This window comes from Cryomorpha ignava (assembly GCF_010686655.1).
GTDB lineage: Bacteria > Bacteroidota > Bacteroidia > Flavobacteriales_D > Cryomorphaceae > Cryomorpha > Cryomorpha ignava.
Genome location: NZ_JAAGVY010000004.1, coordinates 57,672 through 115,342 on the forward strand (window position 1 = coordinate 57,672; position 57,671 = coordinate 115,342).

The 57,671-nt window shown below is 40.7% G+C and carries 53 protein-coding genes and 1 pseudogene (1 of these 54 only partly in view); 17 read left to right on the plus strand and 37 right to left on the minus strand.

Going from position 1 to position 57,671, the window contains the following annotated elements; all coding sequences use genetic code 11:
- On the minus strand, positions 1–2,851 hold the 5' portion of the coding sequence (locus tag G3O08_RS03815) for a T9SS-dependent M36 family metallopeptidase (RefSeq protein WP_163283355.1). It extends 845 nt beyond the left edge of the window; the window shows 2,851 of its 3,696 coding nt (coding positions 1–2,851); the start codon lies at positions 2,849–2,851; its stop codon lies beyond the left edge, outside the window.
- A gap of 721 nt (positions 2,852–3,572) precedes the next feature.
- Here G3O08_RS03815 and G3O08_RS03820 point away from each other — a divergent pair.
- Genes G3O08_RS03820 through G3O08_RS03830 form a run of 3 tightly spaced genes read left to right on the plus strand, consistent with a single transcriptional unit; the run spans position 3,573 to position 5,511 of the window.
- Complete coding sequence (locus G3O08_RS03820) at positions 3,573–4,709, plus strand: RHS repeat-associated core domain-containing protein (protein WP_163283356.1); 1,137 nt, start codon at positions 3,573–3,575, stop codon at positions 4,707–4,709.
- Positions 4,706–5,161, plus strand: a complete 456-nt coding sequence (locus G3O08_RS03825; RefSeq protein WP_163283357.1) for a hypothetical protein — start codon at positions 4,706–4,708, stop codon at positions 5,159–5,161. Before G3O08_RS03820 ends, G3O08_RS03825 begins: the two co-directional genes overlap by 4 nt.
- A 14-nt stretch (positions 5,162–5,175) precedes the next feature.
- Positions 5,176–5,511 (plus strand): RHS repeat-associated core domain-containing protein, encoded by a 336-nt coding sequence (locus tag G3O08_RS03830; protein WP_163283358.1) that lies wholly within the window; start codon positions 5,176–5,178, stop codon positions 5,509–5,511.
- Between the two features lie 283 nt (positions 5,512–5,794).
- Here the strand turns inward: G3O08_RS03830 and hisIE are convergent, their stop codons facing one another.
- From hisIE to G3O08_RS03885, 11 genes and pseudogenes are all read right to left on the minus strand, one after another.
- Positions 5,795–6,379 carry a bifunctional phosphoribosyl-AMP cyclohydrolase/phosphoribosyl-ATP diphosphatase HisIE gene (hisIE, locus tag G3O08_RS03835; RefSeq protein WP_163283359.1) on the minus strand — a complete coding sequence of 195 codons (585 nt, stop codon included), beginning with the start codon at positions 6,377–6,379 and terminating at the stop codon, positions 5,795–5,797.
- Positions 6,376–7,131, minus strand: a complete 756-nt coding sequence (hisF, locus tag G3O08_RS03840; protein WP_163283360.1) for an imidazole glycerol phosphate synthase subunit HisF — start codon at positions 7,129–7,131, stop codon at positions 6,376–6,378. The genes hisIE and hisF overlap by 4 nt, the downstream gene beginning before the upstream one ends.
- A complete protein-coding gene (gene hisA / locus G3O08_RS03845; protein WP_163283361.1) occupies positions 7,125–7,844 on the minus strand; it encodes a 1-(5-phosphoribosyl)-5-[(5-phosphoribosylamino)methylideneamino]imidazole-4-carboxamide isomerase in 720 nt (239 codons plus the stop codon). The genes hisF and hisA overlap by 7 nt, the downstream gene beginning before the upstream one ends.
- Complete coding sequence (hisH, locus tag G3O08_RS03850; RefSeq protein ID WP_163283362.1) at positions 7,841–8,419, minus strand: imidazole glycerol phosphate synthase subunit HisH; 579 nt, start codon at positions 8,417–8,419, stop codon at positions 7,841–7,843. The genes hisA and hisH overlap by 4 nt, the downstream gene beginning before the upstream one ends.
- The gene (gene hisB / locus G3O08_RS03855; protein WP_163283363.1) at positions 8,416–9,507 is read right to left on the minus strand and encodes a bifunctional histidinol-phosphatase/imidazoleglycerol-phosphate dehydratase HisB; all 1,092 of its coding nucleotides are present in this window, start codon (positions 9,505–9,507) and stop codon (positions 8,416–8,418) included. Before hisB ends, hisH begins: the two co-directional genes overlap by 4 nt.
- Entirely contained in the window at positions 9,500–10,537 is a 1,038-nt protein-coding gene (gene hisC, locus G3O08_RS03860; RefSeq protein WP_163283364.1) for a histidinol-phosphate transaminase, read from the minus strand. Before hisC ends, hisB begins: the two co-directional genes overlap by 8 nt.
- The gene (hisD, locus tag G3O08_RS03865) at positions 10,527–11,819 is read right to left on the minus strand and encodes a histidinol dehydrogenase (RefSeq protein ID WP_163283365.1); all 1,293 of its coding nucleotides are present in this window, start codon (positions 11,817–11,819) and stop codon (positions 10,527–10,529) included. The genes hisC and hisD overlap by 11 nt, the downstream gene beginning before the upstream one ends.
- Before the next feature lie 17 nt (positions 11,820–11,836).
- Entirely contained in the window at positions 11,837–12,694 is an 858-nt protein-coding gene (hisG, locus tag G3O08_RS03870; RefSeq protein WP_163283366.1) for an ATP phosphoribosyltransferase, read from the minus strand.
- A 224-nt stretch (positions 12,695–12,918) separates the two neighbouring features.
- Entirely contained in the window at positions 12,919–13,410 is a 492-nt protein-coding gene (locus G3O08_RS03875) for a CIA30 family protein (protein WP_163283367.1), read from the minus strand.
- A gap of 76 nt (positions 13,411–13,486) precedes the next feature.
- A pseudogene (locus G3O08_RS21805) lies at positions 13,487–13,726 on the minus strand (type II toxin-antitoxin system PemK/MazF family toxin); the annotation flags it as partial.
- Between the two features lie 31 nt (positions 13,727–13,757).
- Positions 13,758–13,988, minus strand: coding sequence for a hypothetical protein (locus G3O08_RS03885; protein WP_163283368.1), 231 nt, complete (start codon positions 13,986–13,988; stop codon positions 13,758–13,760).
- An 833-nt stretch (positions 13,989–14,821) separates the two neighbouring features.
- Here G3O08_RS03885 and G3O08_RS03890 point away from each other — a divergent pair.
- Positions 14,822–15,049, plus strand: a complete 228-nt coding sequence (locus G3O08_RS03890) for a DUF433 domain-containing protein (RefSeq protein ID WP_163283369.1) — start codon at positions 14,822–14,824, stop codon at positions 15,047–15,049.
- Positions 15,049–15,411, plus strand: coding sequence for a DUF5615 family PIN-like protein (locus G3O08_RS03895; protein ID WP_163283370.1), 363 nt, complete (start codon positions 15,049–15,051; stop codon positions 15,409–15,411). The genes G3O08_RS03890 and G3O08_RS03895 overlap by 1 nt, the downstream gene beginning before the upstream one ends.
- 46 nt (positions 15,412–15,457) lie before the next feature.
- On the opposite strand, the gene G3O08_RS21435 is transcribed toward G3O08_RS03895, so the two are convergent.
- Complete coding sequence (locus G3O08_RS21435; RefSeq protein ID WP_262888934.1) at positions 15,458–15,589, minus strand: hypothetical protein; 132 nt, start codon at positions 15,587–15,589, stop codon at positions 15,458–15,460.
- 410 nt (positions 15,590–15,999) lie between these two features.
- A complete protein-coding gene (locus G3O08_RS03900) occupies positions 16,000–17,166 on the minus strand; it encodes a hypothetical protein (protein WP_163283371.1) in 1,167 nt (388 codons plus the stop codon).
- Between G3O08_RS03900 and G3O08_RS03905 the strand changes: the two genes are divergently transcribed.
- Positions 17,165–18,229 carry a CaiB/BaiF CoA transferase family protein gene (locus G3O08_RS03905; protein WP_163283372.1) on the plus strand — a complete coding sequence of 355 codons (1,065 nt, stop codon included), beginning with the start codon at positions 17,165–17,167 and terminating at the stop codon, positions 18,227–18,229. The two genes, G3O08_RS03900 and G3O08_RS03905, sit on opposite strands and share 2 nt — an antisense overlap.
- Before the next feature lie 245 nt (positions 18,230–18,474).
- On the opposite strand, the gene G3O08_RS03910 is transcribed toward G3O08_RS03905, so the two are convergent.
- From G3O08_RS03910 to G3O08_RS03925, 4 genes are all read right to left on the minus strand, one after another.
- Positions 18,475–19,041: a hypothetical protein gene (locus G3O08_RS03910; protein ID WP_163283373.1), complete on the minus strand. Its 567-nt coding sequence runs from the start codon at positions 19,039–19,041 to the stop codon at positions 18,475–18,477.
- A complete protein-coding gene (gene bshA, locus G3O08_RS03915; protein ID WP_163283374.1) occupies positions 19,041–20,183 on the minus strand; it encodes an N-acetyl-alpha-D-glucosaminyl L-malate synthase BshA in 1,143 nt (380 codons plus the stop codon). Before bshA ends, G3O08_RS03910 begins: the two co-directional genes overlap by 1 nt.
- A gap of 304 nt (positions 20,184–20,487) precedes the next feature.
- Positions 20,488–23,400: a right-handed parallel beta-helix repeat-containing protein gene (locus tag G3O08_RS03920; RefSeq protein ID WP_163283375.1), complete on the minus strand. Its 2,913-nt coding sequence runs from the start codon at positions 23,398–23,400 to the stop codon at positions 20,488–20,490.
- 69 nt (positions 23,401–23,469) lie between these two features.
- Positions 23,470–24,444 carry a hypothetical protein gene (locus G3O08_RS03925; RefSeq protein WP_163283376.1) on the minus strand — a complete coding sequence of 325 codons (975 nt, stop codon included), beginning with the start codon at positions 24,442–24,444 and terminating at the stop codon, positions 23,470–23,472.
- Between the two features lie 106 nt (positions 24,445–24,550).
- Here G3O08_RS03925 and G3O08_RS03930 point away from each other — a divergent pair, with 106 nt between their 5' ends.
- The 3 genes from G3O08_RS03930 (at position 24,551) to G3O08_RS03940 (ending at position 31,489) form a co-directional block, all read left to right on the plus strand.
- Entirely contained in the window at positions 24,551–26,509 is a 1,959-nt protein-coding gene (locus G3O08_RS03930) for a T9SS type B sorting domain-containing protein (protein ID WP_163283377.1), read from the plus strand.
- Between the two features lie 499 nt (positions 26,510–27,008).
- On the plus strand, positions 27,009–27,890 hold the full coding sequence (locus G3O08_RS03935; RefSeq protein WP_163283378.1) for an ABC transporter ATP-binding protein: 882 nt from the start codon (positions 27,009–27,011) through the stop codon (positions 27,888–27,890).
- 11 nt (positions 27,891–27,901) lie between these two features.
- Positions 27,902–31,489: an ABC transporter permease/M1 family aminopeptidase gene (locus G3O08_RS03940; protein WP_163283379.1), complete on the plus strand. Its 3,588-nt coding sequence runs from the start codon at positions 27,902–27,904 to the stop codon at positions 31,487–31,489.
- Between the two features lies 1 nt (position 31,490).
- Here the strand turns inward: G3O08_RS03940 and G3O08_RS03945 are convergent, their stop codons facing one another.
- A complete protein-coding gene (locus tag G3O08_RS03945; protein WP_163283380.1) occupies positions 31,491–32,309 on the minus strand; it encodes an alpha/beta hydrolase in 819 nt (272 codons plus the stop codon).
- Positions 32,310–32,369: 60 nt separating this feature from the next.
- Here G3O08_RS03945 and G3O08_RS03950 point away from each other — a divergent pair, with 60 nt between their 5' ends.
- A complete protein-coding gene (locus G3O08_RS03950; RefSeq protein WP_163283381.1) occupies positions 32,370–32,993 on the plus strand; it encodes a thioredoxin family protein in 624 nt (207 codons plus the stop codon).
- 14 nt (positions 32,994–33,007) lie between these two features.
- Positions 33,008–33,931, plus strand: a complete 924-nt coding sequence (locus tag G3O08_RS03955) for a coiled-coil domain-containing protein (RefSeq protein ID WP_163283382.1) — start codon at positions 33,008–33,010, stop codon at positions 33,929–33,931.
- Positions 33,932–34,139: 208 nt separating this feature from the next.
- Here G3O08_RS03955 and G3O08_RS03960 read toward each other — a convergent pair whose 3' ends face one another.
- The 3 genes from G3O08_RS03960 to yaaA are packed head-to-tail and all read right to left on the minus strand — an operon-like array spanning position 34,140 to position 36,305.
- Positions 34,140–34,787, minus strand: a complete 648-nt coding sequence (locus G3O08_RS03960) for a KdsC family phosphatase (RefSeq protein ID WP_163283383.1) — start codon at positions 34,785–34,787, stop codon at positions 34,140–34,142.
- Positions 34,788–34,789: 2 nt separating this feature from the next.
- Positions 34,790–35,515 (minus strand): FKBP-type peptidyl-prolyl cis-trans isomerase, encoded by a 726-nt coding sequence (locus G3O08_RS03965; protein WP_163283384.1) that lies wholly within the window; start codon positions 35,513–35,515, stop codon positions 34,790–34,792.
- Positions 35,516–35,522: 7 nt separating this feature from the next.
- Positions 35,523–36,305 carry a peroxide stress protein YaaA gene (gene yaaA, locus G3O08_RS03970; protein WP_163283385.1) on the minus strand — a complete coding sequence of 261 codons (783 nt, stop codon included), beginning with the start codon at positions 36,303–36,305 and terminating at the stop codon, positions 35,523–35,525.
- Between the two features lie 120 nt (positions 36,306–36,425).
- On the opposite strand from yaaA, the gene G3O08_RS03975 reads away from it, so the two are divergent.
- Entirely contained in the window at positions 36,426–37,733 is a 1,308-nt protein-coding gene (locus tag G3O08_RS03975; RefSeq protein ID WP_163283386.1) for a DEAD/DEAH box helicase, read from the plus strand.
- Positions 37,734–37,899: 166 nt separating this feature from the next.
- Here the strand turns inward: G3O08_RS03975 and G3O08_RS03980 are convergent, their stop codons facing one another.
- Positions 37,900–38,478 carry a methyltransferase family protein gene (locus G3O08_RS03980; RefSeq protein ID WP_163283387.1) on the minus strand — a complete coding sequence of 193 codons (579 nt, stop codon included), beginning with the start codon at positions 38,476–38,478 and terminating at the stop codon, positions 37,900–37,902.
- 54 nt (positions 38,479–38,532) lie between these two features.
- Here G3O08_RS03980 and G3O08_RS03985 point away from each other — a divergent pair, with 54 nt between their 5' ends.
- Complete coding sequence (locus G3O08_RS03985) at positions 38,533–39,150, plus strand: chromophore lyase CpcT/CpeT (RefSeq protein WP_163283388.1); 618 nt, start codon at positions 38,533–38,535, stop codon at positions 39,148–39,150.
- A gap of 47 nt (positions 39,151–39,197) precedes the next feature.
- Positions 39,198–39,392 (plus strand): hypothetical protein, encoded by a 195-nt coding sequence (locus G3O08_RS03990; RefSeq protein ID WP_163283389.1) that lies wholly within the window; start codon positions 39,198–39,200, stop codon positions 39,390–39,392.
- A gap of 77 nt (positions 39,393–39,469) precedes the next feature.
- Here the strand turns inward: G3O08_RS03990 and G3O08_RS03995 are convergent, their stop codons facing one another.
- The 6 genes from G3O08_RS03995 to G3O08_RS04020 all read right to left on the minus strand — a co-directional run bounded on the left by G3O08_RS03995 (position 39,470) and on the right by G3O08_RS04020 (position 45,141).
- Complete coding sequence (locus G3O08_RS03995) at positions 39,470–40,009, minus strand: hypothetical protein (RefSeq protein ID WP_163283390.1); 540 nt, start codon at positions 40,007–40,009, stop codon at positions 39,470–39,472.
- Between the two features lie 149 nt (positions 40,010–40,158).
- Positions 40,159–40,797, minus strand: coding sequence for a peptidylprolyl isomerase (locus G3O08_RS04000; RefSeq protein WP_204336767.1), 639 nt, complete (start codon positions 40,795–40,797; stop codon positions 40,159–40,161).
- 6 nt (positions 40,798–40,803) lie between these two features.
- Positions 40,804–42,213 carry a PhoH family protein gene (locus G3O08_RS04005; RefSeq protein WP_163283391.1) on the minus strand — a complete coding sequence of 470 codons (1,410 nt, stop codon included), beginning with the start codon at positions 42,211–42,213 and terminating at the stop codon, positions 40,804–40,806.
- A 79-nt stretch (positions 42,214–42,292) separates the two neighbouring features.
- Positions 42,293–43,315, minus strand: a complete 1,023-nt coding sequence (locus G3O08_RS04010) for a lipoate--protein ligase (protein ID WP_163283392.1) — start codon at positions 43,313–43,315, stop codon at positions 42,293–42,295.
- A 766-nt stretch (positions 43,316–44,081) separates the two neighbouring features.
- Positions 44,082–44,345, minus strand: coding sequence for a hypothetical protein (locus G3O08_RS04015; RefSeq protein ID WP_163283393.1), 264 nt, complete (start codon positions 44,343–44,345; stop codon positions 44,082–44,084).
- A 235-nt stretch (positions 44,346–44,580) separates the two neighbouring features.
- On the minus strand, positions 44,581–45,141 hold the full coding sequence (locus tag G3O08_RS04020) for a 1-acyl-sn-glycerol-3-phosphate acyltransferase (RefSeq protein ID WP_163283394.1): 561 nt from the start codon (positions 45,139–45,141) through the stop codon (positions 44,581–44,583).
- 72 nt (positions 45,142–45,213) lie between these two features.
- On the opposite strand from G3O08_RS04020, the gene G3O08_RS04025 reads away from it, so the two are divergent.
- Positions 45,214–46,530 carry an exonuclease domain-containing protein gene (locus G3O08_RS04025; RefSeq protein ID WP_163283395.1) on the plus strand — a complete coding sequence of 439 codons (1,317 nt, stop codon included), beginning with the start codon at positions 45,214–45,216 and terminating at the stop codon, positions 46,528–46,530.
- Between the two features lie 857 nt (positions 46,531–47,387).
- Here G3O08_RS04025 and G3O08_RS04030 read toward each other — a convergent pair.
- From G3O08_RS04030 to G3O08_RS04055, 6 genes are read right to left on the minus strand one after another with little or no spacing between them, the layout of a single operon-like run.
- Positions 47,388–49,052, minus strand: coding sequence for an endonuclease (locus G3O08_RS04030; RefSeq protein WP_163283396.1), 1,665 nt, complete (start codon positions 49,050–49,052; stop codon positions 47,388–47,390).
- 30 nt (positions 49,053–49,082) lie between these two features.
- Positions 49,083–49,706, minus strand: coding sequence for a dephospho-CoA kinase (coaE, locus tag G3O08_RS04035; protein WP_239540926.1), 624 nt, complete (start codon positions 49,704–49,706; stop codon positions 49,083–49,085).
- Positions 49,681–49,971 carry a preprotein translocase subunit YajC gene (gene yajC, locus G3O08_RS04040; protein ID WP_239540929.1) on the minus strand — a complete coding sequence of 97 codons (291 nt, stop codon included), beginning with the start codon at positions 49,969–49,971 and terminating at the stop codon, positions 49,681–49,683. The genes coaE and yajC overlap by 26 nt, the downstream gene beginning before the upstream one ends.
- Before the next feature lie 31 nt (positions 49,972–50,002).
- Positions 50,003–50,485, minus strand: coding sequence for a DUF1573 domain-containing protein (locus G3O08_RS04045; protein WP_163283398.1), 483 nt, complete (start codon positions 50,483–50,485; stop codon positions 50,003–50,005).
- On the minus strand, positions 50,469–51,398 hold the full coding sequence (locus tag G3O08_RS04050; protein WP_163283399.1) for a transcription antitermination protein NusB: 930 nt from the start codon (positions 51,396–51,398) through the stop codon (positions 50,469–50,471). The genes G3O08_RS04045 and G3O08_RS04050 overlap by 17 nt, the downstream gene beginning before the upstream one ends.
- A gap of 58 nt (positions 51,399–51,456) precedes the next feature.
- The gene (locus G3O08_RS04055) at positions 51,457–52,632 is read right to left on the minus strand and encodes a Glu/Leu/Phe/Val dehydrogenase dimerization domain-containing protein (protein WP_317164026.1); all 1,176 of its coding nucleotides are present in this window, start codon (positions 52,630–52,632) and stop codon (positions 51,457–51,459) included.
- 55 nt (positions 52,633–52,687) lie between these two features.
- Here G3O08_RS04055 and G3O08_RS04060 point away from each other — a divergent pair, with 55 nt between their 5' ends.
- Positions 52,688–54,568: an ABC transporter ATP-binding protein gene (locus G3O08_RS04060; protein ID WP_163283400.1), complete on the plus strand. Its 1,881-nt coding sequence runs from the start codon at positions 52,688–52,690 to the stop codon at positions 54,566–54,568.
- Between the two features lie 112 nt (positions 54,569–54,680).
- The gene (locus G3O08_RS04065; protein ID WP_163283401.1) at positions 54,681–55,055 is read left to right on the plus strand and encodes a DUF3276 family protein; all 375 of its coding nucleotides are present in this window, start codon (positions 54,681–54,683) and stop codon (positions 55,053–55,055) included.
- A 188-nt stretch (positions 55,056–55,243) separates the two neighbouring features.
- Here G3O08_RS04065 and G3O08_RS04070 read toward each other — a convergent pair whose 3' ends face one another.
- Together G3O08_RS04070 and G3O08_RS04075 are read right to left on the minus strand one after the other, a co-directional pair.
- Positions 55,244–56,488 (minus strand): DEAD/DEAH box helicase, encoded by a 1,245-nt coding sequence (locus tag G3O08_RS04070; RefSeq protein ID WP_163283402.1) that lies wholly within the window; start codon positions 56,486–56,488, stop codon positions 55,244–55,246.
- Between the two features lie 62 nt (positions 56,489–56,550).
- On the minus strand, positions 56,551–57,666 hold the full coding sequence (locus tag G3O08_RS04075) for a DEAD/DEAH box helicase (RefSeq protein WP_239540932.1): 1,116 nt from the start codon (positions 57,664–57,666) through the stop codon (positions 56,551–56,553).
- Between the last annotated feature and the right edge of the window lie 5 nt (positions 57,667–57,671).

The following is a 57,671-nucleotide window of genomic DNA, read 5'->3' on the forward strand; positions in this document are numbered from 1 at the left end:
GCTGTAAAGTTGTAAATTGAACGGTTCCCACGAAAGTGGTAGCATGATTTCCGCCACTACCAAAGTTTTCATTTACAGGACCTGCAAAAGAGGGCTCTTGCGGATCTAATTCTACCTGTGCAAAATAAGTTTGAGATTGGTTTCCTAAAGTAACTTCAATGCTCTCGCCCTGCCCTGCTTCGTTGCCATCTGCATCTGTCCAAAGTATCGTTCCATCTTCACCATTCGCCGAAAGGCTAACCACCTGGCCTGCACAACCACTGGCCCCGGTAGCTGTGGGAGCTTGTGGAGTTGAGAAATTAACAATATCGCTCTGCAATAAAACATCTTCGCCAAGGGTATTTGTAACGGTAAGCGAAACAGAGTAAACTCCCTCATTGTCATATACATGCGTTGGGTTTTGATTTGATGAAGTGCCTCCATCTCCAAAATCCCATGCCCATGCCTGGGGCAAGTCCAGACTTTCGTCGGTAAATTGAACTATACCGTTGCAAGTTGCAGCATTGGCAATTGAAAACGCGGCAGTAGGAGCAGATGTAATATTAAAACATGCGGGCGGCAAATCAAAAGCTGCTGTACCATCAGTACGGCTTTCTGAAGAACCTTGCTCGGCGCTGAATCCAAGTCCGCGTTTGGCGAAAGCCTTCCAGATTAAGCACTTATTAGCTCCATCGTTTGTAAGCTCATCGGCCATTAAAATGGCGTCGCGTCCATCTACAAAACCGGGTGAGCATGTCTGCAATTTTAAGCCATCTGTAATCAGTTGAAGGGCAATATTGTTTCCACCTGCGCCCGACACCAAATCAGGATCATACCCATATTCGTCCATAAAAGCCCAGGAAAGATCCCAAAGCATGGTAGACCAAACGAAGCCCACGCCGTGTGGAACCGAAATCTCATTGTTGCCCAGATCGGCATAGGTGTAATCATTTACTGCAAAGCTAGTATCGTAAGGTACTGGTCTTATGCCGTTTCCATCTACGGCCTGATCGGCGGCAAATGTACCCATTGGTCGGTAAACAGGATTGTCGGCATCTAAATTCATGGTGAGCATTATGGCATACCAGTCGCTCCAGCCCTCTCCCATTTGCTCTTCATTGCCCAGGCAATTTGAAGTGGAGCTTCCTCCGGTTAGCCTTATGCTAAGCCCGTGCACATATTCGTGTACCACAACGCCATTGTCAAAACTTCCGTCAATAAAATTATCTCCTTCTACGCCAGATATGGTGGCGTTCACAACAATATTATCTTCCAACGCAGTAATAATGGCTTCGCCGGCTGATTGAAGAATCATAAATGATGGAATTTCAACACCCGGTTCAAACCCGCCGGGATTAGTAATTCCACCGGCATTGTTTACAATGATGCAGGCTACCGCACCAGCCGCCTGTGCTTCTAATACTTTATCTGCAAAGTTGCATCCGCCTCGGCGCAGAATGGCGATTTTTCCTTCAAGTTCCAATCCATTTACTGATGGAGTACAGCCAGTACTTGTGCCATCCGCGTCAAGAAATAAGGCAATATCTTCTGTAATTCCACCGGCAGGTACCTGTGGACCAAATGATGAGAAGCTACTTGTGGTATAGTCTCCTGCCAAATCGCCGGGAGCGTTTACCATAAACAAATCTTGAATTTGGCCAGACTGCCAGAGGTACATCTGCATACGCGGATTCGTGCCCTCTGGAGGAGTAGCCATATTTGCATTGTTGAAATCTTCGCCATCCTGACATTCAGCGTTCACAAAGTCATTTCCAAGTCCCTCATTGGTATAGTTTGAAGCCTGAAAGTTTCCGGCAGCTTCATCAAAACCGTAATTGAAAAGAACATCGTGAATGCGGTTATTTAGGTAAAATAGATTTGTTGTGGCCGCATTTACATAATTTTCGGGAAGTTGACCGTCATCGTAAGTGTAATCAAATAGCAGATCGGCACCACCATCGGGCGAAGCACCGGGCGAATTTGCATCGTTTTGATCTTCGTAAGCATACACATTGTTGCCACGTGTAATGGTGTATTCTGCACCATCAACACCGTTTATATCATGCCATCCAAAAGGCGAGGCCAGTATATCTGCAGGTTGAAAAGCAAGCGTGCGCTCGCCGTGGTTTGGGCTTTCTATTGGAAGTTCAAAAACGCGGTAGCCCGAGCCATCAAGCGGGCTAAAAGGCAGCGCCGCTTCTACATGCGATGAGTGATTGTGAGCCGCAGTGCTGCTACCGGCCATATGCTCAATTTTGCAGCTCGTTTGCCAGTCAATTTTCTGTAGGAGCTTTCCATCTATAGCATCTACAAAATAGTGATACCAGTGCTTTCGGTTTGGCAATTCACAATCAAATGACCAGGCGAGTTTCAATTCCTTTTCGGGAGTCATAAAATAAACCAGCTCACTCTTTCCATTGTGTTCAAAACTGGTTCCTTCTATTAATAGGTCAGCTTTATGTGTGCCTTTCGGCGAAATGGATACACTTACACCGGGTATCTCATTTTCTAGCTGTGATGTAATAGCTTGCTGAAGCGAAATAGAAGGGCTGGATGCTACAGGAGATAAATCCTGAAACAAGCGCGAGGCCACGTATCTCAATTTTCCGTCACTATCAAAAGTGGCCGAAAGCGAAGAGTTGGAAATACGAATACCATTGATGGCCTGCGAAGCATACACATGGCTCAACTTATTTTTTCCCGACTCAAACTGATTGGTAATTTCGAGATTTTGAATATCGGCTTGTTTCAGATCAGGATTCTCTTCTATCAAATATTTTTGAATAGCTGAAATCTTATTGTTTTGGGCATTGGCTGTAAAGCTAAGCGCGCAGATTAGCGCAACCCCGAGAGCAGGTAAAAGTTTTTTCATTCTATATTGTTGGTTTCAAATAAATATTAGGATGCTAAAGTGGGTGTAAGTTATGAATTTTTCAAATAAATGAATATTTGATTTTTTGTACAATGGGATTTTTAAGGGGTTAAAACCAACGTTTACGCGACGAGTGAGATGGGCAAAAAAGGGATGTAGAATGGCTGATTTAATCAGAGGCTTTGCAATTCATTTATATCTGCAAGAAATAGCGGATCTTCAGACGCTTTGCGGAGCAATTTAATTTTTTCCGGGTGGCTTTCGGCAATGACTTCAATAATAACCCTAACCCTCAGCTTGAATCTTTAGGGTATGAATCCCTTCATGTAAATGAAATTCTAACTCAATTCGAAATGGACGCTCTACCGCATTTATTCCCTTTGATCATGCGAACGTTTCTCTGCATACGCACTCCCAAAGGTCGTAAGTAGTATTGCTGCAGTTCTTTTTTAGATATACCAAAAAATCAAACATGCTATTCTGCACAAAATTAAATCAGCAAACCCTTCTAATTTCACCAAAAAACAGTAGGCAATATTCAATAAGCACCACTTCATATTAAAAAATCGTGTTATATTTGAAATGTGGCTAACATCCCAGATATTAAATCCATTCCATTTGCGGGTAGCTTTCTTTGTAAGAACAGCGAATTAAAAATGATTTATGACCCTGAAGGTGTGATCAGACCCACCCCTGCAAATGCTAGTAACGAAACTGATTAGTGACACACTTGCGCGGTGAAACCCGACAGATTAATCATTATTATCCTTATGGTCTTTCTATTTCCGGATTGGGCAACAGTTCTGATGAATATTTGAATAAATATACCAGTAAAGAATTACAAACCGGAGAGTTTGAGCCTGCTGTTTCTACCGGGTTGGAAATGTTTGACTTTCATGCTCGGTTTTATGATCCGCAATTGGGGAGATGGTTTACGCCAGACCCGGCCGAGCAGTTCCATAACCCGTATTTGGCTATGGGGAGGACGAAGCGTGAAGAATCGCTCCGGGGGAGCGATTTAGCTTCGGGCCAGCCTGCAAGGGAAGCGGTGATGTGTGTAGACCCTGATGGGGAGTTTGTTCTTGGAATTGGCAGAGGGTTTCTTGATGCAGTTTTTAGTGAAGGTTTGGAGCTATGGAATGCAGACCAAGATTATGTGCGTGATGCTTGGCGTGAAGCCGACCCAACCTTGAAAGGCACTGCTGGTAATAATTCGGTACGGACTTGGTGGGGATTATTTCAAGGCGACGGAAAGCAGATTCTAAGTCGTTTTACTTGGGAGTTGCCCCAAACAATTTTAGGCTACAATTCTGCGCAGTTGGCTAATACCTTGGGAAATGTAGAAAGTGTTGAATATTATGATGGTGCGACGGTAGTTTCAGGAAATAATAAAAACTTGGTGTGGAATCTGGGAGGTCAAGCGGTCACCATGGGATCATATATAATAGGTGGGTCAAAATTAGAGGCATCTACTGATAACGATTTACTAAGACATGAATATGGACATTATTTGCAAAGCCAAGAAGTAGGCCCGATTTATATTACGAAATTCGGAATCCCTAGTTTACTATCCATAGACGGATCTCATGATTATCATCCAGTAGAGCAAGATGCTAATATTCGTGGCTTGAAATATTTTCGCAAAAAAGATGGCAGTAATCCTTGGAATACTACGAGCTATCCGATTCTTGGATTTGATGATACAACGCCATACAGTTCAGCCAACAACCAACAAGCCTTAAAAGCCGGTCGAATACGGACTACGGGGTGGGACTATTTGCCAGGCTGGCGTTTTCTTCCTCAAACGATTTATTACACAATAAAGTATAGACAAGAACAAAAGGAAAATACACCATGAGAACCTATATAACTGCAGTACTTATATTTGGCTGGCTTTTATTCACAGCCAACTCTTGTAAAGAAGATGATAACGGTTGCCCTGCGTCATTTATCAATAAGCAAGACGATAGACTTCAAGTGAGAAACAATCATGCTTTTGGAATTGTCCATCAATTTATTTTCCACTATCCTGATACCAATATTTATAATTCAGATGTTATTGCAGATGATTCCGATAATAACAAAACACTAGCGTCCGGTGAATCGGGTCGAATTTCGTACGGAAGATGTTGGGAAAATATTTTTTCACGAGAAATCGATTCAGATACCCTCCTAATTTTTTCCTACAGTTTAGATACTCTCAATTTAAAAGGATGGGATTATATCGTTTCAAATTACGCTGTGTTAGATCGTAAAACCTATAGTTTGCAAGATTTACAGAACAATAATTGGCTGATCGAATTGCCGTGACAACAGGATGGGAAGTGTTGGATCTTGACGCGCGGTTTTACGATCCGCAGTTAGGTAAATGGTTCACGCCAGACCCGGCAGAGCAGTTTGCTAATCCGTATTTGGCTATGGGGAGGACGAAGCGTGAAGAATCGCTCCGGGGGAGCGATTTAGCTTCGGGCCAGCCTGCAAGGGAAGCGGTGATGTATGTAGACCCTGATGGGGAGTTTGTTCTTGGAATTGGCAGAGGGTTTCTTGATACAGTTTTTAGTGGGGGATTAGAATTTTGTAACGCTGACCAAGCCTATGTTGGGAAAGCTTGGCGGGAAGCTGTAGTTATCGCCACAAACTACAATTTTTTTCACCTTTGACGATACAAAAGTAACTATCCTTCTTTTGTTGTCGAACCGGATGAATACAGAAAACCTCTAATCAAAGAAACAAATAAGGACGGACACCATATTTTAGTGGGCGCTCTAACTCGGTTTTGAGTGCAGTCGCAAGGCAGCAAGGAAACATCGAGGGTTGATTCTTTGTCTCATAATTAAAGTAAACTAACAATGGGTAATTTTTATGTAATCCATCAAATCATAGAAAGAAATTCCTTTTTCCCCTTTTTTCACAACGATATAAACCTCATAAGCCACCTAATCTCTACCCCCTCTCCTCCAAAACATCTTCTATTTCTTTAAGCTTAAATCCCTTTGCTTTCAGTAAAATTAAATAGTGATACAGCAAATCTGCCGCTTCATTTTTAAACAGTTCTGGATTGTTGTCTTTGGCTTCTATCACCAATTCTACAGCTTCTTCGCCAACTTTCTGGGCTACTTTGTTGATTCCCCTTTTGTATAATTTGTTGGTATATGACGTTTCTACATCTTCATCAATCCGCTGGTGAATGGTTTGCTCTAGTTCGTATAAAAATGATCTGGAAGATTTTGTGTTAAAGCAGGAAACAGAGCCTGTGTGGCAGGTTGGGCCATCTGCTTTCGCCAATATCAACAATGAGTCATTATCGCAGTCTAAATGCACATCTTTTACATGCAGAAAATTACCCGAAGTCTCCCCTTTCGTCCATAAGCGATTTTTGCTTCTGCTGAAGAAAGTTACTTTTTTCTCTGCAAGCGTTTTGGAATACGCTTCTTCATTCATATATCCCAGCATTAGAACCTGCTGGCTGCTGCTGTCTTGTATTACAACCGGAATCAAACCGTTTGTCTTTGAAAAATCGGGAATCATAATCGGATTGGAATATTTTGTGTTTCTAAAAATTGTTTGAGTTCCGGAATTGGGATTTCACCAAAATGGAATACACTGGCTGCAAGTGCTCCAGTAGCCTTAGTTTTGGTAAAAACTTCCGCAAAATGTGCTTTGCTTCCAGCGCCACCCGAAGCGATAACAGGAACTGAAACAGCTTCGGAAACCCGGCCGGTAATATCACAGGCAAACCCGTTTTTGGTTCCGTCGTTGTTCATAGAAGTCAATAAGATTTCTCCGGCACCCAGCTCAGTTCCTATTTTCGCCCAATCCACAGCTTTTAATTCGGTTGCAATTCGGCCGCCGCTTCGGAACACCATCCACTCATTGTCTACAAACTTCGCGTCGATAGCCAATACCACGCATTGATTTCCAAATGTGTTGGCAATTTCTGATATCAGATCGGGCCGCAGAATGGCAGAAGAATTGATGCTGATTTTGTCGGCTCCTGACCCAATAATAGCTTTGGCATCTTCCAGACTGTTGATGCCGCCGCCCACCGTAAAGGGAATATTGATTTCAGCAGCTATCCTGTTAACCAACTTGGTGAGCGTTTTTCGCTTTTCCAACGTAGCCGTAATATCGAGAAAAACCAATTCATCAGCGCCTTCTTCCACGTAGCGTTGCGCCAGTTCTATAGGATCGCCGGCATCTCTGATGTTTTCAAAATTGATTCCTTTCACCGTCCTGTTGTTTTGAATATCCAGGCAGGGAATAATTCGTTTTTTTAGCATTTTAAATCGATTAGCTCTTTGAGATCAATCGTTCCTTCGTAAATCGCTTTTCCAATAATAGCGCCTTCGCAACCCAATTCTTTCAGTTGAACAACATCGGCAAGGGTTGTAATTCCACCACTCGCTATGAGCTTCGTTTTTTTGGTAGCCGAAAGAATTTCCTTATACAGATCGAAAGCGGGGCCCAAAAGCATTCCATCCTTATCGATATCGGTTACGATCGCATATTTAGCGCCTGATTTTTCATATCCCTGAATAAATGAAACGACATCTTGCTCACTGCTTTTCAGCCAACCGTTCGTCGCAATTTTTCGATTCTTGCAGTCTGCGCCTAATATAATTTTGTCAGCGCCATATTTCTGCAACCATTTCAGCATCAAATAAGGATCTTGGGCAGCAATACTCCCAATGGTTATTTGCTTTGCACCCGAATTAAAAGCCAATTCAACATCTTCTTCCGTTTTTATTCCACCACCAAAATCGATAATAAGGCTGGTTTTAGAAGCCAAGGTTTCCAACGTTTTATAATTGACAATTTGATTGGCCTTTGCGCCATCCAGATCTACCAAATGCAGATAGTGGATACCCGAGTCTTCGAACATTTGAGCAACTTCCAGCGGATTTTCACTGTATGTTTTTTGGGTTGCGTAATCGCCTTTCGAAAGCCTTACGCATTTTCCGTCTATGATGTCTATGGCTGGTATAATTCTCATAATTTCAAAAAGTTTTTTAATAGCTGAATCCCAACATCTGCCGATTTCTCGGGGTGAAATTGGGTTGCATAAAAATTGTCTTTCTTCAAAGCGGCACTAAAAGGCAATATATAATCGGTTACCGCAATGGTTTCTTTACAAATTTCGGCATAGTAACTATGCACAAAATAGAAGTCGTTTCGCGCTTGAATGTTTTCAAAAAGCTTACTCTTCATAGAAGTAAAGTTGTTCCATCCTGTATGTGGCACCAGATCTTTAGGCGGAAATTGCTTTACTTGCGTTTCGAAAATGCCCAATCCAAGTGTATCGCCTTCTTCAGAATAAGTACACATCAATTGCATGCCCAGGCAGATTCCAAGCACGGGCTGCTTGAGCGCTTTTATCACTTCATCGAGTCCTTTTTCTTTTAGATGCCGCATCGCAGAGCCGGCCTCTCCCACTCCCGGGAAAATCACCTTATCTGCCGACTCCAAGATTGAATTGTCGTCCGTAATCACAGTTGAATATCCCAGTTTATTTATGGCATTTTCTACCGAAGTCACATTGCCGGCATTGTATTTCAAGATGGCTATCATAATGTTCCTTTTGTACTTGGTATGTTGTATATCTCTGTTTTATTCACAGCCATTTTTACCGCTTTCGCGAATGCCTTAAAAATCGATTCAATTTTGTGGTGCTCATTTTCTCCTTCGGCTTTGATATTGAGATTACAGCGTGCCTGATCGCTAAAAGATTTGAAAAAATGGAAAAATAGTTCAGTCGGTACATCCCCTACTTTTTCTCTTTTGAAATCTGCTTCCCATACCAGCCACGGGCGTCCGCCAAAATCAATGGCTACTTGTGCCAGGCAGTCGTCCATTGGCAATAAAAATCCATAACGCTCTATTGCTTTTTTGCTTCCCAACGCTTTTAAAAAGGAATCGCCCAGAGCAATAGCAGTATCTTCTATGGTGTGGTGCTCGTCAATCTCCAAATCGCCCTTTACATTTATCGCCAGATCGATATTTCCGTGTTTGGAAATCTGTTCAAGCATGTGGTCAAAAAAGGGCAATCCAGTTTCAATCGAAGATTTTCCACTGCCATCTAAGTTCACTTCAATTGAAATTTCTGTTTCAAGAGTTTTCCGAGTCACTTTCCCAATTCTCGGGATGGCTTTCAGATAGCGGTAAATTTCATTCCAATCTTGTGTGACTAATGTGGCGACTACAGAACTATTTTCCTGGATAAAGATTGACTTTGAACCCAAATTTTCAGCCAGTTGCACATCTGTTTTTCGATCTCCGATTACGTAAGAGTTTACCAAATCGTAATCTCCGTACACGTATTTTCCAAGCATCCCCAATTGCGGTTTTCGAGTGGGCTTGTTTTCATGCTCAAAAGATGGATCAACATAAACATCAGCGAAGTTTACCCCTTCGTTTTTTAATGTTTGAATAATGAAATTCTGAACCGGGTGGAAAGTGTTTTCCGGAAAAGAATCCGTTCCCAATCCATCCTGATTGGTGACCATAACAAATTCGTAGTTTAATTCTTTGGCAATTCGGGCCAGGCTGCTTATTGCATTCGGTAGAAACTCCAATTTTGCGAAACTGTCAATTTGCTCATCCTTGGGTTCCTTGATGATGGTTCCGTCTCTGTCTATAAATAAAACTTTCTTAGTCATTGCTTATCTTTTCTAATGCGATTAGTAATTTTTGATTCTCATTTGCTGATCCAACTGTAATTCTCAAACAATTCTTCACAACCGAATTCCGATTTCTGATAATGACTTTTTGGTTTACCAATTTGAAATACAAATCATCGGCATCATCAACTTCAACCAACAAAAAATTGGCATCAGATGGATATATTTTTCGAATGATTTTTAAAGACTGAAGGCTGGTAATCAGTTTTTCCTTTTCGTCTAATATTTCTCTTAGATTTTTCCGGAAGCCAGCTTCATCATTCAATGTTTCCAAAGCGGCTTCCTGGTTCGCCGAGCTTATATTGTAAGGTGGTTTCACTTTCGTGAAAAACGACAAGATCTCTTCGCTCATAAAAGCAATCCCCAGTCGAATTCCTGCCAATCCCCAGGCTTTGCTCAATGTTTGACTGATAATCAGATTTGGATAAGTGCTTAGTTTTTCGAGAAAGGAAGCCTGATCAGCAAAATCAATATACGCTTCGTCCAAAATGACAATCCCATTGAAATTTGCCAGAATAAATTCGATATCGGCTGATTTCAAATGATTTCCAGTTGGATTGTTGGGCGAACAGAGAAAAATCAATTTCAAATGATCATCTTTAAAAAATGGCTGCAAGCTTTTTCTGTCAATTTGAAATTCACTGTTCAATGGCAGTTTTATAAGTTCTACCGCATTGATATTTGCCGATACTTCATACATGCCATAGGTTGGCGTAAAAGTCAAGGCCTTGTCCTGATTGGGTTCGCAGAATATTCTAAACGCAATGTCAATTACTTCATCGCTTCCATTTCCTAAAAAGATTTTCTCGGGGCTGATTTTCTTCAATTCTGCCAGCCGCAGTTTCAACTTTGTCTGATTGGGATCGGGATAGCGGTTGTAAATTCCAAATGGATTTTCATTGGCATCTAAAAAGACGCCTTCGTTTCCGGTATATTCTTCTCTCGCACTTGAATAAGGCGCCAGAGTTCGGATGCTTTTTCTGACCAGCTCTTGGATACTATTTTTCATCTTCGATCTTTTTCAAACGGATAGAAACCGCATTTTTATGTCCAAATAGCTGTTCGGCTTCAGCCATAATTTCAACGGTCTTGCCAATGTTTTGCAAACCTTTCGCAGTAATTTTCTGAAAGGTGATTTTCTTTAGAAAGCTATCTAAAGAAACGCCGCTATAGCTCCGTGCATATCCGTTGGTAGGCAGGGTGTGATTGGTTCCGCTCGCATAATCTCCGGCACTTTCGCATGAGTAATTGCCCAGAAAAACAGAACCCGCATTTTGAATTTTATCTGCATAGCCTTCAGCATCTTCTATTGCCAGAATCAAATGTTCAGGCGCATATACATTGCTGAAATCGATGCACTGCTCAATGAAATTAAACAGAATTGAAAAACTATTATCCAGGGCTTTTTTAGCCATTTCTGCTCTGGGCAGAACGCCAATCTGACTTTTTAATGCATCAGTGACCTTCGCAATTAAAGAAGAATCAGTTGTTACCAATACCACTTGACTATCCGCTCCGTGCTCGGCTTGTGACAATAAGTCTGAAGCCACAAAATCAGCATCCGCGCTGGCATCTGCAATGACAAGCACTTCGCTGGGCCCGGCTGGCAAGTCGATTGCCACACCGCTTTGCTGCACCAACTCTTTGGATTTTGTTACATACTGATTTCCCGGTCCGTATATTTTATCCACTTTGGCAATGCTTTCGGTTCCATATGCCAATGCTGCAATGGCTTGTGCTCCGCCCACTTTGTACATTTCTGTTATGCCCAAAAAAGATGCAGTGTATAAAATAGCAGGATTAATATCCCCATTTTTGTCAGTGGGTGTGCATAAAGCAATGTGCTTACAACCTGCAATTTGAGCTGGAACGGCAAGCATCAAAATGGTTGAAAAAAGTGGTGCAGTGCCTCCCGGAATATACAAGCCCACATTTTCAATCGCCACGTTTTTTCGCCAGCAGCTCACACCGGGCATCGTTTCTACAGGTACTTCGGCACTTTGCTGCGAAAGGTGAAAAGTTCGAATATTCTTCGCAGCAACCGAAATAGCTTCTTTTAATTCTGTAGGCACTTGGGTGGCTGCCAACTCAATTTCCGAAATGCTCACTTTCAAATCTTCGATTTCTACCCGGTCAAACTGCAAAGCAAATTCTTTTAAAGCCTTATCACCATTAAGCTTTACGTCGTTGATAATCTTCCTGACTTGTTCTTCCAGATTTTCTGAAGCCATAATCGGCCTTTGACTAATCGAAGCCCATTCACTCAAGGGCGGATTTGTGTATGTTTTCATCTTGTAGTTCTCTACTTTTAAACAATCATTTTTTCTATCGGCACCACCAGAATGCCTTCTGCTCCTGCATCTTTGAGTGCATCTATGACATCCCAAAACTTATCTTCACCAATGACAGAGTGCAGACTACTCCACCCCTCTTTGGCCAAAGGAAGAATGGTTGGACTGTTCATCCCCGGAAGGATTTTTACAATTTTATCCAGCTTCTCATTGGGAGCATTCAGTAGAATATATTTGCTCTCTTTGGCCTTTTGAACAGCCCGAATACGGAATAACAACTTGTTTAAGATGGCCTGCTTTTCTGCTTCCAGATTTCCGGAAGTAACTAAAACAGCCTGACTGCTCATTACTTTTTCCACTTCTTTCAGTCCATTGGAAAGTAAGGTGCTTCCACTGCTTACAATGTCGCAGATCCCTGCTGCCAAGCCTATTCCGGGAGCGATCTCCACACTTCCCGAAATGAATTCGATGGTTGCGTTTATATCGTTCTGCTCAAAATAGTCTGATAAAATGTTTGGATAGGAAGTAGCCACCTTCTTTCCATTGAAATACGCCAAATCGGGGTAGTCTATCTCTTTGGGAACAGCCAGGCTCAATCGGCAAGCAGAGAATCCCAATTTTTCAACAATGGTAATGTTCTTCCGACTTTCTAAAAGTACATTTTCGCCAATAACACCAATGTCGGCAACACCTTGGTCAACATATTCCGGAATATCATCATCGCGCAGAAACAAAACTTCCACTGGGAAATTGGTGGATTCAGTAATCAGTTTACCACCGCCATTTGGAAGTTTAATACCACATTCTTCGATAAGTTGAATGGATTTTTCGCTTAGTCTGCCACTCTTTTGAATGGCGATTTTCAATTTACTCATTTTCTCTTTTTTAAAAATGTTTGAGTAAATCTGAAGCGGAAAAGTGCTGAAAAACAAAAATCCCGCCTGATTTACTCAAACGGGATTAGATATTTTAGTTACTGCATATCAATATCACCTCGCTTGAGCGAAAAAATGATGATGATGATGCAAGTTATTATACATTTTTTTGTTGTTTCGAAGGGCAAATGTAGGGAAATTTCTTCTTGTGCAAGTTTTTTTTCTTATTTCAATTCTATTCTGTCAATTACAAGTTTGAAGTCTTCGGCTTTTTTATTTCCTATCAGGAAGGCAATTTCTTCAATAGATTCATGCGAAAAATTGGGCTGGTCAAGTATCTGGCCCCTAAATCTGGGGTACATTTCTTTTAATGAAATTTCGATTTCCTGCCATTCCCCAGAAGTTAAAAATGGTGCGATGTACGAATAATCATCTGATGCTTTTGCCTTAATCCGAAGCTGATATTTTTTACCATCACCCCGCAGTTTTACTGAAATTTTGGTGTATTCTGATACAATTATCCTTTGAAATCGAGAACGTACCGACGAGAATCCACCATTGTTATCATGCGATATGCTGCCTGCGAAAACAACATAGCCATCTGCATTCAATTTAAAACTACCTGATGACTTCCCTCCCATCACAACATCATCTACAACAGTCCAGTTGCTCAGATCAGTCAGGCTTTTAAAATCAACAATTACTTTTGAATTCATAGATTAAGGTTATCGTTCAAACAGGTTTCTGGGTCAATTAAATCGATATCAGTTGTGTACTTCTCATTTAACTATATTAGAAGTCATATTGTTTGAAAACTGCATCCGCAATTGCCCTTACCTGATCAATCATAATTGCACTTTCGCTTTTCAGGCCACCCGTCCCTTTATTCAAATTAACTCTTAAGATGCTCACCCCATCCTTGATATCCATCGTAATCGGACAGATAACTGAAGATGGATGCAACCGATTCAAAATGTCACTTTGATCAATCAGCACTGGTGTTGTTCTCCTGGTTTCTGTGCCGAATTTTGGATTGAGATCGGCCTACCATATTTTATACTGCTTAATTGCATTCTCCCAAAGCTTCAAATTCCTTCACTACATTCATAGAATCAGCTGCAACCAATTTGGACTCTTTTGTAAGCTGCTCTTCAATTCGTTTTCGCTTTTGATACTTATTGTAAAACTCCATAGCATCGTTGATATATTTGTTTCTGCTAATTTTTAAATGATCTAGTATTTTCTCTGTTTCCTTGAGAATTGGCTCATGCAATTTTACTGAAATACTTTTCATATCGATCTATTATCCATAAAAGGTATATCAATTATTTATATTATTCAAGAGATACTATCGGCTTTTATATTTTATTACAATAGTAGAGAAACAAGCGGTGCGTCATGTCAGAAATATCTATAAGCAGTTTAAGCGCATTTATCAATTATTCGATTTCGGCGGTTACTTGATAGTTTCTTTAGACAAACATGAACTCAATTCTTAGCCAAAACTTGTCGACCGTAATTTCCGCCGCGAGAGAGCATTCCACCAACTTGTAATACTTCGGAATTTTATAGTCCAACTTCACAATGAAAACAAAAATAAGCTATAAACGACTAACACCCATTGCTTATTTTTCATGCCTGCCTGTTTTTTAGGTATTCAAGAGAACGCTTCGCTAAGATGCCTATTGCATATTGCCCATTGCTTATTGCTCATTGCCTATTGCATATTGCCTATTGCATATTGCCCATTGCTTATTGCCCATTGCCCATTGCCCAAAAAACTCACCTAACCAACTTCCGCTTAACATCCAAATAAGACTTATAAATAGGCTGACCCGCTTCGCCGCGTCCGTACGGAGTCACTTCGATCCTGAGTCCGCATTGCTTAGTAACAATGCTGCGTAATCTCACCAAGACCCCTAATGCTTTAATATTAAAAAAAAACGATATAACTTCCATGGCAAGTAATCTTTCCCAGATCTCCAACCGCTCTAAATTCCGGGAAGTACAGCTATTTTAGCATTTATAACACTTGGAAATCAGGTGATTATATTCAGTGTACAGAAGTACTAAGTACACCGAACAGATAAAATTCGTATTTTTGGAATGTTTATAAAAAGCTGCCTCATGAATTTACTGAACCGAATTACCATAGATCCTGAAATATGCCATGGAAAACCTTGTATACGTGGAATGCGATGGCCCATTGAGCTGGTAATTGATATGCTTGGGTCGGGTATGGATATGGGCGATATTCTTAGCGATCATCCGGAATTGGAAAAAGAAGATATTCTTGCTTGTTTGCAATATGCCAAGCTTTCACTCTCGGGAAAGAATATTCAAAAAGTAGCTTAATGAAGTTTCTGTGTGATGTTCATATTTCATTCCGCATAGTGAGACATCTTGAATCTTTAGGCTATGAATCCTTTCATGTAAATGAAATTCTAAACAAGTGGAACACGAAGGATAAAGAAATTTGCATTTATGCAGATAAAAATGATTTAATTGTACTGACTAAAGATGCCGATTTCAGAAATAGCTTTCTTATTGATGGCACTCCGAATAAATTAGTGAAAATTAATCTCGGTAATATATCTACAAATGCTTTAATTGAAGCTATTTCGGAAAATATTGAAGCGGTGAAGTTATTGGATTCTAAAGGCGCGTTCATGATTGAGATTGACCAAAATTCTGCTACATTCATTCTGAATTCGTAATGGACGCTCAACCGCGTTTATTCCGTTTGGTCATGCGAAAGTTTCTCTACGCCTCCCAAAGGTCGTAAGTAGCAATGCTGCGGAACTTTCTAAGATATTCCGCTCCGTCGTATTTACTTGCTTCGCCGCGTGAGAGCGTTCCACTACATACCCACTCCCAAAGGGTCGTAAGTTGCAATCTTGTGGAATTTTATAGTCCAACTTCGTAATGAAAACTAAAGTAAGTTTCAATGCCATGAAACCATCTTCTCAATTTTCATTATAAAAACGAAAATAGGCTATAAACAACTAACACCCATTGCATATTTTTCATGCCTGTCTGTTTTTTAGGTATTCAAGAGAACGCTTCGCTAAGATGCCTATTGCATATTGCCCATTGCTTATTGCCCATTGCATATTGCCCATTGCTCATTGCCTATTGCCCATTGCTCATTGCCTATTGCTCATTGCCCATCGCCTATTGCATATTGCATATTGCCCATTGCCAACTAGCCGAAGCGACCTCACGTGGTTATTGAGCGCAGTCGAAATGCAGCGCAGCAAGTAATTGCCTATCGCCTATCGTCTATTGCACATTCCCTAAAAAATTCACCTAACAAGCTTCCTCTTAACATCTAAATAAGGCTGATAAATAGGCTGCCCGGGCTTTTCCGCATTCACCCAGTTATTCTTAAAGTCGGCAAAGGATGCGCGGGTTTGCTCGATGACTACATAGGGGCTGTTACTCGATTTTACCCAAGCACCTTCCGGCCACCAGGGGATATTCTTAAACACATAATTACCATTGTTCATAATCCAGATACTTGGGCTGGTTTTGCTGCCCACCTGCAGGTAGAGGCCATCTACGGTTACTATGCTTCCATTGCTTCTAAAACAAAGTGCGCCATTTGTAGGCACATGCTCCAGATGAAAATTTTCAATAGAAAAGAGCTTTGCGGTGGTACACTTTTCGGCATCGAAAAATACGGCGTGCTCATTTGGCCAACCTTCAGAAATACAGTCGAGCAGGCGAACACCAGTACTTTGCAAAATTTTAAACGAGGTGCCGGTGCATTCCTTTTTGTTGTACACTCTACAGCTCTGAACCACCGTATGATTGCACTGCGAGTTGTTAAAGCTCGTACCTTTCCACTCGTGCTTTCCGGTTTGGCTGTCAACTGCAGAGCGCAGCACAATGCCGTCGTGGCCTACATTTGTTACCAAAATGTTTTCTACTGTGCTCATCAGGCAAAATACCAAATCAATAGCTGCCGTAGATTGACCAATAAATTCGATGTTGCGAATAACAGTATTGAAGCTGGAGCCGATAAATACGCCGCGGCTTCCGCCTTCTATCCGGCCAAAATCATGAATGAGGTAACGTGTTTTGTTCCAGATCATTGCCTGGCTTTGATCAGTTGGAATACTGCGAAAAATATCAATAGCGCCTTTTGCTTTTAAATTAGCTCCTTGTCCGTTTACAATCACCAAGCTACCCGTTCTCGGTAGCTCCAGACTTTGAGATATGACATAATCGCCCGGTTCAAAGTTTATCTGTTTTACGGTTTTCATCAGCGCTATTTCGCGGAAACGCGCCCCTACATCATCGCCTGGTCGAATAGTAATCACTGATGCGCTATTTTCTACAGCCGCACCTGCCCTTCTATGCGGTGCATCAGGCGTATTTTCCGCATCTTTGCGCACCACAGCGCCGGCGCAACCCATTAATACGATCAGCAACAGCGTGGTATAAAGTATAACTTGTTTAAAGGTCATGAGCAATTTTTTTAAAGATTTAAAAGTCATAGAACTTGCGGGAGTTCTCGCCGGACCAGGTGTAGGGCTGTTTTTTGCCGAACTCGGTGCGCGGGTGCTAAAAGTAGAAAATAAAAATGTGGGAGGCGATGCCACCCGCACCTGGCGACTGAAAGGTGAAACCGAAAACGGACCTTCAGCTTATTTCTCTGCTGTGAATTACAAAAAGGAATACCTCTTTTTGGACTTGACCGATGCTAGAGAAAGGCATGACTTACTCCAGGAAATTGCAGATGCTGATATGGTCATTTCCAATTACTCAAGCCGTGTAGCTGAAAAATTGGGGATGGACTACCCTACTCTTTCTAAAATCAATAAAAAGCTTATTTACTTGCAGTTAGATGGCTTTGCAAATTCTGCCAGACCGGCGTATGATGTAGTATTGCAAGCCGAAACGGGGTGGATATCAATGACGGGCCATTCCGAAAATCCGTCAAAATTACCTGTAGCGTTGATCGACGTTCTGGCCGGACACCAACTAAAAGAAGGTGCCCTCTTGGCAATCATTCACCGCATGAAAACGGGAGAAGGATCGCTGGTGGAATGCAATCTGGAGCAGGCATCGCTGGCAGCATTGGCAAACCAGGCCACAAATTACCTAATGAACAATGCAGTGGCAGAGCCTATTGGAACCCTGCACCCTAATATTGCGCCATACGGCGACTGGTTTGCAACGGCCGATGGAAAGCGAATTGTGCTGGCCGTGGGAAGCGACAAACAATTTGAAAACTTAAATATGGTTCTGGGATTGCATCTGCATATCGACGAAAAATTTAAAACAAACCCCGATCGTTTAAGGTATAGATTTGATTTGCGGGCTGCACTCGTTCCGGCTATTGCCAAATTTAATCTGGCTGACTTATCTCAAAAGCTTGATGGTGCCGGTGTGCCTTTCGGCGAAATAAAAAAACTGGACGCTGTATTAGAAAGCCCTGCTGCGCAGGAAATGGTGCGTACTGAAATGCAGGGAGGTAGAGAAACCAAACGATTGACTGGGAATGCTTTTAAGGCTGGGTTTTTATAGAGATCGAATAGACAAGTCGCTCAAAGATGTCGGCGATTTTATATTCGTTAGTTCGAGTTGAGTACTGACCTCAAAGGTCTTAAATACCTTTGGGGTCTTATCGGAAATACCAACATAAATGAGCCCTCTTGCGATTAAGAAAGACCCCAAAGGTTGAAAAAAACTTAGCGTAGCGATCTCACGCAGCGAAGCAAGTAAACCTTTGAGGTCAGACGCGCAAAACTCAGTCTGTTTAAAAAAGTAGGTCAAACCACCGCCTTCCCAGCCTTCATTATCTCCTGATGAATCAAATGATAAACCCTATCCCGAACGGGTTCCGAAATCTGCATCGCAAATTTCACGTAAGTGCCGTGATAGTTAAAGCTCAACTTTTCGCCGCCGAGCACCCACCAACCATTTTCGTAATTGTAAACAATGGAGGTTTTTGTGAGGTCGATTCTTTGAAAATCGGTGATTTGATTGAGATTAAATGTTCTCGATTTACCGTAGGTATAAAAGCTCTTTTTCAGCGTAAGCACACCCCCCTCTATTTTAATAAGCTCATTGCCACCTCTGCGAAAGATAAATACGCGAAGCACCCGCCAGAGGTAGTACGCCCAGAAAACCAGGAATATAACGAATATCATTTTTAAATCGCGGTCATCAGTTTTGAGGTATTCACTGATTACCACACCGCCACAAAAAAACCATGCGAGCAGCCAGCCAAGCAGCAGCGACTCTTTCCACCGCTCTATTTTTCCCAAAATGAGAATTTGTAGCCTGCCCGGCTCGGACGAATAGCTTACCTTTTCGCTCAATAACTTAATGGGCATTAGGCTACAGGTTGTTTTTTACGCGCTAACACTCTATTATAAAGATCTATATACATTGGCAAAATACGGTCTATGCTAAATTCTGACGCTCTGGAGCGGGCATTGTCTCTAAACTGCTGCAGCGTAGCATCATCGCTAAGAATTTTAATGGCATTTGTAGCCATGTCATCCACATCGCCTACATTGCTCAAATAGCCGCTATAGCCATGGGTATTGAGCTCCGGCACGCCACCTGTATTGGTAGAAATTACGGGTACGCCCGATGCCATTGCCTCAAGCGCTGCCAGGCCAAAGCTTTCAGACTCGGATGGAAGTAGAAAAAGATCTGATATAGCCAGTACCTCTTCCGGTTTTTTGAGCTTTCCTATAATGCTGGTATGCTTGCATGTGCCCAGCTTGCGGCATAGCTGCTCTACGCGGTAACGCTCGGGACCATCGCCAACGAGAATAAGTTTTGAAGGAATCTCTTCCAGAATTTTCTGAAAAATGCGAACAACATCTTCCACCCGTTTAACCGGCCTGAAATTGCTGATATGTGTTATAATCCGCTCGCCATTAGGAGCGTATTCAAGTCTGAAATCTTTTTCGGCTTTAAGCTGGTAATGCTCCGGGCAAATAAAATTTGGAATAACTTCAATTTCGCGGTGTACATCAAAATGCTCGTAAGTATCGGCTTTCAGACTTTCGGAAACCGCCGTTACTGCATCGCTTTTATTAATGGCAAAAGTTATGGCGGGAGCAAAAGACGGATCTCTTCCCACCAGCGTAATATCGGTACCGTGCAGGGTGGTAATAAAGGGAATGATGATGCCCTGATCAGCCAATATCTGCTGCGCCATATAAGCAGCCGAGGCGTGTGGTATGGCGTAATGTACGTGCAGCAAATCGAGTTTTTCAAACTTCACCACATCTACCAGCTTGCTGGCAAGAACAGTTTCATAAGGCGGATAATCGAATAGCGGATAATCTGAAACGTTTACCTCGTGGTAAAATAAATTTTTAGTAAACGAACCCAATCGAACAGGCTGATTATAGGTTACAAAATGGATTTCATGACCCAAGTCAGCCAGCGCTTTTCCCAATTCTGTAGCTACCACTCCGCTTCCGCCAAATGTAGGATACAGTACGATTCCTATTTTCATATTTTACTTTATAGGGTGCAAAGATAGTTTTTTAGCTGCAAGCTTTAAGCTATAACCTTCAAGAGGGCTAGAAGCTTTAAGCTGTAAGCTTCAAGAGGGCTACAAGCTTTAAGCTGCAAGATGAGATACAAACTTAAGGAGAGCTACAAGCTTTAGATGAGAATTTGATGATGTATAGATAATTTTTCAGATGCTATACTGTTTCGTGCCTTATGGGGTATAGCTGGGAGGATAACACGTAAAAAAGCGCACCGGATTTCACTCCGATGCGCTTTTTTAATGTAATATTGGTAACCGATGGTTTTTATTTCATCCTGATTATTTTACCGGTTTCAATTGCGGTATTGTTCATGTAGAGCATATAGATAACAAGTCCCGTTGGTAAATCTGCACTTTGCACAATAAGGTTCACCTGCTTTTCAGCAATAGGCGTTTCGAATACCTTTTTACCTAGAAGATCATAGAATTCTATACGGTTATTTTCACCTTCAAATTGATAAGCAGATAAATCGAATGTGGTATACGCTTTAAAGGGATTTGGTTGAACCACCAATTTGTTTCCCGTGTTGTTTTCAACCAATTCTTTATTCGTTTTATTGCTTTTACCTTCAGCGTATATCATTGGTGGCAATAGATTATCAGGTAAAAAATTATAGTAAACACCACCGTTTTCATAATACCAATCATTTAACGCATCGGTATTTGCGGCTGATGCGAAAAAGTCTGATTCAAAATAAGATGGAATACTTTCCGGTAGCGCATTGTTTATAAGGGCAGGAAGTTCAATATCAATGTCTGCAACAGCTTGGCTTATATCATCCGGTGCAATCCAGCCTTGTTCTGATTCTGAAAGAAGAACAGATGCAAAACGTTGCATTCCTTCTGGTTGAAATTCTATCATTAAAGATTCCATTTCATCTTTGAGGAGAGTTCCCACAGTGTCAGCCATGTATTGTCTTACTGCGTTTTTCCAGAGTGAATTATAAAGGACTTGAGCTGAGGCCAACTCGTTTTCAATAAGGCTCACATCATTTTGGGCTTCATCAACTAATCCACTTATTTGTAGATCACCAGAAATTGATAATGCATTTTGGACTCTCAAAGATACATTTCCATTGGCTTCTGCAAGTAATGCTGAAATTTCATCGAGAGAGCCACCACCATTAATTAAATTGATGAGTAAATCTGTATTACCTCCATCAATTTGAGCTTTCAATTCCGTAATTTGGTTCTGAAGAGTTATAGCATTTTCCTGAATGCTTTGATAAGTCAAAAGTTGATTTTCAGAGTTGTTTTTTCCTAAACCGGGCGGATAACTAAGGCCGCCAGGAAGACCACTATGCTTTACCTTACAGCTGCCACTATCATAGCCATATTGGTTACATGTTGCCGGAATATAATAATAGATAGGTGTGACCAAATCTTGTGAATAATTAAGAGGTTCAACTCTTGGGTTTGTACCTGAAACAGTAACGTCATGGTGATAATATTTGATGGGATTTAAAGCTGATGGATATGAAAACAAATCAAAATGACTTGGAATGCTGTTACTCGTGTGACTAAACATGTTACCTGCCGGTTCAGTGTTACAGTCCCCTTGTTCATCGCTCATACTACCCGCCAACGCTATGTCAAAGTATGCAATGTTTGAATCAAAGGTATTGCAAATCCATTCTAAACCATTAGCATAACCGGATGGTCCATTAGACAAATCGGTATTAATACCAGCAACATATCCTCCAGCAGATAAATCGGTAAAATAATTACGATAAATTTCATTAGCTGTTTCCCCTGAATTATATATCACAATCCCGTAGTTTCCAAAGTTGAAGCCACCGTTATGGGTTGAAAAATTATTGTTCTCTACCATGTAACCGGTACTGGCATTTAGAGATAAACCAATAGCACTTGCTCTTGGTCTTATGCTGAACTCATTGTCTAGTATCTCCGCAAAGTCTACACCAGATAACTGAACACCAAAGTAATCATTGATAAATTCATTGTAATGGCAATATAGCGTTCGAGTTACCTTATCGGTATTGGTTCCATAAATTCCAACATGAAGATCTTTAAATTGTGATCTCACAATATTCTGAGGCGGGCATGGAATAATATTGTTCGAACATGATGAGGTTATACTCACTCTTGAATCAGTAAACTGCACACCCATTCCTTGCTGAGTAAATGAGAATTGGGAAGGTATTTGATTTTCGTATAAATTTCCAAGCAATCTTATGCCACTTGATTCGTTTATTGTCACAAAAGGTTTTACAGAGGGGCCGCCATACCAGTCGCTTGTAGTCATAAAATGGGTTTTAGAAATATAACCTCGATTATAACCTTCTATCGAACCGGATTCGTAACGGGTATACGGATCAAAAATTACTCCGGCTAAATTATCTTTAATACGGCTATCTGTAATTTGAACTAAACCACCACCATAATTTAACGGCCCTCCAGCAAGTACAGCAATTTGGGCATATTCGATCATAGAATTATTTGTCATGTAAAATTGGCCTTGTTTACTTGTAGTACTGAGTGTTTGGGGCAATGCGTCGTTGCCTTGTACACGTACACCTTGCCAGAGTACCTTATCACAATTATCAGTAGTACCACAACTCGCAATAGAAGAAGTAGAACATCTATTATCAGCGGTGAAAACAGTTCCATTGCTCAACCTTAAATAACCACCCGAAACGGAAGTTGTACCGCGTTCTATTACAACTTGTGCATCTTGGCCAAAATAGAAGTTCATGCCACTAATTATCACCTTTGCACCGGCTTTTATACGCAACTCATCACTTATGTAAACATCACCATTTACACTTCCAAATGGGTTGGTACCCGGTGACCATGTTACAAAACTTGTATTTGTCGCCTCATATTTGTCTGTTGCTGAGTTATATCTGCCACAACATGCACAACTCATTTCAGCAAGATTTGAGTAGGGCATATCTACCTGATCAGGGAGTAGGTAGCGAAAATCGAAATGCGTACTTGGTCCACCATAGGCATTTCCATAGCCGGATGGAATAGAAAGGAAAGTAGAATTGAAAGATAAACTACTTGGATTGCTAATATTAGATAACTGACCTATGTAAGAATCTGACGCCAAATACATTTTATCGCCGAAGCGCTCAATAAATGATGGTCTATAGTTGTCAATACCGGTTAAAGTAGGAATCGCAACAAAACTTGAAGTATTAAGATCATACACATCAAGTGCATTTGGCAGACCAGCATTTGCTACATGAGTAATGTATAAATATCTACCCGTGGGGTCAAATTATGCGCCGTGAGGATATGCATCATTTCCATTATCCTCCAATGAAACCACTTGGACAGAATTAGTTATAACATCGCCAGTAGAAGCGTCAATTTCGGTTATAACGAATCCAACATGTTCTCCTGAACCTCCGAACATTACAGGAGTAGCGATTCTATAATTTCCATTAGAAAGTTTTATAAGTTCCATTTCACTTCTTAAAGCAGAACCAAAAGCGGCCAGATCAAGTTTAAATACGTAATTGTCATATTCTAGACCATCGCTGGTAAGTTTGTACCTTATAATGTGCATACCGTCAAAAACGTAAACGTAATAAAAGCAGTTATCAATCAAATCAGTGGCTGTTATTTGAATATTGGAGCGATAAAACTGCTGTCCTGTGGAAGTATATTGGTAAATATTATACGTCCCTCCGGCTGGATATCCGTAGAGCAATGCGTCTCTTCTTGAAATATCTGTTATAGTTGCGTATGAGTTTGGATTATAAACTTCCAGAGCGCCAGTAGCCATAGGGTTCGAAGTATTTACAGCATCTAAATCATATACAGCCATATACAAGCGTCGTCCATAAAGTTTAGATGAATATGCCTCATTTGAAGTTGGGGATGCAGGATAAATGATAGCGTATTTGCTACAATCATTTCCCATAGGCAGAATGATCCGCTCATTATGTCCTTTTTTCGATTCATAATTTATTCGCATATCGTCAACAAGGTATCCATGCCGATCGTAAACCTCGTGATCGACTGTAAACAAAACAAGGTTTCCATTTTGGTCAGAATAAGAACTGTGCATGTTGTCGGCCGGTTGGCCGGCATACATCGCTCCGCCTCCTCCACTAGGTAACGAACTTATCCCGAAATTAGAACCTTCAAACTGGCTCGGTGGCAAAGTCCAAATCGGGTTTTGACCAATTAAATTGTAATTTGTTAAAAGGAATACTAGAGCGATTCCTAATTTAGTAAATTTGCTCATAACTTATAGTTTTTAGTGATTAAGTGTTAAATGTGATAAAAAAAAAACGGAATATGACTATATTTGCTCGATTATTTTTTTCAACAATTCATTTTAATTAACACTTTTGAAACAGTTTTTATTACTCGCAGTACTTCTATTTCAAATGATTACTTCCACAAATGGTTTTGGTCAAATCCTATTTATGGAAGATTGTTTTAAAGGAGGAGTTACAACCGGGGGAATGGACAATATTTTCTCAGGGTTGAATAATACGTGCGAGATAAAATGGGAAGAGAATTACACTTTACGTGCTGCGTATGCACTTACTTATAGATATGGTCGGCCTGAAGCCCATTCTATGATAGTGAACGGTGCTGAAATTAACTGGAATACTGGTAATCAAGCAGGTCCGGAACAAGTCGAACCCGAATCTCATACTAATTATTTCGCACCTCATGCGATCAATATTACAAATTCTGTGATCATCAATAACAATATTTTATCTATAGATTTTCCCGTTCAAAACTTTTATGAAAACCATCTTAATTGGAGTTGGTGTGGTATTTATATTGTTATTCTGTATGAATCTCCCACAATTACTGAAAATGTGTGTACAAGAATATATATAGCTGATCAAAGTCAAGTAAATGCACAGCATTATTTAGTCGAAACTCCAAAGAATCATTTAGAGACTCCCGTACTCTTTGCTATTCACTCAAGTCGACTTTCAGAATTCGAAATTGATAAAAGTGGTATTACCCTCAATGATAATATTATAGGAACAATTAACGGCCCGGATTCCATTAACCCTTTACCAGCTAGTGGTGTACAAGGTCATTTTTTTTACGAAAATGGTAATGCTTCTGGATTAAATGGTGACTCTACGAATAATAATATGAACGGCCAAGATGGAGTTTGTATTATAAATGAGTATTTGGACTACTCAATCTTGTTTCAAGGTTTAGATTTTTACCGAATACATTTTCAACCTGATGGCGGGTGGAATCCGCACCCCTCTTTCAACATCACTTACACCCCGACATGCCCTATTTCAACCGGAGAAATGCTGCGATCCTACTCTAAGTGCTTGCTGCAATCTCCCACCCCCGGTCAACCTGATTATACAGAAGCCATAGAATTCAGCGCTATATCGGGCTACGACCACTACGTCTGGACTCCTGCCGCGGGGCTTAGCAATACTTCCATTTCCAATCCCATTTGCAATGCAGATAGTAGTGGCTGGTACCGCGTACGTATGTGGAATGATGATGAAGATGGTGCCTGTGCACAAACCATTCCCGTTTTTCTCACCGTTGGTAAAGTGCCGCGACCTCAAAATTTGGAAATTCTACCTAGCACCTGCCCTGCCAATACCGGCAAAATTATCTTTGGAGGCATGGATGGAAAAGCACCGTTTCAATACACCGTAAACGGAGAAACAAAAACCAATGCCACTTTTGAGAATCTCGCCCCCGGCGGCTATGAGCTTTCAGTGCAGGATGCCTTGGGCTGTAGTTGGGACAGTACGGTGGTGCTTGATTTAAGTCCGTTTCAAACGGCGGCCTTTACGGCAAATCCTGATTCCGGCTACTCGCCCCTGCAGATTGTTTTTCAAAACCAAAGTACCAATGCTACAAGTTATGTCTGGCTTATAGATGGTGTGCCTTTTAGCACTTCTCCAAATTATACCGGCTATACCTTTGCAGATACCGGTACGTTTAACATCTCGCTTATAGCTTACCGCATTGATGAGACTTGTGCTGATACAGCCTTTGCCACCATTCGGGTAGCAGAAGGATTAAAAATGATTGTTCCAAATATCATCACGCCCAACAACGATGGCCGAAACGATGCACTCGTGGTGCAAACCGGTGGCGTAGCCATTATGCAGTGGGAAATACGCAACCGCTGGGGCAATCTCCTTCATAACGGCGAAGCTACAAACCCTCCACCGGCTCTAACCCTCTGGACCCCAGACGACCAATACCCCGACGGCATTTACACCGTAATTATTACCGCCCGTGGCAATAGCGGAGAAGTGAAGGATTTTGGGGTGCAGGTTGTTGTTAGCCGCAAGCCGTAAGCCCTTAGCTGTAAGCTTCTAGAGGGCTACAAGCTTTAAGCTGCAAGCTTCAGGTGAGCCGCAAGCTTTAAGCTGTAAGCTTCAAGAGGGGTACAAGATTTAAGCTGCAAGCTGCAAGGAATAATTGCGTGGGGAAATAGTCGCGAGTGAGAATTTGATGGGAAGAATCACATATCCTTATAGCTTATGGCTTATGCTTATGGCTTATGCTTATGGCTTATAGCTTATAGCTTATAGCTTATGGCTTATAGCTTATGGCTTATAGCTTATGGCTTATAGCTTATGGCTTATGGCTTATAGCTTATGGCTTATAGCTTATGGCTTATAGCTTGCAGCTTATGGCTTATAGCCTATAGCTTATGGCTTATACCTTATGACTTAAAGCCAAACTCCGTACATCTCCTCCACCAACCGCTCAAACCGTTTTAAATCATTCAGTAACTTTTTGGCCATGGTTACCGTCGTATTTTATACTTTTCCAAAAAATTAAACTTTCATTATGGCCAGGCTTAGTATTCAAAACCTCTCAAAGACGTATCCAAACGGCGTAAAAGCATTAGACAATGTTTCGCTCGAAATTTCAAATGGCATGTTCGGCCTGCTTGGGCCTAACGGTGCCGGAAAATCAAGCCTGATGCGGACACTCGCTACTTTGCAGGAAGCAGATAGTGGGTCGGCATTTTTAAATGATCTGGATATTTTGAATAATCCTACAGATTTGAGAAAGGTTTTGGGATATCTTCCGCAGGAGTTTGGAGTATATCCGCGTATTACGGCCGCACAGCTTTTAGATCACGTAGCGATTCTAAAAGGTGTTTCAAATAAAAAAGAACGGAAAGATCTTGTTGATTTTTTGCTACAAAAAGTAAATCTCTACGACAAGCGCAATAAGAGTGTAAAAGGTTTTTCGGGCGGTATGAAGCAACGCGTGGGTATTGCTCAGGCATTGATCGGAAATCCGCAACTGATTATTGTAGATGAACCTACCGCCGGTCTCGACCCGGGCGAGCGCAACCGCTTCCACAATCTGCTTGCCGATGTGGGCGAAAATGTTGTAGTCATTCTATCAACGCATATAGTGGACGATGTGCGCGAGCTCTGCTCAAATATGGCCATTATGAACCACGGAGAAATTGTTTACGCCGGCACTCCTGTAGCTGTGCTCGATGAGTTAAAAGGAAAAGTTTGGGTTAAAACGATCACACGCGATGAAGTGGAAGTGTACAAAACGCAGCACCATGTTATTTCTGATAAGATGGTGGCCGGTCAGCCCCAAATTCACATTCTTAGCGATAATCACCCCGGCGATGGATTTAACCCCGTAGAGCCAAATCTCGAAGACGTTTTCTTCACCAAAATCAACCCTGCTGTTAAAGCCTAATCTCCAACCGTATGTTTTTTGAATTCTTAAAACTTGAGTTGCGATCGGCCTTTCGCAGTCCCATGCTCTATATTTTCTTCTTTCTTATTACGCTTATGGCCTTTGGTGCGGTAGCAAGCGACAATGTTACCATAGGTGGCTCAATTGGAAATGTGTATCGAAATGCACCTTATACGCTCACCAATTTTGTACTTATTCTTGGCCTTTTCGCAGTTCTTTTTGCGGCGGCGTTCTTTAATAATGCAGCCCTTCGCGATCACAACAGTCAGTTTAACGAAATTATGTTTCACCTGCCTATTGGCAAAGGCGGCTATTTCTGGGGACGATTTATTGGCGCACTTATTCTATCCACAATTCCATTGCTCGGTATTTTTGCCGGTGCCTGGCTGGGTGCAGTAATAGCACCTTTGGCAGGATGGATTGACCCCGAAAGAATAGGGCCATTCTACTTCGAAACGCTGGTAAACAACTACTTTATTTTCATCCTGCCCAATATGTTTTTTGCAGGATCTATTATTTTCTTCCTCGCCCAAAAATTCAAGAGTACCATTATCTCATTTGTAGGTGCTTTGGCGATATTTGTGGCCTATTTTGTTTCGGGAACTTTGCTCTCTGATATTGATAATGAAAGTATTGCAGCTTTAACAGATGTTTTTGGAATAGGTACTTTCGATGTGTATTCGAGGTATTTTACACCCATTGAGAAAAACACGCTAAGTCCGCAGTTTGAGGGTCTTTTACTTCAAAATCGGTTAATCTGGCTTAGCGTAGGAATTGTTATTTCAATCATTTCTTACTTCAGCTTTTCATTTAAAGAAAAACTTAGATTCAGAAAGCGACGCAGAAAAGAAGTACGAGAAGAATACACTCCGATAACACATATTCCGGCAGTTTCTCAAAATTTTGGCGAAGGCATTGGCTGGAAACAGTTTAAGAGTTTCTATCACGCCAATCTCCTAAGCATCACCAAAAGTGTGGTCTTTAAAATTGTGGCCATTTTTGGAATCCTTCTTCTCTTTGCATCCCTTGTAGGCGGATACGAATATTTTGGATTGCAATCTTACCCGGTTACTTACAGGGTAATTAGTGATATAGCAAGCTCTACTGGTCTTTTTATGACCATTGTTATCGTATTTTTCAGCGGCGAGCTGGTTTGGCGCGATCGCATCAGCAATATTCAGGAAGTAATCAATTCCACGCCGCATAATTCGCATGTTTCGGCTTTCGCCAAAGTTGCTTCACTCGTGTCGGTGGCGGTTTTACTTCAATTTGTGTTTATCGCTATGGGTGTTCTCTCACAGCTTTTTAGAGGCTATACCCATATTGAGCTCGATGTATATCTTGTCGACTTTTTTGTTGATTCGCTTCCCGGTTACATCGTCTTTGCTGCCATCTTTGTTTTCGTTCAAACCCTTGTTGGCAATCCCTATGTGGGCTACTTTGTAGGTATTCTTGTCATTTTTGCCTGGAGCATTGTTTTAAGCGTATTAGAATGGTCGTCAAATATGCTCGCCCCGGGAGCATCGCCGGGAATATTTTATTCAGATATGAGCGGATTCGGCCCCGGAATGGTCGGCACTCTCTGGTTTGATCTTTACTGGATTCTTACGTCTGTCATTCTCATTTATTTTGCAGGCCTATTTTGGCCGAGAAGTGTGGTAAGCGGCTTCCGCGAAAAGTTGGGTATTGCACGTGCCAACTTTACGGGGAAAACCCGTAATGCTTTTGCCTTTCTCGCAGTAGCGTGGTTGCTCGTGGCAGGCTTTATTTTTTACAATACCCAGATGCTAAATGATTATCCAAATCAGGATACGCAAGAGCAAATGTCTATAAAATATGAGGAAACATATAAGAAATACGAGAATCAGCTCCTTCCGGTATTAACCGACATCAACTACTTTATCGATATTTTTCCGTCAAAACGGGATGTATACGTAAAAGCCGAAGCGCGATTTATAAACAAGGGTGATGCACCCATCGACTCGCTATTCTTTAATTTAGATCCCGACTGGAATCCAAGACTCACCATTCCCAATAGCGAACTGGTTCTTGATGATACCGAATTAGATTTTCAAATCTACAAGCTCAAAAATCCACTTCATCCAGGCGAGTCAATCGATCTAAAAATTGAAACATCTTACATTACAAAAGGGTTTACAAATGGAATTGGCAATACCAATATCTTGAGCAATGGAACATTTCTAAACAATATGGAAATATTGCCATCTATGGGTTATTCGGAAAGCGTTGAGATCAGCGATAAAAACGATCGCAAGAAGTTTGGATTGCCTATTAAAAGCCGCATGCCTGAACTGGAAGCCAATTGTACCAATAAATGCATGAAAAATTACCTATCAAACGGATTGTCGGACTGGGTTAATGTAGAGACAACCATTTCTACTTCAGATGATCAAACGGCTGTTGCGCCAGGTTCGCTGATAAAAGAATGGACAGAGGGCGACCGCAAATATTTTCAGTACAAAGTAGATCATCCATCACAGAATTTCTACAGCTTCATGTCGGCAAGGTATGAAGTAGCCAGAGAGAAACACAACGATATTGATATTGAGATATATTACGATACCAAGCACGGTGTAAACATTCCAAAAATGGTTGACGCGGTGCGTAAATCGCTCACCTATTACGAAGAAAATTTTGGTCCCTACTATCACAAACAAGCCCGCATTCTCGAATTCCCAAGGTATAGCAATTTTGCACAGGCTTTTCCCGGCACGATGCCCTATGCAGAAAGCTTTGGATTTATAACCAATTTAGAGGATGAAACCGACAACAATGTGGTAGAAGCTGTAATTGCGCACGAAATGGCGCATCAATGGTGGGCGCACCAAGAAATTCCGGCCTTAATGCAAGGTGCCACCATGCTTACCGAAAGCTTTTCTGAATACTCCAGCCTTATGGTAATGAAGCAGGAAAGCAATGGCGATGATATGAAAATGAAGAATTTTTTAAAATACGATTACAACCGGTATCTCCGTGGCCGCTCGTCTGAAGCAGAAAAGGAATTACCGCTCTACAAAGTTGAAAACCAGCAATATATTCATTACGGAAAAGGAAGCGTTATACTTTATGCCTTGCAAGATTATATTGGCGAAGACAGTGTTAACGCGGCACTAGAGAGTTTCTTGAAAGAATACGCTTACGCCGAACCGCCCTACCCTACTACGCTCAATTTTCTAGATTATCTGGAGCCACGTGTGCCTGATAGTTTACAATACTTGATAAAAGACTGGTTTAAAGAAATCACGCTCTACGATTTTAGATTGAAGAGCGCTTCCGCGAAAAAACGTTCGGATGGAAAATATGATATTTCATTTGATATTGAAGCGCATAAAATGTACGCCGACACCATTGGTAATGAAACTCCACAACCCTTAAACGAATGGGTTGATCTCGGTTTCTATTCAGATAGCGACGCTGAAAAACTGCAAAACTGGAAACGGGTAAATATTACTGATGAGCAATCTACTTTTACACTTATTGCAGATAGCCTTCCGGCAAAAGCCGCTATAGACCCACGACGCATGTTTATAGAGCGGGTAATAGATGATAATGTGAAATCAATAGATCTGGAAGAATAAATTACCTGGGGAAATGCTTGTCGAAAAAACGATTAAGGGTATCGCGAAATACCGGAAAACCATTTAGATTTCCGTGATTTCCGCCGGGTATTGTGAGCATTTCGGCTTGTGCATGATCCTTGAGCGATTTATAGAGCCGCAAACCTGATTTGTATTTTACGACATTATCTTTTGTGCCGTGCGCAATCAAAACCGGCGATTTTGCCTGCTTGAGATGTAAATCATTTCTGAACGTATAACGCAGGAATAACTTTACAGGGATAATCTTTGAGTGGTGCATACCCACTTCTATCATATTATTAAAAGGTGTTTCGAGCACTACAGCACCCGGGTGGGTATATGCAGAAAGCCACGACGCCATGGCTGTACCGAGCGATCTGCCATAAATACAAATTTGCTTTTCTGGATATAATTCCTGCACCTTTTTATAGCAGAGTAATGCATCGCTATACAGCGTTTCTTCCGTTCTGGATCCGCGGCTCTTACCATACCCCCGATAATCGGGAAGGAAAATATCAAAGCCAAACGAGGTAAGCTCCTCGGCAATAGCTCCCCATCGATCCATGCTGCCCGTATTTCCATGGAAATAAATGATAATTCCGCGTGGAGTCCTAACTTTAATATGGATGGCGTGGATGCGCCCATTATAAGCACCATCAAGAAAATACTCCGTAAATTCGGAGCCTAATAAAATAGGGGCATCACTGCGCTTTTTTCCCCAAGGCACAAAAATAAAACGCTCCTGAAAAATAAAGTAAAAAGCGCATATCGCTATATAAACGACTACAATTATTAGTGCTATATTAATGATATTATTCATCCACTTGAATCTGGTGTGAATGTAAAACGAATAAACGCACAATAAAAGAAAAACAAACTTATGAAAACTACGAATTTAAATGCAATTGCAAATTCTATAAGTTACGGTACTTATATTGAACTGGTTGGGAAATTAGTAGAGACAAACGCTACCACCGGGCCTGACCAAAGTGAAGTACTTGTAAATTTCACAAAACTGAACTACAAGCGAATGACTCGTTTAAATAAAACAGTTCATGTATCAGATCAGCTGATAGAAACTGTTTCTAGTTTGCCTTTTAATATGAAATGGGTAGTCGTTGCAGAGGCCTGGTGTGGTGATGCCGCGCAAAACATTCCTTACATCGCATTGCTTGCAAAGGCCTGCGCCAATGTAGAAATACGTATTGTATTGCGAGACGAAAACCTTGATTTTATGGATAATCACTTGACCAAAGGCGCTCGCTCTATTCCAAAAGCTGTTATTTTTAAAGCTGACGATTTAAAAGAAATTGCTTCCTGGGGGCCGCGCCCAGCCATTATTCAAGAGCAGGTTATGGCATTTAAAAAAGATGCCCCTATAGATTTGTCATACGAAAAATTTGCAGAATCAATGCATGGCTGGTACGCGAAAGACAAAAATAAATCTCTGGAAACAGAACTTTTTACTATCTTTCATTCCATAAAAGAAACTACCCCTGTTTAACCTAAATCTACCACATGAAAACACTAAGCTTATTTTTCGCCCTTATTTTAACCTTAGGCGTTTACGGTCAAGACACACCGGATCCCGCTGTACTTAAAAGCGAGATAAAAGGATTGGAAAAAGTAGTAAAAGAACAAGAAAAAGACATTGCCAAGTTAGAAAAAGATCTGGCAAAAATACGACCTGATTCCGAGCAGGCGATGCGCGATGCCAAAAACATTACCGACATGCGCGATAGGAAAAAGGCAGAGTTTGAATCTTTTGAGTTTGACAAGAAAAAAGCAGAGCTGAAAGCACTGAAGAAAGAATCGAAAACCACAGCAAAAGATTTGTCTAAAACCACAAAAGCGAAAGAAAAGCTGAAGTCCAAAATCAATGAACTGGATCGCGAAAGCGAAGTTTTAACAAAATCTGTAAGTACCAAAGAAGCCACAGTATCTGATTTAAACAGTAAAGTATCTGCGTACGACACAGATGAGCAAAAACGAATGCGTACGGCACAAAAAAGCAAAGAACCGCAAGACTCTTTGCTTTTGGCTAATGCCTCAAGGTTTGATTCTCATAAGGCGCAACTTAATGATTCGCAGAAGGACTTATCAAAAGAAACCAAGTCTTTGACAAAAATAGATTCAAATTTGAGGGATGCTAAAACAGATCTGGCTCAACACGAAGACAGGGAAATACTCCTTTCAAATGCATCGGAAAAGTTAAAAACAGACGTGGCAGAAAAGTCGGCAATTCTCGATTCCATGAATTCAAAAGCCGTTGAGAAAGAACTAACCGATTTGCAAAAGAAAGCATCTGCCGCCCAGACTACCTACGAAAATCTAAACAATACGCTTGAGCAGCAACAAAAGGTAATCAATGAAAAACATGATGTGCTGGAGGCTAAAAAGCAGGAGATCAGAGAAAAACAAAGTGTATTAGACAAACTTTAATAGGTCTATCCAGACAGTTTACCTGCGCTGAAAAAACCCTCTTAAAAACGAAAATCCCCGAAAGGGGATTTTTTATATAATAGTGGTATGAATGTCAAAAGAAGCAAAACACCACCATCCGGTCGAGAGGCGGTTGACCTATTGAGATGATGCTTGCTGGTTACAAAGTTACTTTAGTATTTAGATGCCGCAAAGATTTTAGCGAAATTTAATCTATTGCCACAATATAGTTTTCTATAAACTCGCGAATACATCCCTCTCCACCTCTGTTTTGAAGCACTATTTTAGCAGCTATTTTCGCCTGCATCACAGCATCTGCCGGTGCTGCGCTTACACCAACTCGTTCCAGAATAGCTACATCATTTATATCGTCGCCGATATACGCCACGTTTTCAAATCCAAAACCAAATTTGTACAACCACGACTCAAGCACTTCGATTTTTGGCTGCCCGCCAACATATACATGCTGAATACCGAGAATTTTTGCTCTTATCTTTACGACTTCCGACCGTGAAGCCGCGCTGATAATCCCAAATTCAACTCCCTTTGCAATAGCGCGTGTAATGGCCATTCCGTCCTTCACATTAAATTTCTTAATCTCCTGACCATCGGAAGAATAAAACATTCCACCATCGGTAAACACGCCATCTACATCGAGCACTACGAGTTTAATTTCACGTTCTTTTAGCGCCTTTCTGCTCTCAGCGAGATTTACTGTATTGAGCAATTCAAAAGGTACGCCAAGCTGGCTTACCAGTTCCCACAAATGATCGGGGTCTAAAGCTAAAAATCCTTCTCCCGAAAGGGGCTGTGCGCCCTTTTCGCGGAGAAGGAAATTAATATTCTCAAAAAGCATACTTACTTTTTCTCTGCCGGAGGAAGAATCTCAAGCAATTCAATTTTGAAAATCAAAACCTCATTTGGCCCTATGTTTGGCGGACTTCCGCGCTCACCATATGCCAAAGCCGGTGGAATTGTAGCAATCCAGGTGCTACCTACCGGCATCTGTTGAAGAATTTCAGTCCATCCTGGAATAACCCGATTAAGTGGAAACTCAGCAGGCTGACCGCGCTCATAGCTGCTGTCAAAGATGGTTCCTTCAGTAGTTTTTCCTTCGTAATGAACTTTTACTTTATCAGTGGCAGCTGGTTTTGGACCTTCGCCCATCGTTACCACCTCATACAAAATTCCACTTTCGGTTGACTGCAATTTGCCATCAGCACCAGCTTTCTGCATGTACTCATTGGCATTACCTTTCGACTCTTCAGCTTGTTTCTTTTGGAAATCGGCCATAAAAGCTTGAAGTACTTTGTTGCCCTCATCGGCAGTAACTTTCATAGTAGAGTCGCCTTCCAACGCATCTTCTATACCGGCCATTAATAGGTCAATTTCCACACCTTCAATTCCGGTTGTGCGGATATTAGAGCCCATTGTGGCGCCCAGCGCATAAGACACAGAGTCCATTTGGGTTTTCATTTCACTGCCATTTCGGCCTTTTTTCGATCCTTTCTGCGCACAAGCAGCAGATGCCATAAGACAAAGCACACCGGCAAAAAGAGCAAACGATTTTAAATTAATTCTCATAGATTGATTATGTTGATTTGCGGGTAAAAACCCATTTATCCTTTCCAATATCAGAAAGGCGTTCGTTAAATGTATATCCCTCGGAATCGAACCCTTTTAGGTCTTCCAATTCGCTAATTTTATTTTTCACAATATAAGCGGCCATCATTCCGCGGGCTTTTTTGGCAAAGAAGCTTATCATCTGAAATTTATCGCCGCGCTCTTCTTTAAATTCGGGAGCAATAACGGGGATTTCAATTTGCTTAAAATCAATAGCCTTTGCGTATTCCTGCGATGCAAGATTAAGAAGAAATTTAGAATCTGTTGCAGCTATAGCACCCTTAATTTCAGTAGTCAACGCTTTTTTCCAATATTTATATAGCGAGGTGGTCTTTGGAGTAATGACCCATTTTGTTCCCATTTCAAGCCGGTACGGCTGCATTAAGTCAAGGGGTCTTAGCACTCCATATAAACCAGACAAAATACGCAAATGATCCTGAGCATAATTCATGACGGTTTTAGAGAAATTTTCGGCTTCCATTCCCAAATACACATCACCTTGAAAGGCATAAACTGCTTGTTTGGCATTTTTGGAATTAAACGGAAGCGACCAATCCTGATACCTCTTGGCATTGAGTTGGGCGAGATCTTCGCTAATATCCATCATAGATTTTAGCTTCCGCGCCGACATTTTCTTTAGCTTGCCTGACAAATATTCTGCCTTTTCGGGAAATAAAAGCTCTGAATACTCTTCCATCGGGCTCTTCGATTCAAAATCGAGCGTTTTTGCCGGTGAGAGAAGTATCATCATATCAGTTAATTAGCTATTTTTTTTCAACAATTAAGAGCGCAAAGTTAATATCCATCGCTCGCCTTACCAATTTTAAGGGTGATTTATTATACCTTCGGCAAAAGAAAATAGATAATTTACGTGAAGTTTGAATCATTCGGCTTAAATCCTAAACTACTTGAAGGATTGGAAGCAATGGGCTTTTTTGAAGCCACACCCATACAGGAGCAAGCGCTCCCAATTATTTTAGATAAAAAAGACCTGATAGCCTGTGCACAAACGGGCACTGGAAAGACTGCTGCATTTTTGCTGCCTGTTATCCATCAGATTATGCAAAATAACAATCCATCTAATTCTATAAAGGTATTGGTGGTTGTTCCTACGCGGGAGCTGGCTCTACAGATAGATCGCTCGCTCGAAGGTCTCTCCTATTTTACAGATATGAGCTCGTGCTCGCTTTATGGCGGTGGCGATGGATCTGAATTTGCGCAGCAAAAAACGGCACTTACAACAGGTACCGATTTTGTCATTGCCACGCCCGGTAAGCTCATTTCTCACTTAAGTCTGGGATACGTAAATACGAAGGATCTTACGCACCTCATTCTCGATGAGGCAGATAGAATGCTGGATATGGGTTTTTATGAAGACCTGATGCGGATCGTTTCGTTTTTGCCAAAAGAACGCCAAACGCTGATGTTTTCTGCTACCATGCCTTCAAAAATCAGGCAATTGGCACAAACCATTCTCAAAGACCCCGAGCAAATTAGTCTCTCTATGTCAAAACCCGCTGCCGGTGTAATGCAGGTAGCGTATTTGGTTCACGACAAAGATAAAACAGCGCTTATTACCAAACTTCTTAATAAAGAAGGATTGCATGGTGTAATCGTTTTTTCGCGTACCAAACGAAATGTGAAAGAAATAGCCAAAAAACTGAAGAAAACAGGTCTTCAGGTTGAAGAAATGCACTCTGACCTTACACAAGATGCACGTGAGGAAGTAATGCGTCAATTCAGAAATAAAAATATTAACATCTTGGTTGCCACCGATATTCTGGCGCGCGGAATCGATATAAAAGAACTTCAGCTTGTACTAAATTTTGATGTGCCTGATGAAGCCGAAGATTATGTACACCGCGTAGGCCGAACAGCTCGTGCAGATCAAACGGGTATGGCGATTACATTTATTACACCGTCTGAACAACGCAAATTTGCCCAGATAGAAAAATTGATTGAAACCAATGTTTTGAAACAACCCGTTCCACCTGACATTGGCGAAAGCTTTGTTTATGATCCAAATTCTAAAGAACGTAGTCCCAATCGCGGCGGTGGAAATCGCGGTGGTGGAAACCGCAGCGGAGGAAGAAGTGGCGGCAATCGAAGTGGTGGATTTAAACGAAAAGGTGATTCAAAAGGTAAGCCGCGTGAAGGTGGAAAAACGAATCGATCTTAAATTTTAGTATGAAGTAGTGAGTATTGAGGATTGAGTATTGAGCAGTTATCGAAGTTAGGTCGACATGGAATTGTTTATTGATCTGAAATGAATCCAATTTCTAAATTCTTCTTTCGCGTAAGCTTAATCTTTATTGTTCAAAAACAGTAAAAGAGCTACATTCAAATCATATTAAAAATGGAATCAGCATTTTTACTCTTTCGCGGTAGTCGATATACGGCCGACCGTATTTATTGATCAACTTTCGCTCTTCGAGCAAAGCACCAATAATAATATACAAAAATGTGATAACTGCAAAAATCAGGTTTTTCCACTTTGGCAGCACCAGCACCAATGCAATAAGCGCCAGAATAACAGCAAAATAGAGCGGATGGCGTACAAGGCTGTTTAAGCCGGATGTTACCAACTCGTTTTGAGACTCTCCGGTATTGGTTACCCAAAATCGCCAGTCGTATTGAGCCATCGCGAGCATAAAAATTATTAAGGCACCTGTTCCAAATACACCTCCAATAATCTGAAATGATAAACTGCTTGTAAACAGTGCATTTGAAGGAGTGATGGAGTGAAACCAAAAGAGAAGTGCAAAATTAATTCCGGCAAATAGTGAATAAAGCAGTCGATACCAGCCCGAAACCAGTGGCACTTTATCGGCGAAGAATCGCTTTAAGCGATCTGTGGCAAGCGCCGAATGGATGGCATAATAAAAAAGCCAGAATACACCGAGGTAAATTGCATTGACGGGCATAATTATTTAGGGTATCTGCATTAGATTGGTAATTTAGCGGCAAATTTAATACCAATGAAGAAAATTATCAGCCTTAACGTATTCTTATTCTCGCTTTTCTTTCAGTATAATTTGTCGGCGCAGGAGACCTCTGCCGATTTCGATCAAATGGTTGAATGGATGACGGGCGAGTTTAACTCTGCAGAGCAAGCAAAAAACGATACCTCGTATAAAAACTTTACGCTAAAGATGACGCAAATATGGCCCGATGCTCCAAACGGCGCATGGATTTATGTAGAGCAAGCCCTCGCTTCCACCCCAGCGAAACCATATAGCCAGCGCATCTATTTCTTATCTGAAATTAATGACTCTCAATTTAGCAGCGACGTGTATGCAATACCCGGAGAAGAAAAATTTGTGGGAGCGTGGAAAAGTCCGGAAAAATTTGAAGGCATGACCGCATTTGACTTAAAGTACCAAAATGGTTGTACCGCGTTTTTAGATTATGATGGTTTTCAGTATGCCGGCGTAACCAATGAAGGCACTTGCAAAAGCAATTTAAACGGTTCTGACTATAGTACCTCTCAAATTATGTTGCTGCCAAACGAAATAAGGATCTGGGAAAAAGGATTTGATACAGATGGAAACCAGATTTGGGGTTCTACAGAAGCACCTTATTCATTTAAAAAGTAAGTTAATCAATTAAATTTTGTATTATTAACGTTCGGATTCCAAACATTATGAAGGAATTTCCGTTATTTACATTAAACAACATTACGATGGGAAGACCTAGAACAAGAAAGAGTAGTAAGGTAAAAGAATTAAAGCCAAAATTTAAAGTGAGGCTTGACGCTAAAACCGTTATTACCATCAGAGATATGGGTAAGCTGGAATTCTGGAAAGAAAAATTTCCAGATGCAATGGTTATTGAATAAAATAAACCCGGTTTTTTATAACCGGGTTTTTTTATGTCTTATTTTTAAAATTGTATTCTTCATGTAGAATACCGTGATTACCTCGTTAGTATTTCTTCTATTTGATCAAAATACTTTTGCTTAAATCCTCCTGAAGCAGTCCAGACTATAGTTCCTGATTTATCTAACAAGTAGAAATAGGGTTCTGATCTATCGTCTATTCCTATTGCCGTAAATGGCTCACGATTTCCGGCATACACATATACATTGTCTATAACCAAGGCTTCGTTATTCTCTTGTATTTTTTCAATAACCTTATCCTTAGCCAATTGTGAAGCACCGGTAAACAATGGCAGAAAGCACAATTCCACATTAAACATATCGTCCATTAATCCTGTTTTGGCCACAAATTTTTGATAAAGCGGGTTTTGCCAGGTTTGCAGTTGATCCTCTGCCTTTTTGCTTGTTCCCACACCTATTAAGATAAACTTTCCGGCAAACGCAGATGGAATTTCTACAATTTCTCCCGTTACTTTTTCGGTTTCAACAGTCGGAAATTTTTCATTTATCTGGCCAAAAGCCGGGAAAATGACGAAGAGAAGTAATATAAATGAGATTAAATTAAACAGGGTTTTCATAATGAAATCAAATATGTTCTTAGGATTATTTTGGTTAAGCATCTCACGTATTACACGATATGCATTTCTGCTCAATTCCTTAAACAAAAAAGTCTCCAATTCATTGTAGTAAATTGGAGACTTTAATGAAAAATATCTCTTCGAAAGAATTACTTCTCTTCCTTTCGAATAGTTTTAATCGTAACTGCCTCTACCGGCCAGTCTTGTTGCCCCATATAGCTTCGGGTTTCTACCTGTCTTATTTCGTTTACCACATCCATTCCCGATGAAACCTTACCAAAAACAGCGTAACCGGGATTACCTGGTTTGTAGTTCAAAAAGTCATTTTGCGAAACATTAATAAAAAATTGAGCCGTGGCACTGTTTGGTGCATTTGTGCGAGCCATTGCTATAGTTCCCACATCGTTTGAAAGACTATTCTGACTTTCCAATTCAATCGGCGACTGGGTTGGTTTCTGTGTTCCGTCAGCTGTAAAGCCACCACCCTGAATCATAAAATTAGAAATGACACGGTGAAAAACAGTATTGTCGTAATGACCCGCATCTACATAACTCAAAAAATTTGCTACCGTGACCGGTGCTTTGTTCGGATCTAATTCTAGCGTTATATCGCCTTTATTGGTTTCAATTACTACGTATTCCATTGGTTTTAATTCTTCTTTAATTTGATTTGTTTGTATTTCTTCTTTCGTATCGCTGCTGCTTTCATAAACTTCGTCAGGCGCTTGTGAACTTCCGCATGCCGACAGCATTAATGCAATAAAGCCGGTAAGATAAATTGTTTTCATGGTTTTTTATAAGTATTCGTTTGCAATATTTGCCAATTCGCTCCTTTCTCCTTTCTCAAGTGTGATATGAGCAGCAATAGCATGATCTTTCACTCTGTCTATCACAAAAGTTAACCCATTACTCTGGCTATCGAGATAAGGTGTATCAATCTGGTGAATGTCTCCTGTAAGTACAATTTTTGTATCATCGCCGGCACGCGAAATTATGGTTTTTACTTCGTGTGGTGTAAGATTTTGCGCCTCATCGATTATAAAAAATATTCGAACCAAACTCCTGCCGCGAATATAGGCGAGCGGAGAGATGGCTATTTTCTCATTTTCTACCATTGTTTCGATGCGCTTGTGATTCTTGTCAGTAACCTGAAACTGGCTTTTTATAAAACCCAGATTATCCCAAAGCGACTGCATGTATGGATCTAATTTTGATTTAACATCTCCCGGAAGGTAGCCCAAATCTTTATTGCTAAGGGGTACTACCGGTCTGGAAACAAATATCTGACGGTAAGCGGTGCGCTGCTCAATTGCTGCTGCGATAGCGAGCAAAGTTTTTCCGGTACCGGCCATTCCCTGTATGGTCACTAATTTTATGGAAGGGTCAAGCAAGGCATGAAGCGCAAAGTTTTGCTCTGCATTCAGCCCTTTTATTCCAAAGGCTTCCACATCGTGAACACGCTCCAACTTATCTTCTGCTTTATTATAACGAGCGAGAACCGACTTCTTTTTATTCTGTAAGATAAAATACTGATTTGCAGAAACTTTATCCAACTTTAAGAGATTTTTATCGCCTATACCGGTTTTGTATAATGTGTCAATAAGCTTTTCATCCACCCCTTCCATCAAAACCTGTCCCTGATGCAAGGTTTGCACATCTTTCACCTTTCCGGTTTCGTAATCTTCGGCGAGGATATTCAATGCCTTTGCTTTCAGCCTAAGGCAAATGTCTTTCGAAACGAGAATAACACTTTTATCCTTGTGGTCTTCCTGCAATTGTATGGCACAGTTCAGTATTTTATTGTCGTACTTGCTGTCGCCAAAAACGCGTTCTGAATTTATTCCGGTAGATTGTGAGTGAAGCACCACCTTGAATTTTCCAGTAGTATTGCCGTTTAGCGGAATCCAATTGCTTATCAGCTTTTCTTTCGAGATTGAATCTACAAACCTTATAAATGCCCGGGCTTCAAAATTCACGGTTTCATTCCCTTTTTTAAACTCATCGAGTTCTTCCAATACTTGAATAGGGATAGCAACATCGTGCTCTTCAAAATTCTTGATTGCGTTGCTGTCGTAGAGAATTACAGAAGTGTCAATTACAAAAATCTTAGGGTTCGTCACTTTCTTTGGCTTTACGATTTTTTTCTGATTCACTTTCTTTTTTGCCTTTACGTCTTTCTTTTCTGTTAATGCTTTCTTGGCCATACTAGAATTTCTTGTAAGCTCTAAATGTAAAAGGGTTTACAGTAGTATTAAGAATATACTAATTCAGTTATTCACATTATCAGGTTAACGAAGTCGTGATAGCTTCGTCTTCACCATAAATTAGATGAATCAGTTCGGCGGCCGGAATATCGCCAAAATACAAATTCATATCCAGATCTTTAAGCGTATTGTGGATAGTATCAAAATCGTATTTCTTACCAAGAAGCACCTTTTCAATATTTTCTACCGGCTCACGGCCAAAGAAGTCACCGTAAATTTTCATATCTACAATTTCTCCCTTTTTCACCATCAGCCGTATATCGATTTCACCAATTGGAAAACGTTTCGTTCGGTGTATATTAAAGTCAGGCGATCGCCCAAAATTCCAATCCCAGCTATTGTATTTTTCTTTGCGAAGCGCGTAAACTGCTTCCCACTCATCTTTTGTAAGCTTGTAAGTTTCAAAATTTGTTTTCTCTTCGTAAAGTCCGGTCAATATTGTTTCTCTAAAGTCTTCGATGGTCATTTTTTCAGTGAGAAACTCGCTGATATTGGCCACGCGACTCCGCACCGATTTATGACCCTTTGATTCTATTTTGCTCATCTTCACATTTAGAGCATTTGTTACTTCTCCCAAATCGCTGTCAAAAAGCAAAGTGCCGTGGCTAAACATTCTTCTACCTGTAGAGAATTGCGCATTGCCCGAAATCTTTTTATCATTGGCCACTACATCATTCCGTCCTTTCATCTCTGCCGGAACGCCCATTTTATTCAATATCTTAATAACCGGCTCTGCAAACTTCCTGAAATTATTCAGATTTTTGACATCGTAATCAGTCATAAAGCTAAAGTTTAGATTACCAAAATCGTGGTAAACCGCTCCCCCACCTGAAATGCGGCGTATAACGTGGATTTCCTTATCTTCGGTATATTTTAAATTTATCTCTTCGAGTGTATTTTGGTATCGACCAATAATAATGGATGGCTCATTGATATAAAAAAGCAGATAATCCTGATGTGGTTTGAAATTCCGCAATGCATACTCCTCGAGTGCGAGATTAATTGAGGGATCTGTAATTCCTTCGTTATCGATAAAAATCATATGTAGTTTTAATCACTTTTGAACTTACAAAGGTAAGCAATGCATTGTGACTCGACCTGCTTGCGTTGAAAAGTATAGCAGAGATGCAGCTTAGCAAAGGATACCCTTACCAGAGGTATATAAAAACAGTAAGGCGGAGTAAATCATACGATTTATCCGCCCAATTACCCTACACCGTGGTGTTCGGTAAATGTCAAAATACAGTTTTCAGATTTCGCTTTTACCCGAAGGCTCCGCTTTAACTTGTCACCATCAGCTCAACTTTTCCTCAAAAAAGAAATTTGCATTTCAATTTCAAATTCGGTACTGTATGACTCAAGGATGTTTCGAAAAACAAACTTGTACAAAACCGTTTTCAAAGTCAATCTACACTCACCGTATCCTTCACAGGTTTGCGGTTGTATCCTTATCGTTTTTGTGAACTTAATCATTTCAACAGCAAAATAAATTTCACTGTCATTCGCGCTAAAGATTGCGTATTTGCGTTTAGCGGAATACCGCCTTTCAATTAAGAAAACGCTTGATTGAGATAAGTCATGTCTCGATTGACAATTCTGATATCTCTCTTTTAACTGTGCTAAATTTACGGCAGCACTTGGGATTAAAAAAGAAAACAAGTCGGTAGTTTTTCACAACGCACTAACAAGAGTTTTCAACAGGTGTTCATAACGCTACAGGTATTCTTGCAAAGTGGCGAATGCCTGGAATTAATCAAAAAAAAGGGAAGCGAAGCTTCCCCTTAGGTTATTAGGCACAATAATAATAATTAATTTTCTTGCGCAAGAACAGAGAGCTGAGCTCTCCCTTTGCGTGTGAGGCCATATCCGTCTTTATTTTCGATAAGCCCGTTAACGTAGAGTTTAGTAATTCTTTCTCCTACTCTTCCCTGACCGATAGTCAGTTCTCCATTGGTTTCAATTTCTTCCCAAAATGTTTTTTCGAGTTTTCGCAAATGTATTTTTTTGCGCTCTGGGCTCTCTAATTTATGCGTTTGGATAATTTCCAAAATCAGACTATCATATCTATCCATGCCTATCAGGTTTTGGGGTATTTTATATAAATGAATAAAAAGAAATAAAATAAAAGATCAAACTCAACTTCAATGAGCCATAATATGAAAGAAAATTTTGATCAGCGTTTAAAACTAAGCAATCTTAACGATATAATAATGCCCTGTTGATAAATAATAGAATGTGGATAAGTTTATTACACGGCAAACTTCATATATAAGATAGTGTGAATAAGTCCTTAGCGTCGTTTTTACACTAAGAATAACCCGCCTTTTTCGGATATTTAGAAACTATTTTTCCAAAGAACTTGTGCATCTTAATAAAGTCACTTTCTATATCTCCGGAAGGGAAAAATGGCTCTGAAGAAATGATCCATTTCTTTTGATAATCAAAGCCGCACATCACAATGGGCACTTCAGCCTTTAAAGCAATATGATAAAATCCGGTTTTCCATGTGTTTACCTTACTTCGGGTACCTTCGGGAGCTACAGTAATAGCAAAATCATTGATGTTTTCAAAATTCTTAGCCATTTGATCCACCAGGCTGCCTTTAATAGACCTATCTACCGGAAATCCGCCGAGGTTAAGTATTAACCCTTTTATTGGAAATGAAAATAGTTCTTTTTTGGCGATGAACTTCACGTTAAGCTTCATCACCTTTCTCGCTGCCACGCCAACAAAAAAATCAATATTACTGGTATGTGGCGCAACTACCAAAACATATTGTCGTAAACTTTGAGGAATGGGTTTAGAAATATGCCAGCCAGTAAATCGAAACCAGCGAACGCATAACCAGATAAACAATTTGCTAATCATTGCCGCAAAATAAGTGAAATTTTACCAGAATAGTCCGATGCACTTTAAGAATAGGTACTTTTGCAAAACCTTATGTACACAATAATAGATATTGAAACCACCGGCGGCAACAACAAGTCGGGCAGAATCACCGAGATAGCGGCCTTTCTTCACGACGGGCACAAGATGATAGACAAGTTCACTTCGCTTATCAATCCCGGTATTCCGATTCCCCCATTTATCAAAAACCTGACCGGAATATCAGACGAGATGGTTGCTGATGCGCCAACATTTGAAGAAATAGCCAGCGAACTGGACCGCTTTACAGCCAACGCCATTTTTGTTGCTCACAACGTGAATTTTGATTACAGCTTTATAAAAGAAGAATTTCGCCGTATTGGCCGGGATTTTAAGCGAAAGACGCTTTGCACTGTTCAGTTAAGCCGCGCGAGCTTTCCGGGACTCGCATCATACAGCCTCGGAAAAATAACACGCGAACTCAATATCATTCTCGAAAATGCGCACCGGGCAGAGGCCGACGCCTGGGCGACTGTAAAGCTTTTTGAAAAAATAATCCTTAATGAAAGTAATGCGGGTCTCTTTGATGCGCATATCGGACTCCCAAAACCCGAAATCATCAACTCACCGTTCATTACAACAGAGTTCTTAGAAAGCATTCCTGACGAATGTGGGGTGGTACGTTTTTACGATAAGGACGATACACTTATATACATCAAGCGGAGTCCGCAAATTCTAACTGCAATTAGCACCAAACTGCGTCCAAATGAATCAAAAGATTACCAGCAGTTTATCACCGATGTACACCGGATAGATTTTGATGTAACCGGCAGTGCACTTACCGCCCAGCTTATTGAAGCAAACGAAATGCTTAAACATAAGCCCAAATTTAATCATGGTCGATTCTCGATGAAAACACATTTCGCAATTTTCAGTGAAAAAAGCGATGAATACGGAGAAGTTCTGGTGCTGAAACGAAAAAAAGAAGGAAAAAATCCTTTAATGACCTTTGGGAATTTTTATGAGGGACTCGATTTTATTAAAGAATTAGGCCAACAGCAAGATTTTGAATTCCGGCCATCACTTTTCCAAAACAGAAAATCACCTTTCCTAAAACCTGTAAATGGTGCTGCGCATAATCTCAAAAAAGCACTCCTGTCATCAGATTCTTATCTGATAATAGACGAAGCATCAACTGTAAACGAGCGGATGTTGATAATGGTAACAGATGGAATACCGACAGGTTATGGGGTTATTGACGCCCATGCCCCGATTTCAGCTTCTCCCGAAGATATGGTTCAGTACGCTTTCGCGGATTTTCCTGAAATGGAAATGATCGTAAGGTCTTATTTGGGCAAGAATCTCTATGAAAAGGTTATTCCGTTGACATAGTTTCTGATCTGATTACAGTTTTCGAATTGAGAATAAGTGAGCCAATTGACGTATGGTAACTTATGGATTTCGCAGCAGCAATTATATGTAACGTCGGTTTAATAGATTGAAATATAAACGTTTAAATTTTCGTTCAATTACTGTAGTACCTGCAGCACTTTTAAAATCTATCGCGATTACTTCCTTGGCTTGAACTAAGCGCAGTGGACTAATTGCCAACGTTAATCCGGCTTCGTGAATTTATTACTGTTAAATAGCGATGCAGTGCTGTAGGCACGACAGTTATTTTAACCACGGGTTTACGCCCTTCGGTTGTGGAGAACGCTTTGCTAAGTTTAACCCGTGGATTAAAAGAACAAATCACAAAAGTGCCATCGGCACGACAGTTATTACTCATTTCGTCAATCACAAGGCAAAGGAAAACCCCTGTATCCCGATCGCATTAGGTGAGGATTATGTTTAAAACCAAAACTTGTGTAGCGTAAAAACTCTCGTACCTACGATTGAAATGAGACCGTATGGTCGGCACTTTTAAAATCACTCACGCTTTAATCCTTGGGTTAAAACCCAAGGCTAAAATAACTGTCGTCCTTACAGGACTGCAAAAATATCCGAATTAGTTTTTGGATTCAATGTTTTCACAACAATCCACATTCTGCATGGCGCATTGTTCCGAATTGCGTATCGTTACCTACAGAAATCAATCGCTTTTCCGCGATAAGGTGAATGCTGCGGAGCGAATGTAGTGAAGCAAAGATCATTGTCCTCATCCAAAATCTCCTAAAAATAAAAAAGCGCAAAGATTGCCCACTAATGTGAACAATCTTTGCGCCTCTAAGCACTTCGTAAAGCAGAACTTATTGCTTCACCACTTTTCGTGTAAACATATCGCCATTCAGCATTGTAACTACCATTTGGTAAATACCTGCATTTAGCTGATTTACAGAAAAAGAGTTCAAATTTCCATCTTGTATAAAACAAATTCTACCTGATATATCAAACATTTTAATCTGCGAAACGGGCTGATCAAGATTGCTTAAAGTGATGTTACTGGAAAATGGATTTGGATAAACGACAATTTCAGCGTAAGCATCAGCATGCGCAAGTCCTGTAGCAAAATCAGCTGTAACAGGTATAGAATAGCTCGCACCGTTTACAGCATTTGAGGTAAAGTTTAGCATAGCTTCAAGGTCTTCAGAATTGCTTGTAGCACTACACGATACCGGTAATGAAACACTCTCACCAGGATTGATAACAAGGTTTCCGGGTGCACCATCCACAAAGTCAAAACTAGCTGTAGAATTGTCAGCCAATTCTAAATTAGTTATGGTGATAAAACGCTCACCGTAATTGGTCATTACAACGTTATAAACTTCATCGCCTGTAGCCGCTACATCACCAAAATAAACCGCTTCGGTAGAAAGGGCTATATAACCAACATTTGGACGGTTTTCTACCAATCGCAAATTGTAAATTCGGTCTATAAACTGGGGATAATCCACAAATGGATTTCTATTATTTTGCAAGGCAAAAATGTCGTTATTCCGATTTACATCCACTTCATCAGGCGGAAACAAGGCGCACCATTCGCGAAGATCTTGCTCTTGTGTAGCAGTTAAAAACCCGCCGTAATTTTGGTAGCGCAGTAAAAAATACAATATCGCCCGGGCTGATTTACCTTTCTGTGCATCGCGTGGTTCAAAAACAGTAATTCCATTTTCGTCAGTACCCAGTTTACTTCCACCCATTTGCCAAGTAATGTTATTCACCGCATTTCCGAAGGCATAGCTGCCGCGTGTAGCATTGGCATCAACATCAGTAACATATAAATGGTGCATATCCGATACCATTGGCGAAGCACTATTGAAATTGCCTTGCGGAAAGGTGTGTTCGGTATTTAAATTGAATGAGCTTTGGGCATTCTGTCTACTTGTATATCCCACGGCATCGGTGCCCAAATATACGCGTGTAATTCTATTTTCGGCGCTACCCTGCCCATTAACTCTTTGGTTATCATACTCCATAAACATTTTATCGCGTGCACCGCTATAGCCAAAATCCTGGTAATTATCATCCAAAAATTCATGAAAAGCAGTTTCCAGATTCTCATCCAATAAATTGTGGGTAGCACCGTAATATGTGCCCGGATAAACACAATCGCCCAGCAAATCTAGTGACACAGCTCCGCGATTACCACTTGTGCTTATCACCATTTCACTATTGTGAACAATATTGTGAATCGGTTTAAAAACAAGGAAAAACGAAGCGGTTTCGTTTGCTGCTAAAGTTGCAGGGTATATATTTACATAAAATGGTGACGAATTGTAAACATCAAAAAACTGTGGTTCATAAACGTCAACCTCCTCATTCGTGAGATTTGTAATTTGAACTATTACGCTGTCCATATCGCCATAAGTAATAGTACCAAATGAAATTTGGTCAGAGTCAAGCTCTACTGATTGTGCACTTGCAACAAGTCCACAAAAGAGCATTAATCCAATAAAAAAGTAAATTTTTTTCATTCTTCTATTTTTTGTAAAAATATTAAATTATTATGCCCGCTGGCTAATAGCATCGTGAATGCGCAATACCTGGGGAATAATCAACGTTTTTCCATCATTGTCAATTTGATAATCTGATAGTTTTAGCTTATCTCCGTCTGACCATTGCGCTGCCATGCGATCGAGTACTTGATTTTCAGTTACGCCATCGCGTTTCATCACCCTGCTTATTCGCACATCCTTAGGTGCAGTAACCAGAATTACACCGTCGAGCGATTTATACAAACCTGTCTCAAAAGTTATAGCAGCCTCTTTAAGTACGTAAGGCATTGACTCGCTTTTAGAAATCCAAAGATCAAAAGCATCGGCGACAGCCGGATGAACGATAGCGTTTAACTTTTCGCGTAAAGCCTCATCTTTAAAAACCCTGACGGCAAGAAATGGGCGATTTGCCTGTGACCCCGAATAGGCAGATTCACCAAAAGCATCAATTATCTGCTTTCGAACCTCTGCACTGGAATTTAAAATCTCTCTGCCCTCCAGATCGGCATTGAAAACGGGCACTCCAAGCGACTCAAAAATTTTAGCTACCAGCGACTTACCAGCACCAATACCGCCGGTAAGGCCAATAACCAATGGTTTAGACATTTTATTTTCGAACGAGTTCTTGCTCATTTGCCACACCACTTGGCGAAATAGCAGATTTTTCAATTTTGAGCTTCGAAGAACCTGTGTCTATGATTACTACCGTATCTAATACTTCGGTCACTTTTCCATGTATTCCGCCAATGGTTACTATTTGTGTGCCCTTGCCTAATGCTTCGCGAAATTTCTTTGCTTCTTTGGCTTTTTTAGCCTGTGGTCTGATCATAAAAAAATAGAAGATTGCAATAATAGCAACCCAAAATAAGAGACTCATGTAAGATGTACCTTCACCCATAGTTATATATTTATTTGTTTAGTTTAATTGATTAATTATTCATTTTCATATTGTCGGGAACGACAATATTTGATTTGATATACAGCATCGTTGCTGCCGGCATGGCATTGGTTGCCACCGAAATTGTAATCGTCTGCTCGCCCCACTTATTGTCGCTATTAAACTCTACATCAATTTCGCCACCTTCTCCCGGCATAATCTTACCTGTAGGATAGCTACGCGGAATGGTGCAACCACAAGAACCTGTTACAGCGCTTATCACCAGAGGAGCATCACCGGTATTCTCAAATTTGTAAATATAGTTTAACACCTCGCCCTGTGTAATTTTTCCGGAGTTATATTCGGTTTCCTCAAACTCGATTTTCGGCATCTTTGTTTTCTTTCCATTAAGCGTCGCTGGATTGTCTATAACGTCGGTGCCAATAGATCGGTCGGTCGTTTTTGTATCACAAGCAACTAAAACAAAAGTGGCAAAGAGAAATAAGAAAATGTACTTTTTAGTTGATAAGCCCACGTCCTATTTTTTTTATTGTTCCTTCTTCGGTCATTTCTGAAAAGAGCTTGTCGAGAATACCGTTTATAAAGGTATTGCTCTTAGGCGTACTGTAGTATTTCGAAATTTCGATGTACTCATTAAGCGTTACCTTCATGGGTATCTGCTTAAACTCACGTGCTTCGCTGAGTGCCATTTTCATTAAAATAACGTCCATTAAAGCAATACGTTCTATTTCCCAATTGTCTGTAGCCGCCTTTATTAAGGCCATGTGCTCATCGTTCTGAACCAGTGTTTTTCTAAAAAGTGCTTTCACAAATGCCTTTTCATCTTCGGGTTCTTTCCACAGCGGCAATAAGGGAGTAAACTCGTCAGACTCCTTTGTAAACGATTTAAACGTTTTAATCGCCATAGAGGCAACAATGTCTAAGTCGTCTATCCAAAAAATACTTTTTTCTTCAAAGAAATATTGAAGTGATTCGTGGTTTATAAGGTGGCGCTTAAACAAGCGAATTATTATCTCTTTATCTGCCTCGTAATCATTTTCTTCGGCAGCCATATACTCTTTGTACTCTTCGGTTTCTATCAGCGCGCGATAGATTCTACGGATCAGCTCTCCTTCGCCCATCCAATTTACTTTGGACTTTTCGGCCACAGTCTGCAAAGCTTTGTTTTCATCTAATTGCTTGAGCAATTTATTGTCTACAAAGCGCATGTTTGGGTTAATATCCTCTTCTGTGGCAAGTCTTTTTTTCTTGCCTTCTTCTATTTTAGCTTCCGCTACGCCTCGTACTTCCATCATAATAAGCATAAGAAAAAGATACATATCGTACATTTTCTGAATGCTGTGAAAGAGTTCTTTTTCAGCTCGAGAAATATTATTGTCTTTAGACTGCTCGTAGGCGTAGATTGCCTGCAAAATTTTAATTCTCAAATGACGGCGATTCAACATGCCAGTGGGGGGATCGGGATTAGGTTAAAATTATAAAAGCTTATCGTTTGGCTCTAACTGTTTGCATGGCGTTAATACGTGCCTGCGCCATTTTTATTGCCACAGCATTGGCCGGTTCGTTGTTGCTACGCGATTCTTCGAGCACTGCTCTGGTAACTTCGTAAATATGTTCTGTTTTTCGATAGGCGTCTTCGCGATTATAGCCAATTACTTCAGAGTAGCAGTTTATGATACCTCCTGCATTAATCAAAAAGTCAGGTGCATAAACTATTCCTCTATCCATAATCATGGCTGCGTGTCGATTTTCATCTTCTAACTGATTATTTGCCGCTCCGGCTATAACATTGCATTTTAATCTGGATAGTGAGTCATCGTTTAGCGTTGCACCAAGTGCGCAAGGAGCATAAATGTCCATATTCTGATCATAAACGCTATCGGGATTCACTACCTCAACATTAAACTCTTCAGATACCGCTTTTAATCTGGCTTCGTAAATATCACTCACCGCAATGATGGCACGCTCTTCGTAAAGCAATTTAATAAGGTTATAGCCAACATTTCCTACACCCTGCACCATTATTTGCTTGCCTTCTAGGCTATCGCTACCAAAAGCAAATTTTGCGGCAGCCTTCATTCCCATGTAAACACCGTAAGCAGTAACCGGCGATGGATCTCCACCTCCACCTCTGCTTTCGGGCAAACCGGAAACATATTCGGTTTCTTCGGCTACGTATTCTATATCGCGTGTAGTTATTCCCACATCTTCGGCGGTAATATATTTGCCGTTAAGGCTCTCAACAAACTGGCCAAAACGGCGCATCAATGCCTCACTCTTATCTTTATGCGGGTCGCCAATTATTACAGCTTTACCCCCACCCAGATTCAAACCAGAAATGGCCGATTTAAAAGTCATACCACGAGAAAGGCGCAAAACATCTTTCAAAGCCTCGGCTTCATTTTTATACGCCCACATACGGGTTCCACCCAAGCTGGGGCCTAAAACCGTATTGTGAACAGCAATAATAGCTTTCAAGCCAGTGTCGGGATCGTTACAAAACAAAACCTGCTCGTGATCCATAGTTGCCATTTGCTCAAGCGGACCAGCTACCTGAGTAGCATTTTTAACTTCATTAGTTTCAAACATTGGCTTAAAAATGATGTTAGATAAAGAAATAATTAAATGTAGATTTGCAATCTCTTCTGGTAAATTCTGCACAAAAGTACATTTTTTTAATGACCACGAGGGGTGGTATAAAAGCAAATTATCTTAAATGAGAGCACTCGCTCATCTCAATAAATATCTTTGGCATTATAAATGGCAAATTATTTTGGGTACGGTATTCATTATCGCCTCAAACCTGTTTGCTATTTATGCGCCCCGAATGATTCGTGAGGCTTTTGATCTGATTACCGAATCGCTGGATACGTATAATACTGGCAATGTGTCTGATTTTGCGCTAAAGCTTCCATATAGCGTATCGTTTATATTCGATTTATTCAATATTAGCACAACACGATTTACTGATATTAACTCTGTTTCCGGCCTTACAAAAGCCATTACCAGCCTCTCTATTTTATTGGCCATTTTATATCTTGTAGCCTCCTTATTTAAAGGTATTTTTTTATTTTTTACCCGTCAGACTATTATTATCATGTCGCGATTGATAGAGTTTGACCTCAAAAATGAAATTTTTGATCAATACCAACGCTTGAACCTTGCATTTTATCGCCGCAACAAAACCGGAGATTTAATGAACCGGATAAGTGAAGATGTAAGCCAGGTGCGCATGTATCTAGGGCCGGCTATAATGTACACGCTCAACCTGGTCGTGCTTAGTGTTTTGGCCATATGGGCTATGCTTAGCGTAAATGTTGAGCTTACCTTATACGTACTTCTTCCACTACCCGTTTTATCGGTTTCTATTTATTACGTAAGTACTTTAATAAATAAGCGAAGTGAAAAAGTACAGCGTCAGCAATCGCATTTAAGCACCTTGGTGCAAGAGGCTTTTTCGGGTATCCGTGTTTTAAAGGCATTTAACCGCCAAAAGTCAACCCAGGAAAACTTTGCCAAAGAATGCAATACATATAAGGTAGATTCTCTTCGGCTTGTTAAAGTAGATGCACTGTTTATGCCTGCCATCATATTGCTTATTGGTATGAGTACCATCATTACCATTTACGTGGGTGGCCTTAAGGCGATAAATGGAGAAATTACCATTGGGAATATTGCCGAATTTGTAATTTATGTAAACATGCTTACCTGGCCTTTCGCTTCTGTGGGCTGGGTTACATCGCTTGTGCAGCGCGCTGCGGCATCGCAAAAGCGGATTAATGAATTTTTGCATATTGAGCCCGAAATTAGAAACCCGAAAGAGGCAGCTGATGAAATTAAAGGAAAAATCGCTTTTGAAGATGTAAGTTTTGTGTATCCCGATAGCGGAATTAAGGCTTTGCGAAATGTGAGCTTTGAAATAAATAGCGGCGAAACGCTTGCTATTATTGGAAGAACAGGATCTGGAAAAAGCACCATCGCCAATTTAATTTGTAGAAATTTTGATGTTACATCGGGTAGGTTGCTTATTGACAACGAGCCAATTGAGAAAATAAACCTCAACAGCCTCCGCAGCAACATTGGCTATGTACCACAAGATGTTTTTCTTTTCAGCGATACCATTGCAAATAATATTGCATTTGGACTTAGCAGCGACGAAAACGTGAGGCAGATGGTAGAGATGGCGGCCGAAAACGCTTATGTGAAACACAATATTGAAGAGTTTCCGAAGAAATTTGAAACGATGCTCGGTGAGAGAGGAATAAATCTCTCGGGCGGACAAAAGCAAAGGGTAAGCATTGCGCGGGCAATAGCCGGTAAGCCACAAATTTTGATTTTCGACGATTGCTTGTCGGCAGTTGACACTGAAACAGAAGAAATTATCCTAAGCAATCTCAAGAAAATCATGGTCAATAAAACGACTGTGCTAATAAGTCACAGGGTTTCTACGGTTAAAATGGCCGATAAAATTTTGGTTTTAGATGAAGGTGCAATCATAGAATCAGGTACACACGATGAGCTTCTTTCCAAAAAAGGAACCTATGCCGAGCTTCATCTAAAACAGCTTAGCGAAGAGCGAAAAGTAGAGCAGGATTAGGTAAAACCAGAACTAATTTTCTGTTTTTCACGCCTTTTCAGCCGTTATTTACAAGTAATTGTATATTTGCCGTAGTTCTATTTAACAAAAACTATAATTTAAAGATTAAGGGATGTCAACAGAAAATGAAAATTCAGGCAGAGACGATGTGTATTCAAAAGCGGTAAGAGCAGGTAAGAGAACCTACTTTTTTGATGTTAAATCTACCCGTGGCAAAGACCTCTACCTAACTATTACCGAGAGCAAACGCCAGTTTAGCGAAGATGGAAAACAATCTTATGAAAAGCATAAACTGTTTTTGTACAAGGAAGATTTCGACAAATTTGCTGATGGATTTGAAGAGGCTTTAGAAAAAATAAGAGCATTGCAAGAAGCCGATAATGAATACATCGATCCTGCAAATCAAAGTGATAACTACAATGACGATGAGATGGTAGAATCTGAAGAATTCACGAATGTTGATTTTGACGATTTAGAGCGCGAATAAGCGCTCCACTTCCTCCTCCATAAAATGCAGTGCGATCGTGAGACAATTGCACTTCATGCTGCCAATTATAAGCCAGATTAAAATCCTTCCCTTGCACTTTAAAGGTGCAAGATGGCATATCTATTTTAAAAATTTTGAAGAAACAGTATCTGGAGTCGAGCTATTTACTATCAAGCATTTCGATTATCTCAATATCTTTTACTTTTTCCGCGGTTTTTATTCTGGCCTTGAGGTTTATTGCCTTGAGGGCGCGCGCTTCGACCCCTGTTTTGCGATGCTCCTTTTGTAGGTTCCTGATTTGGCCCCGGCTCATATCCTTCCACAATCTCGGCAGGCATACGCTCACCGATTAGTTTTTCGATACTTCGCAAAAATTCTACCTCATCAAAATTTACCAGCGATATGGCATCGCCACCTGCTCCCGCTCTGCCTGTACGACCTATGCGGTGCACATAATCTTCGGGCACATTGGGCATTTCGTAGTTGATAACATGCGGTAAAAGTGGAATGTCAAGACCTCGTGCTGCAATATCGGTAGCTACCAATACGCGAATTTCTCCTGCTTTAAAACCAGCCAGCGCCTTGGTGCGGGCGTTTTGGCTTTTATTTCCATGAATAGCTGCGGAAGAGATGTCGGCTTTGTCTAACTTCTCGCTAAGCCGGTTTGCGCCGTGCTTGGTACGCGTAAATATCAATACTTGCTGCCAGTTACCATCTTTAATCAGTTCAATGGTGAAATCTGTTTTCTTGGCTTTATCAATCCGATAAACTTTTTGGTTGATTATCTCTACCGTTGTATTTTCGGGGGTGGCTTCTACTAATACGGGGTGATGCAAAAAAGTATTGGCCAGTTTTTTAATGTCCTTTGAAAAAGTTGCAGAAAAAAGCAGATTTTGACGTCGTTCAGGCAGCAGTTTCAGAATGCGCTGAATATCGCGCAAAAACCCCATATCGAGCATTCTGTCAGCCTCGTCAAGAACAAGTATTTCTACTTTCGCAAGACTCAAAAGACCTTGATTTTGAAGATCTAACAACCTACCGGGTGTGGCCACAAGGATATCAATTCCGGCGCGCAGCCTGTTTGCTTGCGGGTTTTGATTCACTCCTCCGAAAATCACGGTTGACCGGATGTCGCTTTGCTTGCTATAGTTCACAATATCATCTTGCACCTGAGCAGCAAGCTCGCGTGTAGGTGTAAGAATGAGTGCGCGAATTGGCCGGTTGCGCATCGTTTGTCCGCGTTCCAGAATTTGGATCATCGGTAGCGCAAAGCCGGCCGTTTTTCCAGTTCCTGTTTGGGCCGAAGCCAAAATATCTTTGCGCTCCAGTACCAGTGGTATAGCCTTAACCTGAATTGGTGATGGTTCGGTATAGCCGATATCAGAGACGGCTTTTATTAAATTATCTGTTAATCCTAATGATTTAAATGTCATATTTTTATTTGAGTAATAGTTGATATTTGGCAAAAATGCCAAATGAAATTTACAAGGCTGGTTTAGCTTCGTATTTGGTTAAACCCGATATTCAGCTTTTTTTCAAAGTATCTGAGTTGTTTTACCTCGGGCGAAGTAACAATGGCAAGTGAGATTCCTTTTTTACCCGCTCTGGCTGTCCTTCCGCTTCGGTGGGTGTAATATTCTGGGCTTTCGGGAAGCTGAAAATGCACTACGTAAGACAAGCCTTCTACATCTATTCCGCGGGCAGCGAGATCAGTAGCAACGAGTATTTGCAGAGATTCATTCTTAAAGGCACGCATTACCTTGTCGCGCTCTTTTTGCAATAAATCGCCCTGAATAGCGCCGGCCGGAATATTTCGTGCTATTAATTGCTTTTCTAATTTGCTTACGGCTGCTTTGGTTTTGCAAAAAACCACACCACGATCTCCTTTCTGGGCTTTTAAGAACTGAATGAGGATTGGTAGTTTTTCAAATTCGTCGCAAATCAAAAACTGATGCTCAATATTTTTATTCACCACATCGCCCGAGCTCACTTCTATTTTATGTGCGTCGGCTGATAAGTGTTGATTTACAATTTGCTTTATACCATCTGGCATTGTAGCCGAAAAAAGCCATTTATTCTTTGCGTTTTTCGAAAAATCAAGAATTTGGTCAAGCTCCTTCTTAAAACCCATGCTAAGCATTTCGTCTGCCTCATCAAGCACAACAGTGCGCACATAAGATAGATCTACTGCATTCCGGTTTACTAAATCAATTAACCTTCCCGGAGTGGCCACGATTATATGCGTTGGCCTCTTTAAGGCTTCTATTTGCAGATCAATCTTTGCTCCTCCATACACGGACTCCGTAAAAATCTTATCGGTATATTTCGTAAATTTAAAAAATTGCTTTGCAACCTGCTGGCTTAATTCGCGCGTAGGACACAGCACGAGAGCCTGCACTTTACTTTTAGAAGGATCTATATTTTGCAATAGCGGCAAACCATAGGCAGCGGTTTTTCCGGTACCTGTTTGCGCTTGACCAACAAGATCAGTTTCACCACCTAATAACAATGGAATTACTTGCTCTTGAATGGGGGTTGGCGAAGTAATTTTCATTTCGGTAAGCCCTTTCGCCAATTGAGGGTTTACACCGAGGGTAATAAAATCTGTCAATACAT

Coding starts and splice junctions, on each gene's coding strand:
- bshA (WP_163283374.1), bottom strand. CDS start 20,183: ATGAAAATAGGAATCGTACTGTATCCTACATTTGGCGGAAGCGGAGTG.
- coaE (WP_239540926.1), bottom strand. CDS start 49,706: ATGAGCAAGAACTCGTTCGAAAATAAAATGTCTAAACCATTGGTTATT.
- hisIE (WP_163283359.1), bottom strand. CDS start 6,379: ATGATTCCCGATTTTTCAAAGACAAACGGTTTGATTCCGGTTGTAATA.
- G3O08_RS03905 (WP_163283372.1), top strand. CDS start 17,165: ATGAGCAATTTTTTTAAAGATTTAAAAGTCATAGAACTTGCGGGAGTT.
- G3O08_RS04015 (WP_163283393.1), bottom strand. CDS start 44,345: ATGGATAGATATGATAGTCTGATTTTGGAAATTATCCAAACGCATAAA.
- hisB (WP_163283363.1), bottom strand. CDS start 9,507: ATGACTAAGAAAGTTTTATTTATAGACAGAGACGGAACCATCATCAAG.
- yajC (WP_239540929.1), bottom strand. CDS start 49,971: ATGGGTGAAGGTACATCTTACATGAGTCTCTTATTTTGGGTTGCTATT.
- G3O08_RS04020 (WP_163283394.1), bottom strand. CDS start 45,141: ATGATTAGCAAATTGTTTATCTGGTTATGCGTTCGCTGGTTTCGATTT.
- G3O08_RS03900 (WP_163283371.1), bottom strand. CDS start 17,166: ATGACCTTTAAACAAGTTATACTTTATACCACGCTGTTGCTGATCGTA.
- G3O08_RS03925 (WP_163283376.1), bottom strand. CDS start 24,444: ATGAGCAAATTTACTAAATTAGGAATCGCTCTAGTATTCCTTTTAACA.
- G3O08_RS03890 (WP_163283369.1), top strand. CDS start 14,822: ATGAATTTACTGAACCGAATTACCATAGATCCTGAAATATGCCATGGA.
- G3O08_RS04025 (WP_163283395.1), top strand. CDS start 45,214: ATGTACACAATAATAGATATTGAAACCACCGGCGGCAACAACAAGTCG.
- G3O08_RS03910 (WP_163283373.1), bottom strand. CDS start 19,041: ATGCCCATTAAGTTATTGAGCGAAAAGGTAAGCTATTCGTCCGAGCCG.
- G3O08_RS03990 (WP_163283389.1), top strand. CDS start 39,198: ATGAAGGAATTTCCGTTATTTACATTAAACAACATTACGATGGGAAGA.
- G3O08_RS04005 (WP_163283391.1), bottom strand. CDS start 42,213: ATGGCCAAGAAAGCATTAACAGAAAAGAAAGACGTAAAGGCAAAAAAG.
- hisC (WP_163283364.1), bottom strand. CDS start 10,537: ATGAAAAATAGTATCCAAGAGCTGGTCAGAAAAAGCATCCGAACTCTG.
- G3O08_RS03875 (WP_163283367.1), bottom strand. CDS start 13,410: ATGAATTCAAAAGTAATTGTTGATTTTAAAAGCCTGACTGATCTGAGC.
- G3O08_RS03995 (WP_163283390.1), bottom strand. CDS start 40,009: ATGAAAACCCTGTTTAATTTAATCTCATTTATATTACTTCTCTTCGTC.
- G3O08_RS04010 (WP_163283392.1), bottom strand. CDS start 43,315: ATGATTTTTATCGATAACGAAGGAATTACAGATCCCTCAATTAATCTC.
- G3O08_RS04030 (WP_163283396.1), bottom strand. CDS start 49,052: ATGAAAAAAATTTACTTTTTTATTGGATTAATGCTCTTTTGTGGACTT.
- G3O08_RS03945 (WP_163283380.1), bottom strand. CDS start 32,309: ATGAATAATATCATTAATATAGCACTAATAATTGTAGTCGTTTATATA.
- hisF (WP_163283360.1), bottom strand. CDS start 7,131: ATGCTAAAAAAACGAATTATTCCCTGCCTGGATATTCAAAACAACAGG.
- hisD (WP_163283365.1), bottom strand. CDS start 11,819: ATGAAAACATACACAAATCCGCCCTTGAGTGAATGGGCTTCGATTAGT.
- G3O08_RS04070 (WP_163283402.1), bottom strand. CDS start 56,488: ATGACATTTAAATCATTAGGATTAACAGATAATTTAATAAAAGCCGTC.
- G3O08_RS03940 (WP_163283379.1), top strand. CDS start 27,902: ATGTTTTTTGAATTCTTAAAACTTGAGTTGCGATCGGCCTTTCGCAGT.
- G3O08_RS03895 (WP_163283370.1), top strand. CDS start 15,049: ATGAAGTTTCTGTGTGATGTTCATATTTCATTCCGCATAGTGAGACAT.
- G3O08_RS03950 (WP_163283381.1), top strand. CDS start 32,370: ATGAAAACTACGAATTTAAATGCAATTGCAAATTCTATAAGTTACGGT.
- hisA (WP_163283361.1), bottom strand. CDS start 7,844: ATGAGAATTATACCAGCCATAGACATCATAGACGGAAAATGCGTAAGG.
- hisG (WP_163283366.1), bottom strand. CDS start 12,694: ATGAGTAAATTGAAAATCGCCATTCAAAAGAGTGGCAGACTAAGCGAA.
- G3O08_RS03985 (WP_163283388.1), top strand. CDS start 38,533: ATGAAGAAAATTATCAGCCTTAACGTATTCTTATTCTCGCTTTTCTTT.
- G3O08_RS03955 (WP_163283382.1), top strand. CDS start 33,008: ATGAAAACACTAAGCTTATTTTTCGCCCTTATTTTAACCTTAGGCGTT.
- yaaA (WP_163283385.1), bottom strand. CDS start 36,305: ATGATGATACTTCTCTCACCGGCAAAAACGCTCGATTTTGAATCGAAG.
- G3O08_RS03980 (WP_163283387.1), bottom strand. CDS start 38,478: ATGCCCGTCAATGCAATTTACCTCGGTGTATTCTGGCTTTTTTATTAT.
- G3O08_RS03825 (WP_163283357.1), top strand. CDS start 4,706: ATGAGAACCTATATAACTGCAGTACTTATATTTGGCTGGCTTTTATTC.
- G3O08_RS04060 (WP_163283400.1), top strand. CDS start 52,688: ATGAGAGCACTCGCTCATCTCAATAAATATCTTTGGCATTATAAATGG.
- G3O08_RS03885 (WP_163283368.1), bottom strand. CDS start 13,988: ATGAAAAGTATTTCAGTAAAATTGCATGAGCCAATTCTCAAGGAAACA.
- G3O08_RS03960 (WP_163283383.1), bottom strand. CDS start 34,787: ATGCTTTTTGAGAATATTAATTTCCTTCTCCGCGAAAAGGGCGCACAG.
- hisH (WP_163283362.1), bottom strand. CDS start 8,419: ATGATAGCCATCTTGAAATACAATGCCGGCAATGTGACTTCGGTAGAA.
- G3O08_RS04065 (WP_163283401.1), top strand. CDS start 54,681: ATGTCAACAGAAAATGAAAATTCAGGCAGAGACGATGTGTATTCAAAA.
- G3O08_RS04000 (WP_204336767.1), bottom strand. CDS start 40,797: ATGAAAACAATTTATCTTACCGGCTTTATTGCATTAATGCTGTCGGCA.
- G3O08_RS03965 (WP_163283384.1), bottom strand. CDS start 35,515: ATGAGAATTAATTTAAAATCGTTTGCTCTTTTTGCCGGTGTGCTTTGT.
- G3O08_RS03935 (WP_163283378.1), top strand. CDS start 27,009: ATGGCCAGGCTTAGTATTCAAAACCTCTCAAAGACGTATCCAAACGGC.